General features: G+C 53.3%; 51 protein-coding genes (1 of these 51 only partly in view). 21 read left to right on the plus strand and 30 right to left on the minus strand.

The genetic code is table 11. From position 1 onward, the window contains the following. The 5 genes from amtB to LF929_RS15090 all read right to left on the minus strand — a co-directional run. On the minus strand, positions 1-819 hold the 5' portion of the coding sequence (amtB, locus tag LF929_RS15070) for an ammonium transporter AmtB (protein ID WP_038903684.1). 474 nt of this gene lie to the left of the window's left edge; 819 of the gene's 1,293 nt are visible here — the first part of the coding sequence; the start codon lies at positions 817-819; its stop codon lies beyond the left edge, outside the window. 43 nt (positions 820-862) lie between these two features. Further along, positions 863-1,201: a P-II family nitrogen regulator gene (gene glnK / locus LF929_RS15075; protein WP_002208627.1), complete on the minus strand. Its 339-nt coding sequence runs from the start codon at positions 1,199-1,201 to the stop codon at positions 863-865. 293 nt (positions 1,202-1,494) lie between these two features. Further along, positions 1,495-3,288: a SmdB family multidrug efflux ABC transporter permease/ATP-binding protein gene (locus LF929_RS15080; RefSeq protein ID WP_038907293.1), complete on the minus strand. Its 1,794-nt coding sequence runs from the start codon at positions 3,286-3,288 to the stop codon at positions 1,495-1,497. Beyond that, positions 3,281-5,047, minus strand: coding sequence for a SmdA family multidrug ABC transporter permease/ATP-binding protein (locus LF929_RS15085; protein ID WP_210174747.1), 1,767 nt, complete (start codon positions 5,045-5,047; stop codon positions 3,281-3,283). The genes LF929_RS15080 and LF929_RS15085 overlap by 8 nt, the downstream gene beginning before the upstream one ends. Before the next feature lie 81 nt (positions 5,048-5,128). Further along, positions 5,129-5,590 (minus strand): Lrp/AsnC family transcriptional regulator, encoded by a 462-nt coding sequence (locus LF929_RS15090; protein ID WP_012883767.1) that lies wholly within the window; start codon positions 5,588-5,590, stop codon positions 5,129-5,131. A 176-nt stretch (positions 5,591-5,766) separates the two neighbouring features. On the opposite strand from LF929_RS15090, the gene LF929_RS15095 reads away from it, so the two are divergent. Both LF929_RS15095 and queC read left to right on the plus strand, forming a co-directional pair. After that, positions 5,767-6,819: a PLP-dependent cysteine synthase family protein gene (locus LF929_RS15095; protein WP_210174748.1), complete on the plus strand. Its 1,053-nt coding sequence runs from the start codon at positions 5,767-5,769 to the stop codon at positions 6,817-6,819. Positions 6,820-6,966: 147 nt separating this feature from the next. Then, positions 6,967-7,662, plus strand: coding sequence for a 7-cyano-7-deazaguanine synthase QueC (gene queC / locus LF929_RS15100; protein ID WP_210174749.1), 696 nt, complete (start codon positions 6,967-6,969; stop codon positions 7,660-7,662). A 112-nt stretch (positions 7,663-7,774) separates the two neighbouring features. On the opposite strand, the gene LF929_RS15105 is transcribed toward queC, so the two are convergent. The 8 genes from LF929_RS15105 to bolA all read right to left on the minus strand — a co-directional run bounded on the left by LF929_RS15105 (position 7,775) and on the right by bolA (position 17,852). Next, positions 7,775-8,155, minus strand: coding sequence for a helix-hairpin-helix domain-containing protein (locus LF929_RS15105; protein WP_019844644.1), 381 nt, complete (start codon positions 8,153-8,155; stop codon positions 7,775-7,777). 150 nt (positions 8,156-8,305) lie between these two features. Next, positions 8,306-10,186, minus strand: coding sequence for a peptidylprolyl isomerase (ppiD, locus tag LF929_RS15110; RefSeq protein ID WP_210174750.1), 1,881 nt, complete (start codon positions 10,184-10,186; stop codon positions 8,306-8,308). 254 nt (positions 10,187-10,440) lie between these two features. Further along, on the minus strand, positions 10,441-10,713 hold the full coding sequence (hupB, locus tag LF929_RS15115; RefSeq protein ID WP_012770737.1) for a nucleoid-associated protein HU-beta: 273 nt from the start codon (positions 10,711-10,713) through the stop codon (positions 10,441-10,443). Between the two features lie 194 nt (positions 10,714-10,907). Continuing rightward, positions 10,908-13,271: an endopeptidase La gene (gene lon / locus LF929_RS15120; protein WP_012883762.1), complete on the minus strand. Its 2,364-nt coding sequence runs from the start codon at positions 13,269-13,271 to the stop codon at positions 10,908-10,910. Positions 13,272-13,459: 188 nt separating this feature from the next. Continuing rightward, entirely contained in the window at positions 13,460-14,734 is a 1,275-nt protein-coding gene (clpX, locus tag LF929_RS15125; RefSeq protein WP_038907285.1) for an ATP-dependent protease ATP-binding subunit ClpX, read from the minus strand. Between the two features lie 128 nt (positions 14,735-14,862). Further along, the gene (gene clpP / locus LF929_RS15130) at positions 14,863-15,486 is read right to left on the minus strand and encodes an ATP-dependent Clp endopeptidase proteolytic subunit ClpP (protein WP_012883760.1); all 624 of its coding nucleotides are present in this window, start codon (positions 15,484-15,486) and stop codon (positions 14,863-14,865) included. Positions 15,487-15,871: 385 nt separating this feature from the next. Next, positions 15,872-17,176, minus strand: a complete 1,305-nt coding sequence (gene tig, locus LF929_RS15135; RefSeq protein WP_038907284.1) for a trigger factor — start codon at positions 17,174-17,176, stop codon at positions 15,872-15,874. Between the two features lie 361 nt (positions 17,177-17,537). Next, a complete protein-coding gene (gene bolA, locus LF929_RS15140) occupies positions 17,538-17,852 on the minus strand; it encodes a transcriptional regulator BolA (RefSeq protein ID WP_016942077.1) in 315 nt (104 codons plus the stop codon). 352 nt (positions 17,853-18,204) lie between these two features. Between bolA and LF929_RS15145 the strand changes: the two genes are divergently transcribed. From LF929_RS15145 to LF929_RS15180, 8 genes are all read left to right on the plus strand, one after another. Beyond that, positions 18,205-18,783: a lipoprotein gene (locus LF929_RS15145; protein WP_012883757.1), complete on the plus strand. Its 579-nt coding sequence runs from the start codon at positions 18,205-18,207 to the stop codon at positions 18,781-18,783. Positions 18,784-18,840: 57 nt separating this feature from the next. Beyond that, positions 18,841-20,310, plus strand: coding sequence for a muropeptide MFS transporter AmpG (gene ampG / locus LF929_RS15150; protein WP_226092616.1), 1,470 nt, complete (start codon positions 18,841-18,843; stop codon positions 20,308-20,310). Between the two features lie 513 nt (positions 20,311-20,823). Next, positions 20,824-21,774 carry a cytochrome o ubiquinol oxidase subunit II gene (cyoA, locus tag LF929_RS15155; protein ID WP_016942079.1) on the plus strand — a complete coding sequence of 317 codons (951 nt, stop codon included), beginning with the start codon at positions 20,824-20,826 and terminating at the stop codon, positions 21,772-21,774. A 19-nt stretch (positions 21,775-21,793) separates the two neighbouring features. Beyond that, a complete protein-coding gene (cyoB, locus tag LF929_RS15160; protein ID WP_019844651.1) occupies positions 21,794-23,785 on the plus strand; it encodes a cytochrome o ubiquinol oxidase subunit I in 1,992 nt (663 codons plus the stop codon). Continuing rightward, positions 23,775-24,389, plus strand: a complete 615-nt coding sequence (locus tag LF929_RS15165; protein ID WP_038903671.1) for a cytochrome o ubiquinol oxidase subunit III — start codon at positions 23,775-23,777, stop codon at positions 24,387-24,389. Before cyoB ends, LF929_RS15165 begins: the two co-directional genes overlap by 11 nt. Then, entirely contained in the window at positions 24,389-24,721 is a 333-nt protein-coding gene (locus LF929_RS15170; protein ID WP_016942081.1) for a cytochrome o ubiquinol oxidase subunit IV, read from the plus strand. Before LF929_RS15165 ends, LF929_RS15170 begins: the two co-directional genes overlap by 1 nt. Positions 24,722-24,737: 16 nt before the next feature. Then, positions 24,738-25,628, plus strand: a complete 891-nt coding sequence (gene cyoE, locus LF929_RS15175) for a heme o synthase (RefSeq protein WP_023639160.1) — start codon at positions 24,738-24,740, stop codon at positions 25,626-25,628. A gap of 150 nt (positions 25,629-25,778) precedes the next feature. Next, positions 25,779-27,158 (plus strand): MFS transporter, encoded by a 1,380-nt coding sequence (locus LF929_RS15180; RefSeq protein ID WP_038907282.1) that lies wholly within the window; start codon positions 25,779-25,781, stop codon positions 27,156-27,158. A 138-nt stretch (positions 27,159-27,296) separates the two neighbouring features. Here LF929_RS15180 and LF929_RS15185 read toward each other — a convergent pair whose 3' ends face one another. Then, the gene (locus LF929_RS15185) at positions 27,297-27,788 is read right to left on the minus strand and encodes a YajQ family cyclic di-GMP-binding protein (protein WP_226092617.1); all 492 of its coding nucleotides are present in this window, start codon (positions 27,786-27,788) and stop codon (positions 27,297-27,299) included. 198 nt (positions 27,789-27,986) lie between these two features. On the opposite strand from LF929_RS15185, the gene panE reads away from it, so the two are divergent. Together panE and yajL are read left to right on the plus strand one after the other, a co-directional pair. After that, positions 27,987-28,907, plus strand: coding sequence for a 2-dehydropantoate 2-reductase (gene panE, locus LF929_RS15190; protein ID WP_226092618.1), 921 nt, complete (start codon positions 27,987-27,989; stop codon positions 28,905-28,907). Then, entirely contained in the window at positions 28,870-29,466 is a 597-nt protein-coding gene (gene yajL, locus LF929_RS15195) for a protein deglycase YajL (RefSeq protein ID WP_210174751.1), read from the plus strand. The genes panE and yajL overlap by 38 nt, the downstream gene beginning before the upstream one ends. Before the next feature lie 69 nt (positions 29,467-29,535). On the opposite strand, the gene thiI is transcribed toward yajL, so the two are convergent. Beyond that, a complete protein-coding gene (gene thiI, locus LF929_RS15200; RefSeq protein ID WP_226092619.1) occupies positions 29,536-30,984 on the minus strand; it encodes a tRNA uracil 4-sulfurtransferase ThiI in 1,449 nt (482 codons plus the stop codon). A 266-nt stretch (positions 30,985-31,250) separates the two neighbouring features. On the opposite strand from thiI, the gene xseB reads away from it, so the two are divergent. The 3 genes from xseB to dxs are packed head-to-tail and all read left to right on the plus strand — an operon-like array spanning position 31,251 to position 34,302. Then, complete coding sequence (xseB, locus tag LF929_RS15205) at positions 31,251-31,499, plus strand: exodeoxyribonuclease VII small subunit (protein WP_012883745.1); 249 nt, start codon at positions 31,251-31,253, stop codon at positions 31,497-31,499. After that, on the plus strand, positions 31,496-32,407 hold the full coding sequence (gene ispA, locus LF929_RS15210; RefSeq protein ID WP_226092620.1) for a (2E,6E)-farnesyl diphosphate synthase: 912 nt from the start codon (positions 31,496-31,498) through the stop codon (positions 32,405-32,407). Before xseB ends, ispA begins: the two co-directional genes overlap by 4 nt. Before the next feature lie 32 nt (positions 32,408-32,439). Next, positions 32,440-34,302, plus strand: coding sequence for a 1-deoxy-D-xylulose-5-phosphate synthase (dxs, locus tag LF929_RS15215; protein ID WP_038903664.1), 1,863 nt, complete (start codon positions 32,440-32,442; stop codon positions 34,300-34,302). 73 nt (positions 34,303-34,375) lie between these two features. Here the strand turns inward: dxs and pgpA are convergent, their stop codons facing one another. The 6 genes from pgpA to nrdR all read right to left on the minus strand — a co-directional run bounded on the left by pgpA (position 34,376) and on the right by nrdR (position 38,567). Further along, on the minus strand, positions 34,376-34,888 hold the full coding sequence (gene pgpA / locus LF929_RS15220; RefSeq protein WP_016941770.1) for a phosphatidylglycerophosphatase A: 513 nt from the start codon (positions 34,886-34,888) through the stop codon (positions 34,376-34,378). Next, positions 34,869-35,843 carry a thiamine-phosphate kinase gene (thiL, locus tag LF929_RS15225; RefSeq protein ID WP_038903662.1) on the minus strand — a complete coding sequence of 325 codons (975 nt, stop codon included), beginning with the start codon at positions 35,841-35,843 and terminating at the stop codon, positions 34,869-34,871. Before thiL ends, pgpA begins: the two co-directional genes overlap by 20 nt. A gap of 61 nt (positions 35,844-35,904) precedes the next feature. Further along, positions 35,905-36,324: a transcription antitermination factor NusB gene (gene nusB / locus LF929_RS15230; protein WP_016941768.1), complete on the minus strand. Its 420-nt coding sequence runs from the start codon at positions 36,322-36,324 to the stop codon at positions 35,905-35,907. Positions 36,325-36,346: 22 nt separating this feature from the next. After that, the gene (gene ribE, locus LF929_RS15235; RefSeq protein WP_022632536.1) at positions 36,347-36,820 is read right to left on the minus strand and encodes a 6,7-dimethyl-8-ribityllumazine synthase; all 474 of its coding nucleotides are present in this window, start codon (positions 36,818-36,820) and stop codon (positions 36,347-36,349) included. 121 nt (positions 36,821-36,941) lie between these two features. Next, positions 36,942-38,054, minus strand: a complete 1,113-nt coding sequence (gene ribD, locus LF929_RS15240) for a bifunctional diaminohydroxyphosphoribosylaminopyrimidine deaminase/5-amino-6-(5-phosphoribosylamino)uracil reductase RibD (protein ID WP_210176598.1) — start codon at positions 38,052-38,054, stop codon at positions 36,942-36,944. A gap of 63 nt (positions 38,055-38,117) precedes the next feature. Beyond that, the gene (nrdR, locus tag LF929_RS15245; RefSeq protein WP_012883737.1) at positions 38,118-38,567 is read right to left on the minus strand and encodes a transcriptional regulator NrdR; all 450 of its coding nucleotides are present in this window, start codon (positions 38,565-38,567) and stop codon (positions 38,118-38,120) included. Between the two features lie 466 nt (positions 38,568-39,033). Here nrdR and mgtA point away from each other — a divergent pair, with 466 nt between their 5' ends. Together mgtA and LF929_RS15255 are read left to right on the plus strand one after the other, a co-directional pair. Next, entirely contained in the window at positions 39,034-41,742 is a 2,709-nt protein-coding gene (mgtA, locus tag LF929_RS15250; RefSeq protein ID WP_226092661.1) for a magnesium-translocating P-type ATPase, read from the plus strand. A gap of 179 nt (positions 41,743-41,921) precedes the next feature. Further along, a complete protein-coding gene (locus LF929_RS15255; protein WP_210174755.1) occupies positions 41,922-42,491 on the plus strand; it encodes a DUF3251 domain-containing protein in 570 nt (189 codons plus the stop codon). A gap of 94 nt (positions 42,492-42,585) precedes the next feature. On the opposite strand, the gene secF is transcribed toward LF929_RS15255, so the two are convergent. The 5 genes from secF to queA all read right to left on the minus strand — a co-directional run bounded on the left by secF (position 42,586) and on the right by queA (position 48,169). Beyond that, positions 42,586-43,557 carry a protein translocase subunit SecF gene (secF, locus tag LF929_RS15260; RefSeq protein WP_038903656.1) on the minus strand — a complete coding sequence of 324 codons (972 nt, stop codon included), beginning with the start codon at positions 43,555-43,557 and terminating at the stop codon, positions 42,586-42,588. Between the two features lie 10 nt (positions 43,558-43,567). Next, positions 43,568-45,415: a protein translocase subunit SecD gene (secD, locus tag LF929_RS15265; protein ID WP_210174756.1), complete on the minus strand. Its 1,848-nt coding sequence runs from the start codon at positions 45,413-45,415 to the stop codon at positions 43,568-43,570. 28 nt (positions 45,416-45,443) lie between these two features. After that, positions 45,444-45,779 carry a preprotein translocase subunit YajC gene (gene yajC / locus LF929_RS15270; protein ID WP_012770768.1) on the minus strand — a complete coding sequence of 112 codons (336 nt, stop codon included), beginning with the start codon at positions 45,777-45,779 and terminating at the stop codon, positions 45,444-45,446. A gap of 66 nt (positions 45,780-45,845) precedes the next feature. Next, positions 45,846-47,009 (minus strand): tRNA guanosine(34) transglycosylase Tgt, encoded by a 1,164-nt coding sequence (tgt, locus tag LF929_RS15275; protein ID WP_012883732.1) that lies wholly within the window; start codon positions 47,007-47,009, stop codon positions 45,846-45,848. A 92-nt stretch (positions 47,010-47,101) separates the two neighbouring features. Then, complete coding sequence (queA, locus tag LF929_RS15280) at positions 47,102-48,169, minus strand: tRNA preQ1(34) S-adenosylmethionine ribosyltransferase-isomerase QueA (RefSeq protein WP_210176600.1); 1,068 nt, start codon at positions 48,167-48,169, stop codon at positions 47,102-47,104. Between the two features lie 162 nt (positions 48,170-48,331). Here queA and LF929_RS15285 point away from each other — a divergent pair, with 162 nt between their 5' ends. Together LF929_RS15285 and LF929_RS15290 are read left to right on the plus strand one after the other, a co-directional pair. Beyond that, positions 48,332-48,937, plus strand: a complete 606-nt coding sequence (locus LF929_RS15285; RefSeq protein ID WP_210174758.1) for an ACP phosphodiesterase — start codon at positions 48,332-48,334, stop codon at positions 48,935-48,937. Between the two features lie 188 nt (positions 48,938-49,125). Then, positions 49,126-49,728 carry a peroxiredoxin C gene (locus LF929_RS15290; protein WP_016941758.1) on the plus strand — a complete coding sequence of 201 codons (603 nt, stop codon included), beginning with the start codon at positions 49,126-49,128 and terminating at the stop codon, positions 49,726-49,728. A 220-nt stretch (positions 49,729-49,948) separates the two neighbouring features. On the opposite strand, the gene LF929_RS15295 is transcribed toward LF929_RS15290, so the two are convergent. Then, positions 49,949-50,860: a LysR family transcriptional regulator gene (locus LF929_RS15295; protein ID WP_226092621.1), complete on the minus strand. Its 912-nt coding sequence runs from the start codon at positions 50,858-50,860 to the stop codon at positions 49,949-49,951. A gap of 138 nt (positions 50,861-50,998) precedes the next feature. On the opposite strand from LF929_RS15295, the gene LF929_RS15300 reads away from it, so the two are divergent. Together LF929_RS15300 and LF929_RS15305 are read left to right on the plus strand one after the other, a co-directional pair. Beyond that, positions 50,999-52,189, plus strand: coding sequence for a serine hydrolase (locus LF929_RS15300; RefSeq protein ID WP_226092622.1), 1,191 nt, complete (start codon positions 50,999-51,001; stop codon positions 52,187-52,189). Next, on the plus strand, positions 52,189-53,265 hold the full coding sequence (locus tag LF929_RS15305) for a zinc-binding alcohol dehydrogenase family protein (RefSeq protein ID WP_226092623.1): 1,077 nt from the start codon (positions 52,189-52,191) through the stop codon (positions 53,263-53,265). Before LF929_RS15300 ends, LF929_RS15305 begins: the two co-directional genes overlap by 1 nt. A gap of 96 nt (positions 53,266-53,361) precedes the next feature. Here LF929_RS15305 and proY read toward each other — a convergent pair whose 3' ends face one another. The 3 genes from proY to LF929_RS15320 all read right to left on the minus strand — a co-directional run bounded on the left by proY (position 53,362) and on the right by LF929_RS15320 (position 57,644). Next, entirely contained in the window at positions 53,362-54,711 is a 1,350-nt protein-coding gene (gene proY, locus LF929_RS15310; protein ID WP_038906260.1) for a proline-specific permease ProY, read from the minus strand. 98 nt (positions 54,712-54,809) lie between these two features. Beyond that, positions 54,810-56,129, minus strand: a complete 1,320-nt coding sequence (gene brnQ / locus LF929_RS15315; protein WP_016941753.1) for a branched-chain amino acid transport system II carrier protein — start codon at positions 56,127-56,129, stop codon at positions 54,810-54,812. A gap of 399 nt (positions 56,130-56,528) precedes the next feature. Further along, positions 56,529-57,644 (minus strand): cobalamin-independent methionine synthase II family protein, encoded by a 1,116-nt coding sequence (locus LF929_RS15320; RefSeq protein ID WP_029456384.1) that lies wholly within the window; start codon positions 57,642-57,644, stop codon positions 56,529-56,531. Between the last annotated feature and the right edge of the window lie 27 nt (positions 57,645-57,671).

Here is a 57,671-nt window from a genome sequence, read left to right on the forward strand (position 1 = left end):
TTCACCTACAACCCAGGCCAGAATCGCTGCGGCAGTCGCCACTACCGTAGTCAGGAACGCCAGGCCTGCAATATTGTTAGCCGCTGCGGCAGAACCGGCGTTAAAGCCGAACCAGCCGATATACAGAATCGCAGTACCCAGGAAAACCATCGGCAGATTGTGTGGTTTGAACGCTTCTTTACCGAAACCAACGCGTTTACCCAACAGCAATGCACCCACCAGACCAGCAACCGCAGCGTTAATATGCACCACCGTACCGCCAGCGAAATCCAGTGCACCATCGGCAGCCAGATAGCCACCACCCCAGACCATGTGGGTCATCGGCAGATAAGACAAGGTGAACCACAGTGTAGAGAAGATAAGTACCGCAGAGAAACGAATACGTTCACCCAGCGCGCCAAGCACCAGCCCCACAGTAATGCAGGCAAAGGACGCCTGATAAGCCACATGGATAAACTGGTAAAACGTACCGCTGACTGAATTGATATCAATGCCATTGAGCATGAAATTAGTCAGGCCGCCGAAAAACGGGCTGCCGGTGCTAAATGCCACACTGTAACCATAAATCACCCACAGAATGCACACCAGTGCAAAAGCCACTGTTATCTGGGTCAGCATGGACAGTACGTTTTTGCTACGGATCAAACCACCGTAGAACAGCGCCAGACCAGGAATGGTCATGAACAGTACCAACGCGGTACAAATCATCATGAACGCATTGTCGGCTTTGTCTACTACAGGTGCAGGCGTATCCGCCATAACCCATGTCGGAAGCATGGCTGCCGCACCTAAACCTAACGACAAGGAAAGTTTCTTCATTTTTTCATTCATCCCTATTTAATAAGGCTAAATCAGGTAATAGTTATAATGCGGCTTCGTCAGTTTCGCCGGTACGGATACGGATGACGCGTTGCAGTTCTGCAACAAAGATTTTGCCGTCGCCGATCTTACCGGTGTAAGCAGCTTTGCTGATGACATCGATAACTTCATCCAGTTGGTCGTCAGCGATCGCGATGTCGATCTTCACTTTTGGCAAAAAGTTCACGCTGTATTCCGCGCCGCGATATAACTCGGCATGCCCTTTCTGACGCCCAAACCCTTTCACCTCAGTGACGGTGAGCCCCTGGATGCCTACAGAAGACAGTGCTTCACGAACGTCTTCCAGCTTGAACGGTTTAATGACTACAGTAACCAGTTTCATCCTCATCCCCCTAACTGTGTAAGTTCAGGCTTGTGCCCGTCACTCTCAATATGTCCACGCATCACTTAAAGCAAATCGTGTGCCATAACGACAACACCCGCATAAAAGTGACGAAACGCGACGCTTTAAAGACAGAAAAGAAGAGGAGTGGATAAAGTATGGACAATGAACGGGAAAAACAGGAGCGCGTGATGCACAAAAATAGTGCGTCACGCTTAATTTCAGTGCACCACACTGCACAGTAAGGAAAGCGCTGCCAAATTATGGTGCGAAACGCTGCCCGATACAGGCAGTCATGGTGCCTGGGAGATCAGTTCCGCAGAGTCATGTGGCTGTGAAAAGGTCAGCTCTCTGCTCGCCTGCTGCAATTGATACATTTGGTAGTACCGACCGTTTTTCGCCAACAACTGTTCATGTGTTCCCTGCTCCACCGTTTTACCGTGGTGCAGTACCAGAATGTTATCGGCCTCAACGATGGTTGACAGGCGATGTGCTATCACCACCAAGGTGGTGTGGGAACGCACCAGTCGCAGTGCTCGCTGGATAGCCTGCTCCGTACCGGAATCAATATTGGCGGTCGCTTCGTCCAGAATCAGTATCCTGGGGGTCGCCACCAGCACCCTGGCCAACGCCAGCAGCTGCTTTTGCCCCACAGACAAATTATTGCCCTGCTCGCCAATGCGACTATGAATGCCTTCCGGCATGTCTCGCACCAGCGGGGCCAGTTGCACCGCCTCCAGCGTCTGCCAGACCTTTTCCTCACTAACATCCCGCCCCAGCGTAACATTAGCGAACATGGAATCAGCCAGCACAACCGGGTCTTGTTGCACCATCGCCACATGTTGACGCAGCACCTGATGCGATAACCCCGATAATGGGCGTCCATCCAGGCGGATTTCACCGCTATCTGGAACGTAATACCCCATCAACAAATTTGCCAGCGTACTTTTACCACTACCGGTATGCCCAACCAGCGCGACAAATCCCCGATCCGGTACATGCAACTCGATGTGGTGTAATACCGGTTTATCTTTATGGTAAGAAAACGTCACCTGCTCGATATCGATACGACCACTTTCCAGTGCGCGGGTATCGTCACCGTACTGTTGTCGGGCACCATCCATCAGTTCAAAAATACGCTCCCCGGCAACAACGGCCTGTTGCAGCATCGATTGCTGGGTGGTGAGTTCGATCAGAGGCTCATTCAGTCGCCCCAGATAATTAATAAACGCATACAACACCCCGACCCCAACAGAACCGACAGCGCTGAATCCGAATTGCAGCAACAGCCCACACATCACCAACGCCGAAAACAGGCTTAATAGCGGGCGTAACAGAAACCCATCCAACCTCAGCGTCTGCATCCGGGTGTGATAATGCGCCCAGCTTGCATCACTCAGTTTTTTGCCGAATCGCATCTGTTGGCGAAACTGTTGAATGACATGCATGCCGCTAATCGACTCGTTAAAGCCGTCGTTGATATCCGCCAGATAACTACGCATCCGGCGAACAATCGGTGTGCTGTAACGCTGATAAATCGCCATCACAATCGCAACCGCGGGAAAGATAGCCGTGGCTATCAGCGCCATACGCCAGTCCAGGCTAAACATGGCTATCAGCATTGCCCCAATCAATGCGGCGCTACGCAACACGCTGCCCACTACCATGACATACAAGTCACGCACGACTTCGGTATCGTTGGTCACTCGGGAGATAAGTTGCCCAACCGGCTGGGTATCGAACACCGCTAGCGGCTGACGCAGCGCCGCGTCCATGACATCCGTGCGCAACTGCTGCACGACGCCGACGGCCACCCGATTGAACATCAGCGCCTGGACGTAATGCAACAACGCGGCCATCCCTTGCAGCAACACATATCCCACCGCCAGGCCGGCCGCTATCATCAGCGGAAACTCACCGTTGCTGACCAGATGATCGATGAAGTAACTGACCAAAACCGGCCCGGCTACCTCAGCCCCCGCTGCTATCCATAATAGCAATACGCCGGTTCCGACCGTTTTCTTCCACGGTAATCCGTAAGACAGCAACCGTTTTAACGTTGGCCATAACGCACGAGAATTACTCACTTGATTGCTCCTCACGGGGGGAATCATCCAATGCGGCTTCCAGTTGCTGATAACGATACATGTCGCGATACCACCCCGTTTGCTGTGATAGATGTGCGTGATCACCACGCTGCGCCACATGCCCTTGCTGCAATACCAGAATCTCATCAGCATCGACCAGCGCCGATAAGCGATGCGCACTGATAATCAGGGTTCGCTTCTGTCCCCACTGACGCAAGTTACTTAAAATCTGATGTTCTGTACGACCATCTACCGCCGATAAGGCATCATCCAGCACCAACACTTCGGCTTCCAGCAATAAGGCTCGGGCAATAGCGATACGTTGTTTTTGACCGCCAGACAGCATCACGCCCCGCTCGCCCACCTCAGTCTGGTAACCCTGCGGCAGGCGAAGAATGTCGTCATGAACATTTGCCAGTCGTGCTGCCTCTTCTATTTGTTGTTGAGACGCATCAGGACGCCCCAGCGCAATGTTACTGGCGACGGAATCCGAAAACAGGAAAGGTGTCTGCCCAACCACCGCAAAACGCGCTCGCAACGCGTCCAAATGGAGGTGATGCAATGCCTGCCCATGGTAAGTAATCTGACCCTGCTCAACATCGAAATAGCGCAATAGCAGTGCCAGCAACGTACTCTTGCCAGAACCCGTTGGGCCACAAAGCCCCAGTGTTTTGCAGGGTGTCAATGTAAAACGGACATCGTTAAGCACCATTGCCGAGTGTTCCGGGTAATGGAAGGCCGTAATCTCAGCCACCAGCGTTCCGGGTTCAGCAGGTAAGGGTTGAGTCCCATCTTCAACCACTGGCGCTTCGGACAAGAGCTGGCGAATGCGGCTATAAGCGGCACTACCGCGCTCCACAATATTAAACATCCAGGCCAACGCCAGCATCGGCCAAATCATCAACCCGAGATACATCACAAAGCTGGTCAATGACCCCAGAGTCAAAGAACCTTGTATCACCATCCAACTACCGCCCCCTACCGCCAGCAGATTAGACAGGGCGACGGCGATATAAATCGTTGGGTCAAAACGCGCGTCTACCCGCGCAACTCGCATATTTTTCTGACCCGCGTCAGCCGCCACCCTGGCAAAGCTGCCAGACTGGTGATCCTCCAGGCCAAACGATTTGATCATGCGGATACTGGTGAGACTTTCCTGTGCATGGTCATTGAGTGAAGAAAATGCGGCCTGCGCGTCTTTGAAACGCAGGTGCAACTGGGTGCCATAACGTTTGATGATAATCGCCATCAATGGCATCGGTGCCAGCGCTATCAGCGTTAACTGCCAACTAAGTTGGGTACTCATGACCACCAACACCGCACAGCCCATGACCAGTGAATCCACCAGCGTCAATACGCCTTCACCCGCAGCGAATACCACACGATCCACGTCATTGGTCGCGCGTGCGATCAAGTCTCCGGTACGATGGCGAAGATAAAACGCGGGATGTTGACGACTCAGTTGCCGGTAGAACGCTTCTCGCAGTTCAACAGCCAGTTGATAGGCCGCACCAAACAACCAGATACGCCAGAAATAGCGCAGCAGATACGTTAATAAGGCAATCAGCAGAATTCCACCAATCCACCACAGCACGGAAGCCGTGGTCATTTGGTGTTGCGTTACGCCATCTACGATAATGCCAACCAGTCTGGGCGGCAGCAATTGCAGGATAGCAATCACAATCAACAGGATGACTGCCCCCAGATAGCGCTTCCATTCACGGCGGAAATACCATCCCAGTTGAACAAAAAGTCTCACGCGGTTTCAATCCATTAGCTACATAGCAAAGTAGAATGCGGTAAACAGGTCATTATACATAAAGTGTATGGTGAATAAATTTTATACCTGGAGGGGCAAGGCGGTAGTCTGTTTTATACATTCCATCGCGAAACTGGATGTCACATCAACCAGCCCCGGTATGCCATTGACCAGACGTTTATAAAACGCATCATAGCTTTTCATGTCAGCAACCTGAACCTGCATCAGATAATCGTATTCGCCTGCCATGCGGTAAAATGCCAGCACCTCCGGCATCTCGGAGACAAACCGGGAAAACGTCTGATACCAGGCACTGTTATGCTGCTGGGTTTTCAACAACACAAATGCCGTCAGCCCCAGCCCCAACTTTTCGTTATCCAGCAATGCAACCCGAGATTTGATATATCCGTCATCCTCCAGCCGCTTTAACCGCTTCCAGCACGGTGTCGAGGTCAGATTCACCGCTTCAGCCAGCGCCTGCAGTGAAAGGGTGCAATCCTGCTGTAATAGCGACAGCAGCATACGATCGGTTTTATCCATCATGGCGACATAGAAGAGAAAAATTTTCTCTCATTAGCGCTTTTCGAAAACAAAAAGGCAATCTTTTTTTCTGCAAAACCCGATACGCTACATCGTATGCCACCCAAGGCTGATACGCGCCGGTGCAGGTGGTGGAACATTCCATGAAACATCATTTTCTTTCAGCAGGATAACATCACATGACCACCACCTGGGTACGCGACGCCGTTAGCGCGATTGAGGCAGACTTTCAACGTTCGGCAGATACTCACCTGATTCGACTTACTCTGCCGGATTACCCCGGTATTTATTTTTATCTTAAAGACGAAAGCACCCACCCAAGCGGCAGCCTCAAGCATCGCCTTGCCCGTTCTCTATTTCTGTATGGCCTGTGTAATGGCTGGATCAAAGAGGGCACGCCGATCATTGAAGCCTCATCTGGCAGTACCGCTGTATCAGAAACGTATTTCGCCCGCCTGCTGGGATTACCGTTTATTGCTGTGATGCCATCCTGCACCGCCAAACGAAAAATCGAACAAATCGCGTTCTACGGCGGCAACTGCCATTTTGTCGAACAATCCTGTCAGATCTATGCCGCCTCGGAAGAGCTGGCCAAAGAGCTGCACGGCCACTATATGGATCAATTCACTTACGCCGAACGGGCCACAGACTGGCGCGGTAATAACAACATTGCGGACAGCATCTATCGACAAATGGCCCGCGAACCGTTTCCTGTCCCTGACTATCTGGTCATGAGTGCCGGTACTGGCGGGACGTCTGCTACGCTTGGGCGCTATATCCATTACAAAGGGTTGGATACGCAGTTGGTGGTGGTAGACCCGGAAAACTCGGTATTCTATGACTGCTATCACCAGCAGGACCGGACTCTCATCGGCACATGCAGCAGCCGTATTGAAGGGATTGGTCGCCCTCGTGCCGAACCCTCGTTTATCCCCGGCGTAATCGACGATATGGTGAAAGTACCTGACGCCGCCAGCATTGCCACCTTGTACTGGCTCGAGAAAATACTGGGACGTAAAGTCGGCCCGTCTACCGGAACCAATGTATGGGGCATGTTGCAACTGGCGGGGAGAATGGTAGCTGAAGGACGCCGTGGCGCGATCGTTACCTTGCTGTGTGACAGTGGTGAGCGTTACCTCGATACCTATTACAATCCAGACTGGGTAAAAAATCATATCGGTGATGTCACCCCCTACTTGCAGCAACTGACCGAAGGACACCCCTTTTCCTGATGGTATTCTGGTCGGCCGCACTCCCCTCGAACTGAACTGCATCGGGATTTCAAGTACTATAACCACCAGTACAAGTACAGTATCCGCCAGAATAAGTTTGGCGGATTGCGGCCGACTGGCAGCACCCATGCGTGAGGGAAGAGAAGAATGACAAGTGCAGTTGTAGTTTTTAGTGGTGGTCAGGACTCTACCACCTGCCTGATACAGGCATTGCAGCAGTACGATGAAGTCCACTGCGTTACATTTGACTACGGACAGCGCCACCGTGCTGAAATCGACGTGGCTGCCGAACTGGCCCGCACACTGGGAGCCAGGGCGCATAAAGTGCTGAACGTCAGTCTGCTTAACGAGCTGGCTGTTAGTAGCCTCACTCGTGACAATATTCCTGTACCCGAGTTTGATGCCACGGTCGATGGCCTGCCAAGTACCTTTGTTCCTGGCCGGAATATCCTCTTTTTGACATTGGCCTCGATCTACGCCTATCAAGTGGGGGCCGAGACTGTTATTACCGGTGTCTGTGAAACCGATTTCTCTGGTTATCCCGACTGCCGGGACGAATTCGTTAAGGCCTTGAACCAGGCGGTAACCCTGGGGTTGGCCAAAGATATTCGTTTTGTTACACCGCTGATGTGGCTCAACAAAGCAGAAACCTGGGCACTGGCAGACTACTATCAACAGCTTGATACCGTGCAAAACCATACGCTCACCTGCTACAACGGCATTAAAGGAACAGGATGTGGGCAGTGTGCTGCGTGTCACCTGAGAGCGAAAGGGCTGGCAGAGTACCGCCAGAATCCATCCGCGGTCATGGCCACCATGAAGAAAAAAACCGGGCTGAAGTGACCCTGCCAGGTACCAGACAAGAGAATACTTGTCTGGTACTGGCTTTTCACATTGACGTTTACCCTCGTACTGAAACCATTCCCTCAACAACACGTTCTGACGATAAACGCACTTACAGACGCAAACGTGACTGATTACGTTCGATTAGCGCACTGCCAATCCCCGGTACTTCCTGCAGTTGCTCAATTTGGGTGAACGGCCCGTTTTGCTCACGATAAGAGACTATCGCCTGTGCTTTTTTCAGCCCTACACCATTGAGCGCCGCAGCCAGTTGTTCCGCTGTCGCCTTGTTAATACTTACTTCTTCTTCATCGGTTGCTACCGATGGTTTAGCCGCTTTTTCAGGCTTATGTTCCGGCGAGGTAGGTTTTACTGCACTGACGCCTGTTTTTTCCAGCGAAGCGGTAGTGGGAGAAGCATGAAGCCACGTTGACATCCCCGCCAGGCTCATCCCCACCATAAAACATAACGCTTTGATTCCTGAGTTTTTCATGCTGTTTCCTCCTTGTGTTTGACAGCACGGCAACAATGCCCGAGTGTGCGACACGCGGCAAACAGCAAACTGAAAATGTGGAAAAGGCCGCGAAAGCGGCCTTTGAATGTTGCAGTGAGTTGCAAAACGCTGCGGGGGTTATTGCACTTCTTATTGCACTTCTTGTGCGGCGTTACCATACTTGATTTTCGCCTGACTGCGCAGACTCGTCAGCAGGGTATCGAACAGTGCGCCCACCGAGCTCTGTTCTATCTGGTTACCGAACTGTTTCTTCTGATCGTCCGATAAGGCGTGCGGTTTCACCGCATCCAACGCGACCAGTACGATATTGCCGACCTGATCCTGCGCTACAGCGTAAGAAGGTTTATCTTTCTTCGGCTGAGGCATCGCAAATACCGTCTCTGACAGCGCATCCGCCTGACCGACTGAAGATATCACTTTCGCTGCACTAAAACTCAGACCAGCAGCAGTCATGCTGTCGGTTTTCCCCTGATTGAGATCAGCAAGAATCTTCTCTGCTTCAACCCGTGCTTGCTGTTCTGCTTTCTGGCGTTTGAGCGACTGTACGACCTGATCGCGCACCTTATCCAGCGGCTGGGTTGCTTCCGGTTTGTGGTCAGTCACGCGCAATACGAACGCACGATCGCCTTCGACACTGATCACATCGGAATTGTTACCCGGCGTGCCATTCTCACCCACCAGAGAACCACCAAAAATCGCCTGAGTAACCGGCTGGAAATTCAATGCGGCAGGGACGTTGTCACGCGTAAACCAATCTGTCTGAACGGCTTTGACGTTAGCGACTTTCTCAGCAGAAACCAGCGACTCGTTATCGTTGCTGGCCGCTTCGCTCACCTTCTGCTGCAAAGCGTAAAACGCATCCAGTGATTTCTCACGTTTTACCTTTTCAGCCAAATCAGCGCGTACCTCATCCAGCGCTTTGACGCGCTGAGCCTGAATATCATCCAAACGGATAATCAGGTAACCCACGGAAGATTTGATAACGTCAGAAAGCTGGCCTTTCTGCTTCAGACCCGCCTGTTTGATTTCATCCACCGTGGAGCCATCGTCCATCCAGCCCAAATCCCCACCATTACGACGGGAAACAATATCGGTGGATTTTTCTTTAGCCAACGCTGCAAAATCAGCGCCTTTCTTCAACTGGTCGAGCACAGCCTTAGCATCTGCCTCGGTTTTCAGCTGAATAACGCTGTACTTTTTGCGTTCCGGCTGCGTGAACTCGCTTTTATGTTGCTCGTAATACGCCGCGATATCATTGTTATCTACCTTGGTTTTATCCATGATAGACGCTGCATCCAGCATGATATAGCTGACTTTGAACTGCTCAGGTGCCAGATAACGGCTCTTGTTCTGATCGTAGAAGTTTTTTACTTCGTCATCAGAGACAGTCTGACTCTTGGCACGAACGCCAAGATCAAGGGTTGCCGTACGGATGGTGCGATCCTGCGCGGCCATCGCCACCAGGTTATCAAGCTCCTGCTGCAATACGAAATCCGTACTGCCTAACCCGCGAATCAGCTGCTGAGTCAGCAATTGCTTACGCAGGAATTGCGCATACGCGTCTGGTGTCAGTCCCATCTGACGCACCTGCGCCAGGTATTTGTCGTTATCAAACCGGTTATTGGTCTGAAACTCAGGTACGGAGAAAATCGCCTGTTTGATCTGCTCGTCGCTGATATTCAGCCCCAGGGTATGGGCGTACTGCACCACCAGCGTTTCATCGATTAGCTGTGACAGCACCTGTTTGCGCAACTGCTGCATATACCCTTCGTTAGCGGCCAGGGCGGAGAAATTATCCCCCAGCATCTCTTGCTGACGATTGCGCTCATTCTGTACACCTTGCTCAAGCTGAGAGCGGGTAATCTCTTGTCCATTCACCTTGGCCGCGTAATCACCTGAACCACGGATCAGGTAATCGCCCACACCGGTCAACACGAATGAACCAATAATCAAGGCAAGAATAACTTTTAGCACGACGTTGTTAGCGGCCGCGCGTAAATTGTCCATCATAATGTGACAACACTCCGCTGTAGAATGGATAACACTTCCCCTGCGCAGGCCGTAGCCATGCCTCCCTGCTATTGCTATAGCCACACTCGGCCAGGGCGCATTCAAGTATTTGCCGGATAACAGTAATCTTAATTACCTGTAAAAAAAGGCACATCATACCATGATGCGCCTTATATCTTACCTTACCCATCACGCTGAGTCAGGTAGTGTTTGGACAGGAAGACCGTCCCAACTCAGAATTTGCTACTTAATAATCAATTCACTGAGTCTTTCAGTGCTTTACCGGCACGGAAACCGGGTACTTTAGCAGCCGGAATACTGATTTCTTTGCCGGTCTGCGGGTTACGCCCGGTGCGCGCTGCACGTTCACGCACGGAAAACGTACCAAAACCAACCAAAGCGACGTCATCCCCGGCTTTCAGAGATTCGGTAACAGACCCAATAATTGCATCCAACACACGCCCTGCTGCCGCTTTGGAAATATCAGCATCTGCGGCAATTTTGTCGATCAATTGTGACTTGTTCACACTCTCATCCCCTCTGAAATACTGTCATTACGCCAGAGCCCCCAGCGCAACACGTAGCTTTATCTATTCAGTCAAACCGCAGGCTACCAGCCAACAGGATCAACAGTGCTCTAACTTAGCGGCACGAAAAAAGGCTGGCAAGCACCATTTCACTTACCAGCCCTTATTTTCTCAGTGGTTTTTGCTATAGGTCACTATTTCTTCTTAGCCGTCTTTACCACATCCATACCGTAAGGCGAGTTCTGCAAAGCAATAGTCAGCACTTCCTCAATGCGTTTTACCGGGTGGATCTCCAGATCGGCAATCACATTTTGTGGAATCTCTTCCAGATCGCGCTTGTTCTCTTCCGGAATCAGCACGGTCTTGATACCACCACGATGCGCAGCCAGCAGCTTCTCTTTTAACCCACCAATTGGCAGCACCAGCCCACGCAGGGTAATTTCACCGGTCATCGCCACATCTGCGCGTACCGGGTTACCCGTCAGGCAAGATACCAGTGCGGTACACATCGCAATACCGGCACTCGGGCCATCTTTCGGTGTTGCCCCTTCCGGTACATGCACATGGATATCGCGTTTTTCATAAAAGTCGGAATTGATACCCAGTTTTTCCGCTCTGGCGCGCACCACGGTCAGTGCAGCCTGAATGGACTCCTGCATTACCTCACCCAGCGAGCCGGTATACGTCAGTTTGCCTTTGCCCGGTACGCTGGCGGTCTCGATCGTCAGCAGATCACCACCCACCTCCGTCCAGGCAAGACCGGTTACCTGACCAACACGGTTCTCTTCATCTGCCCGGCCGTAATCGTAGCGCTGTACGCCAAGATACTCTTTCAGGTTATCGCCGGTGATGAGGATGTGCTTGATGGCTTTATCCATCATGAGCGATTTCACCGCCTTACGGCACAGTTTGGAGATTTCACGCTCCAGACTACGCACCCCGGCTTCACGGGTGTAATAGCGGATTATGCCGATGATGGCACTATCTTCAACCGTCAACTCGCCTTTTTTCAGGGCGTTACGTTCAATTTGCTTGGGCAGCAAGTGCTGACGCGCAATATTGAGTTTTTCATCCTCGGTATAGCCAGACAGTCGGATCACTTCCATACGATCCAGCAACGGTGCCGGAATGTTCATGGAGTTAGACGTCGCCACAAACATCACGTCGGACAGGTCATAATCCACTTCCAGATAGTGATCGTTAAATGCCACGTTCTGTTCTGGATCCAACACCTCCAGCAAAGCAGAAGCCGGGTCGCCGCGCATGTCGGAAGACATCTTGTCGATTTCATCCAACAGGAATAATGGGTTTTTTACCCCCACCTTCGCCATCTTCTGGATCAGTTTACCCGGCATCGAGCCGATATAAGTACGGCGGTGGCCACGGATTTCCGCTTCATCACGTACGCCGCCAAGCGCCATACGGACATATTTGCGCCCGGTGGCTTTGGCAATAGACTGCCCCAGAGAGGTTTTACCTACCCCCGGTGGCCCCACCAGACACAGGATAGGCCCTCTTATCTTGCTAACACGGCTCTGTACTGCGAGATATTCGAGGATGCGCTCTTTGACACGCTCCAGACCATAATGGTCGCTGTCGAGCATTTCCTGGGCTTTCACCAGATCTTTCTTCACCTTGCTGCGTGCCTGCCACGGCACCTGCACCATCCAGTCGATGTAGCTGCGAACCACGGTCGCTTCCGCTGACATCGGTGACATCATGCGCAGTTTCTGCAATTCCGCTTCCGCTTTCTCGCGGGCCTCTTTCGGCATGTTGGCGGATTCAATCTTACGTTTCAGCGCCTCCTGCTCGTCAGGCGCATCATCCATTTCGCCCAGCTCTTTCTGGATGGCCTTCATCTGCTCATTCAGGTAGTACTCGCGCTGGCTTTTTTCCATCTGTTTTTTAACGCGACTACGGATCCGTTTTTCCACTTGTAGCAGATCAATTTCGGACTCCATCATTGCCATCAGGTATTCCAGACGCTCGGTCACGTCAGACATTTCCAACACGGATTGCTTGTCCGCCAGCTTCAGCGGCATATGTGCAGCAATGGTGTCGGCAAGACGCGCCGCATCATCAATACTATTAAGCGATGTTAATACTTCAGGAGGAATTTTCTTATTCAGCTTGATGTAGCCTTCAAACTGATTGATGGCCGTACGCATGAGCACTTCCTGCTCACGCTCTTCAATTGCCGGCGACTCCAGGTATTCCGCCTGGGCCGCAAAATGCTCCCCGCTATCAGAGAGTGTGGTGATGCGCGCGCGCTGCAACCCTTCCACCAGCACTTTAACGGTGCCGTCGGGTAATTTCAGCATTTGAAGAATAGAGGCGACCGTCCCTACCGAGAAAAGATCGTTAACACCAGGCTCATCCGTTGAGGCTTCTTTCTGTGCCACCAGCATGATCTTTTTGTCGTGATCCATAGCCGCTTCAAGGCACCGAATTGATTTCTCCCGACCAACAAACAACGGAATGACCATGTGCGGATAAACCACCACATCGCGCAACGGCAATACGGGGATTTCTATGCGTTCGGAACGCTCAGGGTTCATAGAGCTCTCTCTTAGTTTCGTTTCCGCCAGGTTAAGGGAATCCGTGGAACACGTGCATCACGGGTTTCACCTATAGGTAATCGAGTATATGGGGATAAATGTCTTACATTCAACGACTGAACGTGTGTAAAAAAAAATGGGGGACTAAACTCCCCCATTTTATCGTTCAGCATTGTTTTTTAGGCTAATTATTCACCAGATGCCTGCTGAGCTTCTGGCTTACCGTAAATCAGCAACGGTTCGGTCTGCTCTGAAATGACAGACTCATCAACCACCACTTTATCCACGTTTTCCAGTGAAGGCAGATCGTACATCGTTTCCAGCAGTGCCGCTTCAACGATAGAACGCAAGCCACGTGCACCGGTTTTACGAGCCATCGCTTTTTTCGCAATGGCGGTCAACGCCTCGTCACGGAACTCCAGCTCAGCACCTTCCAGTTTGAAAAGCGCCTGATACTGCTTGGTCAACGCATTTTTCGGTTCGCGAAGAATCTGTATCAATGCGTCTTCATCCAGCTCTTTCAGCGTAGCGACCACCGGCAAACGGCCAATAAACTCAGGAATAAGACCAAACTTGATCAAATCACCCGGTTCAACCTGACTCAGCAGTTCGCCCTCGCTCGCTTTCTGGGACACGCCTTTCACTGTCGCGTTAAAGCCAATACCGCGGCCGGTATCGGTACGCTGCTCAATGACCTTGTCCAGCCCGGCAAATGCACCGCCACAGATAAACAGGATCTTGGAGGTATCAACCTGCAGGAACTCCTGTTGCGGATGCTTACGGCCACCTTGCGGCGGAACCGCGGCGATCGTCCCTTCAATTAACTTCAGCAATGCCTGCTGAACACCTTCACCGGACACATCACGCGTGATGGATGGATTGTCGGACTTGCGGGAAATCTTGTCGATTTCATCGATATAGACGATACCACGCTGCGCTTTCTGTACGTCGTAATCGCACTTTTGCAGCAACTTCTGAATGATATTCTCGACGTCTTCACCCACATAACCGGCTTCAGTCAGCGTAGTCGCGTCAGCCATGGTGAAAGGGACATCCAGGAAACGAGCCAGCGTTTCCGCCAACAACGTTTTCCCGCTACCTGTCGGACCAATCAGCAGAATGTTGCTTTTGCCAAGCTCAACACCATTGTTGCTATCGCCATTGCGCAGACGTTTATAGTGGTTGTAGACAGCAACCGCCAATACCTTTTTCGCCTGCTCCTGACCAATAACATAGTCATCAAGATGACGGCGGATTTCGTGTGGCGTCGGTAACGCGCTGCGCTCACGGTGTGGCGCTACTTCTTTAATTTCTTCGCGAATAATGTCGTTACACAAGTCAACACATTCATCGCAGATATACACTGACGGCCCGGCAATGAGCTTACGAACCTCGTGTTGGCTTTTGCCGCAGAAAGAACAGTACAGCAGCTTCCCTGAACCGTCTTTGCGCTTATCTGTCATGAGTCAAACCTCTTCTTTAGTCTCTTGCCCGCAGGCCAACCACATAGCAATCGCGCCACAACACACACCAGCCGGCTTATCACAACGGCCGACAACCCGCGTCATCGGGCTATTTCGCATCAATGGCGTTATTCACGATGGGTCAATACAGAATCCACTAACCCGTACTCTACTGCCTCTGCGGCAGAGAGGAAACGGTCACGCTCCGTATCCCTTTCTATCACGTCAAGAGACTGACCGGTATGCTTGGCCATCAACTCATTCATCCTGGCTTTCACCTTGAGGATCTCTTTGGCATGAATCTCGATATCCGTCGCCTGCCCCTGGAATCCCCCCAGCGGCTGATGGATCATCACCCGGGAGTTCGGCAGACAGAAGCGCTTGCCTTTTGTACCAGCAGTCAGCAGGAAAGCCCCCATTGACGCGGCCTGCCCCATACAGATGGTGCTGACGTCCGGTTTAATAAACTGCATGGTGTCGTAAATCGACATACCAGCAGTAATCACGCCACCCGGAGAGTTAATGTACAAATAGATATCTTTCTCAGGGTTCTCCGCTTCCAGAAATAGCATCTGCGCCACAATCAGGTTAGCCATATAATCTTCAACCTGACCGGTCAGAAAGATCACACGCTCCTTCAGGAGCCGGGAATAGATATCGTAAGAACGCTCCCCACGCGAAGTCTGCTCAACCACCATCGGCACCAAAGCCATGTGCGGGGCCAGTTTTTCTTGTTCGCCACTGTATGACATTAACGTCTCCTAGATAAAATGCACTTGGCGCATATACCCTGATTCTACTTGAGATAGAAAGTGATGACCATGCTAAGACACGCAGTTAGCCATCTCTGTGTTGCCGGAATCAGGCGAATTTCCCTGACGATGCGATCTACGCAGTTATTTAACCAGTTGGGGACCGATGCATCCTTTTTCAAGATTACACCAGTGATTCATTTCGGTTAAAGCGATATCCTGCGCCGAAAGCAGATCGAATGACGCCTTGATTAATCGTTATTAATCATAGTGCAGATTTAGCAGGAACTGACAGCACGCCCAACGGTTTACTGTACCCAGAAGAGAAAAAGCCCACAGCACAGGCTGCGGGCTTTGCAGAAACGATGTCAGGTAAAAATCGTAATCAGGCAGCGGTCGTCTGATTCATCAGCTCATTGAAGCTGACTGATTTTTCTACCACTTTCGCTTTGGACAACAGCGCTTCGATCGCCTGCTCTTCCAGAGCGACGTTACGCATGTTGTTCATCATTTCTTTGTTTTTCTTGTAGTACTCAACCACTTCACGCGGATCTTCATACGCGGAGGCGATTTCGTCGATCAGTGCGTTAACGCGTTCTTCGTCAGCTTTCAGCTCGTGGGACTCAATCACTTCGCCCAGCAGCAAACCAACAACGACACGGCGTTTAGCTTGTTCTTCGAACAGTTCACGCGGCAGTTCCAGAGCCTGTTTCTCGTTACCGCCGAAACGCTGAGCCGCCTGACGACGCAGTACGTCGACTTCGCCGTCGATCAATGCAGCCGGCACGTCAATTTCATTGGCTTTAACCAGACCGTCGATAACCTGAGACTTCACGCGATTACGGATAGCGCCTTTCAGTTCGCGCTCCATGTTTTTGCGTACTTCCGCGCGCAGGCCATCAACAGAACCGTCTTCAACGCCAAAACGTTTGATGAAATCAGCAGTCAGTTCCGGCAGTTCACGCTCTTCCACTTTCTTCAGAACGATAACGAACTTAGCGTCCTGACCTTTCAGGTTTTCAGCGTGGTAATCTTCCGGGAATTTCACATCGATAGTGAACTCATCACCGGCTTTGTGACCGACGATGCCGTCTTCAAAACCAGGGATCATACGACCCTGACCCATGGCCAGTACGAAATCAGATGCTTTACCACCTTCGAACTCTTCACCGCCAACAGAACCGGTGAAATCGATGGTTACGCGGTCTTCAGCCGCTGCAGCGCGATCGGTGTCTTTCCAGGTCGCCTGCTGTTTACGCAGGGTGTCCAGCATACCGTCAACGTCAGCGTCAGACACGTCTACCAGCGGTTTTTCAACTTCGATAGAATCCAGGCCTTTCAGCTCAACTTCCGGATAAACTTCGAACTCTACCGAGTAGGTGAAATCGCCACCGACCTGGTATTCGCCCGGAACATAGTTCGGTGCGCCAGCCGGATTGATTTTTTCTTTGATGATGGCATCAACAAAGTGACGCTGCATCAGATCGCCCAGTACATCCTGACGGACGGAAGCGCCATAGCGCTGTTCAACAATCTTCGCCGGCACTTTGCCTTTGCGGAAACCGTCGATACGAACTTTTTTAGCCACACTGACCAATTCGCTCTTAACGGCATTCTCAATGCTGTCAGCAGCAACAGTAATCGTTACGCGGCGCCCAAGGCCTTGAGTGGTTTCAACTGAAACTTGCATCTTGTTACCTCAAAAAATCACAGTTCTCGGTCAACCTCAGAGGCCGTTTTCATAAAGCGCCCTGGGGCAACCTTGCTGATCACAGTCTCACAGAACCAGAACGGCCACTTTAGCGGACCCGTTCCCTATAGTCAGAAGCGTCCCGAATACATTCCGGAAAATAAGACGCGGCATTATAGCGGCATCAATAGACCGAGTCGAGGAGAGTAACCAGACTATTGACAGAGGACTTTCACACTTTTCACCTGTCCTTGCCCAGTATTACCACCTTTATTACTACAAGGCCCTCAATCGGTGATGCGCCAACGGGCATACACACACCGTCATGCGCATCTTCACAGAAGTAGAGAGACGCCTGATTTCAGCGGTCCAACCCCGCACCGCCGCAAGGCGGGGAAGACGGCACCGCCATTTGTAAATCAAGCCACTCCTGGGGCGTATAGGTATGCAACGCCAACGCATGAACCGAACCTGCCAGTTCATCAGCCAATACGCGATAAATCGCACGATGGCGGCCGATGACCCGCTCCCCCGAGAAATGCTCACTGACAAGCACCACTTTGAAATGGCTTTCTGAACCAGCAGGTACATTATGGCGATAACTTTCATTAATCACTTCAATATGTTGCGGTTCAAATTCAGTACGCAACTTAGCTTCTATCGTTTCGCGAATCATAGGGTGACCTTTTTCAGGTATCAGCGAAATTGCTCTCGACAACGCGGCCTTTATTACTGATTGCACGCTTATTCACTTCAATTTCAGTCATTTTTTGATTATTAATGGGCATCATCGCTAGTCTGGATGCGTGGCAACAGGCTGCACTCTATCTCGCCATCTCGCCGAAATGCATCTCGCCGAAATGCCAGTCGTCGGTGCCAGACAGCCTTCACGTCAAACACAATGGAAAAAAATGATGCAAGCTCAGCAGGATACTGGCCACTTTCTGCTCTTTCCCTTGTCCAAGACGATGATATGATACCGAACTATATTTATCCGCCAACCACCGTTTTATGACGAGAAGACACACATGTTAAAAAAATTCATTTTCCCGTTGTTCGCCGCACTTGTGCTGGCAGGATGTGCCAGTAAAAGCAACACGCTGGATGTCACCCCGAAAATTGCCCTGCCGTCGCAGGATCCAACCCTGATGGGGGTGACTATCAGCATTAATGGCGCAGACCAACGTGCCGACCAGTCACTGGCCAGAGTCAATCGTGACGGCCAACTGATCACGCTGATGCCATCGCGCGACCTGCGGTTCCTGTTGCAGGAAGTGTTGGAGAAACAGATGTCTGCCCGTGGTTACATGATAGGCACTGGCGGCCCGGTGGCACTGCAAGTGGTAGTTAACAAGCTGTATGCGGATGTTTCCGAAGGGAACCTGCGCTACAACATTACCACCCGCGCTGATATTTCTATCATTGCACAAGCCGCCAACGGTAATAAGCAAATCAAGAACTACCGTGCCAGCTATAATGTACAAGGCGCGCTTACCGCCACTAACAGCAAGATTACCGAGTCGGTCAATCAGGTGCTGAGTGATGTCATCAGTGATATGGCTCAAGACACCAGCATCAGTACCTTCATCAAAACCAACTCCCGGTAACGGTTTATTCCGCCTCACCTCCCTTGCCCCTCCCAGGGCAAGGGAAAAGGACCTCGCATGCTCAGCCGCTTTTTTTCGCTTTTCCGTGAACGCAACAGTGTCATTCTTCTGATTTTAGGGTTCGCCTCTGGTTTACCACTGGCCTTGACCTCCGGTACGTTGCAGGCGTGGATGACGGTGGAAAACGTGGACCTGAAAACTATCGGGTTCTTTTCTCTGGTGGGGCAGGCGTATGTCTTCAAGTTTTTGTGGTCGCCACTGATGGATCGCTACACGCCACCGTTTATGGGGCGTCGGCGTGGCTGGCTACTGGTCACACAGTTGTTGCTGGTAGCCACCATCATCGCTATCGGCACGGTAGACCCATCGCATCATTTATGGTGGCTGGCGTTACTGGCGGTCATCATCGCATTCTGTTCCGCCTCACAGGACATTGTGTTTGATGCGTATAAAACCGATTTGTTGCCGCCAGAAGAACGTGGCAGCGGCGCAGCGATTTCTGTTTTGGGTTATCGCCTGGCGATGCTGGTTTCCGGCGGGCTGGCATTATGGATAGCCGACCGTTTTCTCGGCTGGCATGCCACCTACTGGCTGATGGCCGGTCTTTTATTACTGTGCACACTGGCAACCTGGCTGTCGCCGGAACCCGCCGTGAGCGAACCGGCCCCTCGCTCGCTGGAGCAGGCGGTCTTAGCGCCGCTGAAAGATTTTTTCGGCCGTGATAATGCCTGGCTAATTTTACTGTTGATTGTGTTGTACAAACTGGGGGATGCGTTTGCCGTCAGCCTCAGCACCCCTTTTTTAATTCGCGGGGTCGGCTTCAATCCGGGTGATGTCGGGTTGGTCAATAAGACGTTGGGCTTGTTCGCCACCATTATCGGCGCGCTGTACGGCGGTGTGTTGATGCAGCGCTGGACGCTATTTCGGTCATTGATGCTATTCGGCCTGCTACAGGCGGTCTCGAATGCCGGTTACTGGTTGCTAGCCATCACCGATAAACACCTGTTCACCATGGCCTGTGCGGTGTTTCTGGAAAACCTGTGTGGTGGCATGGGGACAGCCGCGTTTGTGGCGCTATTAATGACGCTTTGTAACAAATCATTTTCCGCCACCCAGTTCGCCTTGTTGTCTGCACTGTCGGCGGTGGGGCGGGTTTATGTCGGTCCGATTGCTGGCTGGTTTGTAGAACTGTATGGGTGGGCCTGGTTTTATCTGTTTTCCATCATCATCGCTATCCCGGGACTTCTCCTGCTGAATATCTGTCGTTCATCATTAGAACACGTGCAATCAGGTGGCGAATTTCTGCGTCGTAACGCCTACCCACACCTTTATCTATTGGCTTCTCGCCTGTTTTTCATCGGTTGTATTGTGTTTGTCGGTGGTCTGCTTGTCTGGGGCATGCTGGGATTGGGCTGGCTGCAAAGTGAGCTTGCCAAAAACATACTGATGGCGGCTGGCGCAACAGGAGCAGCAGTGGCGATTTTGCTGGGTGCTCTGCTTGATTACCTGTCATTACAACGCCGGTAAACCCGGCAGCACAAAGCAATGATGTGTAAACACGGTTATGTACTGCCTCATGCGCGCATCTGTCAGGATAAGGCAGGAGCAATCGCTTACTTCATCGCCTGAGGCAGGGAAGTGATATCGCTAAAAACACCCCCTCATTATCTATTATCACTTTATTAAATTATTTTTCTCTCCAGGCATACGGCAAAAAACATTTATTTCGTTGTCTTTAATAAATCCCGTCACCCACATTAATTTACGCAACGTTACAGAAACGAAATATTAACACCAGGATAAAATAATATTCAGGAAGAGTTGTAATTCCTGAAAAGCGATACATACTTTTTATGTAGGCGGTTTACCCACTGTTTTTAAAAGTAATTTTGTAAAATGTAGCTCACGTGTGACAGGTCAGGCAAAATTTGTAAACAGCGGACTGACATCTCTTTAATGATGTTTACAGTGCGGTAACCTTCCCGTAAAATGCCCGCTCGCGTGAAATGACAATAGAGCCCTTGTAATTGAGGTCGCTAGATGAGACTCAGGAAATACAATAAAATTTTTGGGATGTTGTCTTTAATCGCCACCACACTGCTTCTTAGTGGTTGCGATATGGCATTGATGAACCCCAAAGGACAAGTCGGGTTAGAGCAACGTTCGTTGATACTGACAGCACTCGGTTTGATGCTGATCGTTGTTATCCCGGTGATCATTATGACGATTGCCTTCGCCTGGAAGTTCAGAGCCTCCAACGAAAAAGCGAAGTACACGCCAAACTGGTCGCACTCAAACAAAATCGAAGCCGTTGTCTGGACGGTCCCTATCATCATTATCCTCATCCTTGGGACGATCACCTGGAAAACTACCCATTCGCTTGATCCGTATAAGCCTTTGGATTCCACGGTCAAACCCATTAATGTTGAAGTGGTGTCTCTTGATTGGAAATGGTTGTTCATTTACCCGGATCTTGGCATCGCCACGGTCAATGAACTGGCGTTCCCGACCAATGTTCCGGTCAATTTCAAGATTACATCCGACACGGTGATGAACTCCTTCTTTATCCCGCGTCTTGGTGGTCAGATCTACGCCATGGCCGGCATGCAGACCCAGTTGCACTTGATAGCCAACGAGCCGGGCAAATACGACGGTATCTCTGGTGGTTACAGTGGCCAAGGGTTCTCTGGCATGAAGTTCACCGCCATTGCGACCCCGGATCAGCAAGCCTTTGACCAATGGGTTGAGAATGTACGCAAGTCATCCAAAACGCTGAGCACGATGAATGACTTTAACAAACTGGCACAGCCTACCGAGTACCATCCGGTAGAGTACTACTCTCAGGTACAACCTGATTTGTTCCGCCAGATCATTACCAAATTCATTGGCAACAACATGAACATGCAGCATGGTGCTGAAGGCGAGCCTAAAAAAGAAGAAGGCATGCAGAATCACCAGGGCATGAACATGAGCGAGCACTCCTCTCATTAAAGGAGTCGAGGGATAAACGATGTTCGGAAAATTAACTCTTGATGCGATCCCCTACCATGAGCCGATTATCATGGTCACGGTGGCGGCAATCATTGTAGGTGGATTGGCGCTGCTGGCTGCCGTTACCTATTTCGGTAAATGGAAATGGCTGTGGTCCGAGTGGTTCACCTCTGTAGACCATAAGAAAATCGGTATCATGTACATCATCGTCGGCTTGGTGATGATGCTGCGTGGCTTTGCTGATGCCGTGATGATGCGTGGTCAGCAAGTGCTGGCTTCCGCTGGTGAAGCGGGTTTCCTAACCCCTCACCACTATGACCAGATCTTCACCGCGCATGGCGTTATCATGATTTTCTTCGTGGCGACGCCGTTTGTTGTCGGTCTGATGAACCTGGCTGTGCCATTGCAGATAGGCGCACGTGATGTGGCCTTCCCCTTCCTGAACTCACTGAGCTTCTGGCTGTTTGTTGCCGGCGTTATCCTGATCAACCTGTCGTTGGGGATCGGGGAATTCGCCCAGACCGGTTGGGTTGCCTATCCGCCGTTGTCGGGTAAGGAGTACAGTCCCGGTGTGGGGGTAGACTACTGGATATGGAGTCTCCAGATTTCCGGTGTCGGTACGACGCTGACTGGTGTTAACTTCTTCGCCACCATCATGAAAATGCGCGCGCCTGGCATGAGCCTGATGAAAATGCCGGTGTTTACCTGGACGGCGCTGTGCACCAACATACTGATTATTGCTGCGTTCCCGATTCTGACGGTGACCATTGCGTTACTGACGCTGGACCGTTACCTCGGCACCCATTTCTTTACCAATGATATGGGTGGCAACATGATGATGTACATCAACCTGATTTGGGCCTGGGGCCATCCGGAAGTGTACATTCTGGTGCTACCGGTTTTCGGTATTTACTCCGAAGTGGTGGCAACCTTCTGTAAAAAACGCTTGTTTGGCTATACCTCACTGGTATGGGCAACCATCGCGATTACCGTCCTGTCGTTCATCGTTTGGCTGCACCACTTCTTTACCATGGGTTCTGGAGCCAACGTCAACGCCTTCTTCGGTATAGCGACGATGATTATTTCAATCCCGACCGGGGTTAAAATCTTCAACTGGCTGTTCACCATGTATCAAGGGCGTATTCAACCGCATTCTGCCATGCTGTGGACCACCGGTTTCATCATCACCTTCTCCATCGGTGGTATGACCGGGGTACTGCTGGCCGTTCCGGGCGCTAACTTTGTACTGCATAACAGTCTGTTCCTGATCGCTCACTTCCATAACGTGATCATCGGTGGCGTGGTATTTGGCTGCTTTGCCGGTATCACTTACTGGTTCCCGAAAGCATTTGGCTTCAAGCTGAATGAAACCTGGGGTAAACGCGCGTTTTGGTGCTGGATCATCGGCTTCTTCGTTGCCTTTATGCCGCTGTACGCACTGGGCTTCATGGGGATGACGCGTCGTCTGAGCCAGCAGATCAACCCGGAATTTCATCCGCTGCTGGTGGTCGCTTCCGTCGGTGCTGGTCTGATTGCACTCGGCGTGCTGTGCCAGATTATCCAGTTTGCCGTCAGTATCCGCGACCGCGATCAAAACCGCGATCTGACTGGCGACCCGTGGGATGCTCGCACGCTGGAATGGGCAACGTCTTCACCACCGCCGTTCTATAACTTCGCCATCGTGCCGCATATTCAGGAGCGCGACGCGTTCTGGGAAATGAAGGAAAAAGGTGAAGCCTATCGCAAACCGGCACAGTATGAAGAAATTCATATGCCGAGAAATACCGGTGCGGGCGTAATCATCTCCGCATTCAGCCTGGTATTTGGTTTTGCGATGATCTGGTACATCTGGTGGCTGGCGATCATCGGTTTTGTGGGCATGATTGTAACCTGGATAGCTCACAGCTTTAATCAGGACGTGGACTACTACGTGCCGGTTAACGAGGTCGAACACATCGAAAATCAAAACTTCGATAAACTCAGCAAGGCAGGCGTGAAAAATGTCCACTGATACGTTAACTCATCACAACACAGCCCATGCCGAGCATGGGCACCACGACACCGGTTCCAATAAGGTTTTCGGTTTCTGGATCTACCTGATGAGCGACTGCATCCTGTTTGGGATGTTGTTCGCCACCTACTCCGTTCTGGTGAACGGTACCGCTGGCGGCCCAACGGGCAAAGAACTGTTCGATCTGAAGTTCGTGCTGGTGGAAACCTTCGCACTGCTGTTTAGTAGTATTACTTACGGCATGGCGATGATTGCCATGAACAAAGGTAACAAGAGCCAGGTTAACGCCTGGCTGGGTCTGACCTTCCTGTTCGGACTGGTGTTTATCGGGATGGAAGTCTATGAATTCCACCACCTGATCGTAGAAGGTGCAGGCCCTGACCGCAGTGCATTCCTGTCTTCCTTCTTCGCGCTGGTTGGTACTCATGGTATCCACGTGACTTCAGGCCTTATCTGGATCGCCATCATGATGACTCAGGTAACGAAATACGGCCTGACCAGCACGAACAAAACCCGTCTGATGTGCCTGAGCTTGTTCTGGCACTTCCTTGATGTGGTATGGATTTGTGTCTTCACTGTTGTTTATCTGATGGGGGCGATGTAATGAGTCATTCCACACACGATCATGCAGGCGCCAGCCACGGTAGCGTGAAGTCCTATCTGATTGGTTTCGTCCTGTCCATCATCCTGACCGTCATTCCATTCGGTCTGGTGATGAATGGTTCGGCGTCCCATAGCGCCATTCTGTTAACCGTGCTGGGTTGCGCTGTTATCCAGATCCTGGTTCATCTGGTGTACTTCCTGCATCTCAACACCTCATCAGAAGAGCGCTGGAATCTGGTAGCCATCGTGTTTACCGCCCTGATTATCGCAATTGTGGTGGTGGGATCCATTTGGATCATGATGAACGCGCACCACAATATGATGATTCAGTAACCGAGCCTTTTACATGATGATTAAGCAATACCTGCAGGTCACCAAACCCGGCATTATTTTTGGCAACCTGATTTCCGTTATCGGTGGATTTTTACTGGCAGCCAAAGGCACCATTAACTATCCACTGTTTGTCGCGACCCTGATCGGGGTATCGCTGGTTGTTGCATCTGGTTGCGTCTTTAACAACGTTATCGATCGTGACATCGACAAAAAAATGGAGAGGACCAAGAATCGGGCCCTGGTTAAAGGGCTGATTCCGCTTAAAAATACGCTGGTTTATGCTTCGTTGTTAGGTATTGCTGGCTTCGCGTTACTGTATCTTGCGGCAAATCCGCTGGCCATGTGGCTGGCGGTGATGGGGTTTGTGGTATACGTCGGTGTTTACAGCCTGTACATGAAGCGCCATTCGGTTTATGGCACGTTGATTGGCAGTCTGTCCGGTGCAGCACCGCCGGTTATTGGCTACTGCGCTGTGAGTAATCAGTTTGATGCTGGTGCACTGATCCTGCTGCTGATTTTCAGTTTGTGGCAGATGCCGCACTCTTACGCCATTGCGATTTTCCGCTTTAAAGATTATCAGGCGGCGAATATTCCGGTGTTACCGGTCGTCAAAGGCATTTCCGTCGCGAAGCACCATATCACGCTGTATATCCTGGCGTTTATGATTGCCACGTTGATGCTATCGCTGGGTGGTTATGCTGGTTACAAATACCTGGTGGTGGCCGCGGCGGTCAGCGTTTGGTGGCTTGGCATGGCGTTATCCGGCTACAAACGCCCGAACGACGATCGTGCCTGGGCCAAAAAGCTGTTCTTGTTCTCTATTGTCGCGATTACGTCATTGAGCGTCATGATGTCAGTCGATTCCATGACACCGATGCAGGACACGCTGCTGACCTACCTGCACTGATTTCATCAGTCTATACGACCAGACAGACGGGCTTGCCCGTCTGTTTTTTTATCTCCCCTCCCCTGCTTTGCCAAATACGGAAACAAACCCGTCGTTTACGCCTTCTGGCACGGACACTAAAATAGCGCTGATAAAATATCAGAGGTAGCAATGAACGATAATCGCATGACCCCGATTGAACAGCGGGCAACATGGGGACTGGGTCTGGTTTTTTCACTTCGCATGCTCGGCATGTTTATGGTGCTCCCGGTACTCACCACCTACGGTATGGCTCTGCAAGGCGCCAGCGAGTCACTGATTGGCATTGCCATCGGCATTTATGGCTTGATGCAGGCGGTTTTTCAAATCCCATTCGGGCTCATGTCTGACCGTATTGGTCGCAAACCGCTCATTGTTGGCGGCTTACTGATATTTGTGCTGGGTAGTGTCATCGCCGCACTCAGCCATTCCATTTGGGGGATAATTCTGGGTCGTGCTTTGCAGGGCTCCGGGGCGATTTCTGCTGCGGTCATGGCGCTGCTGTCAGACTTAACACGTGAACAAAACCGCACCAAAGCTATGGCGTTTATTGGTGTCAGCTTCGGCATTACGTTTGCTATCGCCATGGTTGTCGGCCCGATTGTTACCCATGCGTTAGGGCTGAATGCGCTGTTTTGGGGAATTGCGCTGCTGGCGCTGCTGGCTATCGCTATTACGCTGGCAGTCATTCCCTCAGCCCCTTCCCATGTGCTCAACCGTGAGTCTGCCATCGTGCGTGGCGGTGTCGCCAAAGTACTGGCCAATCCTCGCTTGCTAAAACTCAACTTCAGCATCATGTGCCTGCACATTCTGCTGATGTCGAGCTTTGTCGCTTTACCGAGAGTCATGGAGCAAGCAGGTCTGGCACCGCAGGACCACTGGAAAGTCTATCTGACCACGATGCTGATATCGTTCGCGGCCGTGGTGCCATTCGTCATCTACGCAGAAGTAAAACGCCGCATGAAGCAGGTGTTCATTGTTTGCGTGATGATAATCATTGCCGCAGAGCTGGTTTTGCTGCAAGCAGGCAACCATGCGCTGTGGCAACTCTTTATCGGCATTCAGTTGTTCTTTCTGGGCTTCAATGTCATGGAAGCATTGCTGCCATCCCTTATCAGCAAAGAGTCGCCAGCAGGCTACAAAGGTACTGCCATGGGGGTTTACTCCACCACCCAATTTATGGGGGTGGCGATTGGCGGTAGTCTTGGCGGCGCGTTGTATGACCTGCATGGCGCGTCACTGGTATTCAGTGCGGGCGCATTGCTGGGGGTTGTCTGGTTATTGGTCAGCGTCACCATGCAGGAACCACCGTATCTGAGTAGCTTGCGAATTACCCTACCGGATGAAGCGCTACGCGATAGTAAGCTGTCCGATAAACTGCAACAGCATCCTGGCGTGGCAGATGTGGTGATCGTACCGGACGAACTCAGCGCCTATGTGAAAATTGATCGCAGCAAAACCAATCGGCAGCAGTTGGAACAGCTAGTCGGTCAGACGGCTAAGCTAGCCTGAGAGGCTAACTGCCCGTAGAAGCACAACCGTCACGAGGTCAACGAGGTCACCCCAAACCACCTCGTCGATTGAAAAACCAAAGGCACCATTTCGGTGCCTTTGCATATTTAGCGTATCACTGCCTGAACAGCAGCCGGTTTAATCACGGAAGTTGTTAAACTGAAAGGGTTGTCCTAAATCAGCACCACGCACCAGCGCAATCACACCTTGCAGATCATCGCGGGATTTCCCGGTAACGCGGACTTGTTCGCCCTGGATCTGGGCTTGCACTTTGAGCTTGCTGTCTTTAATCATTTTAACGATTTTCTTCGCCAGCGTAGTTTCAATACCTTGCTTGAGCTTCGCTTCCACACTGTAGGTTTTGCCACTGTGTTCCATGTCTTCAGGGATATCCAGCGAACCGCCCTCAATTCCGCGTTTTGCCAGCTTTTCCCTTATGATTTCAATCAATTGCTTAACCTGAAAATCTGATTCGCTGGTCGCCTTGATGGTTTGTGCTTTTTCATTCAGCTCAAAGCTGGCAGGCACATTACGAAAATCCCAGCGAGTACCCAGTTCACGAGTCGCGTTTTCCACCGCATTGCGGACTTCCTGCATATCGATTTCCGAAACAATATCGAAAGATGGCATAATTTTTTCTCCTGACAATAGCTGCCGAGCATGATAACCGCTCACGCCCAATAAGCAAACTTCACCGACCTTGCCGTCTTCATCGCGACAAGCAGCGGCAGACGGCAGCAGAATACTTTATGATAGACAGGAAAGATGATAGGTCGGAAAAATGATAGTCCGGACAGACGCAAGCTGGCCCGATAAAGGAAAGTGTGGATGAAAATTACCGTTCTTGGCTGTGGCGCGATCGGTCAACTCTGGCTTAATGCGTTACATCGGCAAGGGCATGATGTACAAGGCTGGTTGCGCATTCCGCAAGTTTCCTGCCAGATTAACGTTATGATGCTCAGCGGTGAGCGTTGTAACCTTAATCTGACAGCCAACAACGCAGAACATCTGGCGCAAAGTGAATTACTGCTGGTCACACTAAAGGCATGGCAAGTCTCCGATGCACTTGTCACGCTGCTCCCTCGGCTACGCCCCGACTGTACTATTTTATTGTTGCATAACGGCATGGGTACCTGGGAAGAACTGCCGCCAATCAGCCAACCGTTATTGTTAGGCGTCACCACGCATGCTGCACGGCGTGACGTCTCAACAGTGGTACACGTCGCGGCTGGCGTAACCCACATCGGTTCGCTTGGACGTACCACACACCGTGAAGAAGAGCAAAGCCAGTTGGCTGAAACGCTGCATCAGGCGCTGCCTGACGTTGCGTGGCACACTCATATTGCGGCAACCTGCTGGCTGAAACTGGCCGCCAATTGCGTCATTAATCCGCTGACCGTGCAGTACCAGTGCACCAACGGCGAATTACAGGCTTATCCCGAAAGAATAGCCACACTCTGCCAGGAAGTGGCGCTGGTCATGGACCGCGAAGGTTTCCACACCTCGTCGGAGAGCCTGCTGCTTTATGTGAATCAAATCATTCAGAACACGGCGGCTAACACATCGTCAATGCGTCAGGACGTGCTGGCGCAGCGTCATACGGAAATCGACTACATCACCGGTTACCTGCTGCGTCGCGCTCGCGCCCACGGACTCGCCCTGCCGGAAAACAACCGCCTGTTCGACTATATCAAACGAAAGGAGAATGAATATGACCGCCTCGGTTCTGGTCTGTCTGGCGCCTGGTAGCGAAGAAATCGAAGCCGTGACCACCATCGACCTGCTGGTCAGGGCGGGGATCCGCGTCACCACGGCCAGCGTCGCGAGCGATGGCAACACAGAGATCACCTGTTCTCGTGGTGTGAAACTGCTTGCTGACGCGCCGCTGGTCGCCGTCGCCGATCATGACTTTGATGCCGTCGTGTTGCCCGGTGGTCTGCAAGGCGCTGAGTGCTTTCGTGACAGCCCGTTGCTGGTTGAACGCCTGCGCCAGACCCATCAGGAAGGAAAAATCGTCGCGGCGATCTGCGCTTCACCCGCTGTGGTGCTAGAGCATCACCAGTTGTTTCCCGTCGGCAACATGACCGGTTACCCCACACTGAAAGAGCAGATTTCACCAGAAAAATGGCTGGAAAAACGGGTGGTATTCGATCCACGTGTCAATCTGCTGACCAGTCAGGGTCCGGGGACCAGTATCGACTTCGCACTGAAGCTTATCGATCTGCTACTGGGTAAGAGCAAAGCCGCAGAAATCGCTGCACAACTGGTTCTGCCGCCGGGGATCTACAATTATCAGGACCCGGCCTGATCTGCCGTACAAAAACAAAAAGCGCCGGATGATGGCGCTTTTTGCTGGTAGCGAACGCAGGACATAGCCTCAGGGACGATAGACCTTAACGTTATTGAATCCCTGCTCACGCAGGTATAACGCCTGCAAACGGCTCATCACCCCACGCTCACAGTACAACAGATAGGTTTTGCTCTGATCCAAATCGCCGAACTGTGTCCCCAGTTTATAGAACGGCAGGGATTTTACCTCAACGTGCGCCACTGCCAACGGGTGTTCATCCTGCTCATCGGGCGAACGAATATCCAGCAGAATATCGCTTGCGACAAAGGCATCGACCGTTTCTACTTCGGTTACCGTCTGCTGGGTTTGTTCAGCAATCTCGCGGATGTCGATGTTGCGCGCCTGCGACACGACGCGGTCGAGAATCGCGAAATCAAACAGACTTTCTTCGTGCTCGATTTTGGCTTTCACCGCCTTCACCGTCGGGCTTTTGGAGATCACGCCGCAATACTCAGGCATGGTCTTGGCAAAGTCTTCCGTACCCAATTCCCGTGCCAGACGAATAATGTGTTCTTTGTCGTGAGAAATTAGCGGCCGCAGGATAAGAGTGTCCGAGGCGTTATCAATCAGACGCAGGTTGGTCAGCGTCTGGCTGGATACTTGTCCCAGTGCTTCGCCGGTGACCAGCGCTTGCACGCCATACCGTTCGGCGATCTGCGACGCAGCACGCACCATCATGCGCTTGAGCACCACGCCCATTTGGCCGTCGTCCACCTTTTCCAGGATTTCACCGACCACTGGCTCGAAGTCAATCGCGACAAAACGTACCCGGTGTGAACTGCCAAATCGGTTCCACAGATAATGCGCGACCTGACGTACGCCGATTTCGTGCGCTGCCCCACCGAGATTGAAGAAGCAGTAGTGAACCCGGCAACCACGACGCATCAGCATATAGCTGGAAACACCGGAGTCGAATCCGCCGGAAATCAGCGACAACACATCTTCCTGGGTACCGATTGGGAAACCACCAATACCTTCATAGCGGCCTTTGATCAGCAACAGGCGATCCTGGTCAATTTCCAAATGCACCGTGACCTGAGGCGCAGTCAGGTTAACCCGTGCGCTCTCAATATGCTGATTCAACCCGCCGCCGACATAACGCTCCACATCCTGAGAGCTGAAATCGTGTTTACCACGACGTTTCACCCGCACGCAGAATGTCTTCCCTTCCAGTTGATCACGGTAAGTGGCCAACGTTTGTTCAAAAATATGGTGGATATCGGTATAGGCGCAGTCTTCCACCTCAAGGATATGATGAATGCCGGGGATACGCGTCAACGCATCACGTATTACCACGCGCTGACTTTCTTCTTTGGCACGAACCTCGATATGATCCCAGTGACGGACAACCGCCAGCGATTCATCATACTGTTTTAAAACGTTACGAATGTTACCGGTAAGGATTTTTATAAAGCGCAACCGCACAGATTGGCTTTTGATGGTGATTTCCGGGAACAATTTAATGATAAACTTCATGGCGGCTATCGTTAGTTAATTCTGAAGGCGTGAAACACGGGTACGCGGACAACACGCAGGCACCCTGAGCGCTAAAGTTACGTTATTGGTAACACTATCCCGAGTCGGGTGGCGTTACCAATAGCATCCAGGGCGCGGAGTATACCACCATATTGCGGTAAGCTGCGCAGATTAAGCGCATAATTGCGCACCATAAGGGCGCTTACCGTGACAATCCGGTGGCGTCGGCGCCGACAGGCGCGTATAAACAGGATCCGGAAACGAATATGCCGAAAAAAACTGAACAACCCGTCAGCTTTGAAAGCTCACTCGCCGAACTGGAACAGATTGTGTCGCGTCTGGAGTCGGGCGAGCTTCCATTGGAAGAGGCGTTGAATGCCTTTGAACAGGGTGTCCAGCTTGCACGACAGGGACAAGTAAAACTGCAGCAAGCTGAACAACGCGTTCAGATTCTGCTCAATGACGATCCCGATACCGCCCTGACACCTTTTACGCCGGATAATGAGCCGTTATGACAGATTTTCTCAAGCAGCTTGCAGCGCATCATCAGCGTATCGACGCCGCACTCAACCATTTCATTTCCAGCCTGCCTTTTCAGAGTAGTCCACTGGTGGAAGCGATGGCGCATGGCGCACTGTTGGGGGGCAAGCGGCTACGACCGTTTCTGGTTTATACCACCGGCCAGTTATTCGCGGTCTCGCCAGACAGCCTTGATGCACCGGCAGCGGCCGTTGAATGTATTCACGCCTATTCTCTGATCCACGATGACTTACCCGCCATGGACGATGACGATCTACGGCGCGGGCAGCCAACCTGCCATGTCAGGTTTGGCGAAGATAAGGCGATTTTGGCAGGTGATGCCCTGCAAACGCTGGCGTTTTCTATTCTGGCTGACGCCCCGATGCCACAGGTCAGCGACCGCGACCGACTGGCGATGATCTCCGAACTGGCCAGCGCCAGTGGTGTGGCAGGCATGTGCGGCGGTCAGGCGCTGGACCTGGAAGCGGAAGGCCATCAGGTCGATTTGCAAACACTGGAACGAATCCATCGCCATAAAACCGGAGCGCTGATTCGTGCTTCGGTTCGGCTGGGTGCCCTGGCTGGCGGTGAGCGTGGGCGTCTTGCCCTGCCTTACCTTGATCGTTATGCCAACGCGATCGGCCTGGCCTTTCAGGTGCAAGACGATATTCTCGATGTGATTGGCGACAGCGCCACCACCGGCAAACGCCAGGGCGCTGACCAACAACTCGGTAAAAGCACCTACCCAGCGTTACTGGGTCTGGAGCAAGCCAAACAAAAAGCCCGGGAATTGTGCAAAGAATCACTCTCGGCACTGAATGAACTGGAAGACACGCTGGACAAGCCCGCAGCCATTGCCCCGTTGCGAGCACTGGCGAACTATGTCGTTGAACGCGATAAATAATTTTAATACTAATACCGCTTGATGAGTATCCAATGACCTTTGATATAGCGAAATACCCTACGCTGGCGCTGGCGGAAAACCCTGAGGAACTGCGCCTGCTGCCACGGGAAAGCCTGCCTAAATTGTGCGATGAACTGCGACAGTATCTGTTGGACAGCGTCAGCCGCTCAAGCGGGCATTTTGCCTCAGGTCTGGGTACAGTCGAGCTGACTGTGGCGTTGCATTACGTCTATAACACGCCTTTCGACCATCTGGTATGGGATGTCGGTCATCAGGCTTATCCCCACAAGATCCTGACCGGGCGGCGTGACCGTATCGCCACTATTCGCCAAAAAGGCGGGCTGCACCCGTTCCCGTGGCGTGGCGAAAGTGAATATGACGTCCTGAGCGTCGGCCACTCGTCTACCTCCATCAGCGCCGGTATCGGTATGGCGGTGGCGGCGGAGCGCGAAGGACTGGGACGGCGCACCGTCTGCGTAATTGGTGATGGCGCGATCACCGCTGGTATGGCGTTTGAAGCCATGAACCATGCCGGTGATATCAAACCGGACATGCTGGTGGTCCTGAACGACAACGAAATGTCAATTTCCGAGAATGTTGGTGCGCTGAACAACCATTTGGCGCAATTGCTCTCCGGCAAGCTCTACTCCACCTTGCGTGAGGGTGGCAAGAAAGTGTTGTCCGGCCTGCCGCCAATCAAAGAACTGGTTAAACGTACCGAGGAGCACCTGAAAGGAATGGTGGTGCCGGGTACGCTGTTCGAAGAGTTGGGCTTTAACTATATCGGCCCGGTTGATGGGCATGATGTGCAATCACTGGTGCATACTCTGAAGAATATGCGCAGCCTGAAAGGCCCGCAGTTGCTGCATATCATGACCAAGAAAGGCAAAGGCTATGCCCCCGCTGAGCAGGACCCGATCAGCTGGCATGCCGTACCGAAATTCGATCCGGCCAGTGGCACCTTGCCGAAGAATAAAGAAGCGCTGCCGACCTATTCCGCCGTTTTCGGCGAATGGCTGAAAGAAACCGCAGCGGCAGACTCCAGGCTGATGGCCATCACCCCAGCCATGCGTGAAGGCTCCGGCATGGTATCGTTTTCGCGCACCTACCCGCAGCAGTACTTTGATGTCGCTATTGCCGAGCAACATGCGGTGACCTTTGCTGCTGGCCTGGCAATTGGCGGTTATCGCCCGGTCGTGGCGATTTATTCCACGTTTCTGCAACGTGCCTACGATCAGGTCATCCATGATGTCGCCATTCAGAACCTGCCGGTGCTGTTTGCTATCGATCGTGGCGGCATCGTTGGCGCGGATGGTCAAACGCATCAGGGCGCGTTTGACCTGTCGTTCCTGCGCTGTATTCCACAGATGGTGATCATGACACCCAGCGACGAGAACGAATGCCGGTTAATGCTGCATACCGGTTATCACTATCAGCAGGGACCGTGTGCAGTTCGTTACCCACGCGGCAATGTGTTGGGTGTGGAACTCACTCCGCTGGAAACCCTGCCTATCGGCAAAGGCGTCGTTAAACGTCAGGGCGAGAAGATTGCGATTCTGAATTTCGGTACGCTGTTACCAGAAGCACAACAGGCAGCCGACGCGCTCAACGCCACACTGGTGGACATGCGATTCGTCAAACCGTTGGATGAAGCGCTGGTCGCCTCGCTGGCTGCCAGCCACGATGTGCTGGTGACGCTGGAAGAAAACGCCGTGATGGGCGGTGCCGGTAGCGGTGTGAATGAATACCTGATGGCGAATCGTCTGCCCGTCCCCGTACTCAATCTGGGCCTGCCCGATATCTTTATTCCGCAGGGCTCACAAGCGGAAATCCGCACCGAGCTGTCGCTGGATGCCGCTGGCATCGAACGTCGCATTCGAAACTGGCTGGCCTGATACTGGTCACCAACAGGCAGAAAAAAACCGGGAATTCCCGGTTTTTTTCTCGCTGGCAACCACCCGCAGACTATTACCCAACCACATACCCAGCCACATACAATATGGCCGCGGCGATAACACCGGCGATAATATCGTCAACCATGATGCCCATACCGCCGTGCACGTGACGATCAAACCAACGGATCGGCCAGGGTTTAAGAATATCCAGGATCCGGAAAATCACAAACCCGGCGGCGACCCAGCCCCAGTGGGTTGAAGGCACCGCTATCAGGGTGATCCACATGCCGACAAACTCATCCCAGACGATGCTGCCATGGTCATGCACGCCCATATCTTTGGCGGTACGGTGGCAAAGGTAAACCCCTACGCAGATGCTGAGCATCACCAGCAGTGAATACAGCTGTAACGGCAGCAGCATCAACAGATACCACACAGGAATGGCCGCCAGCGAACCGGCGGTGCCTGGCATCCACGGCGATAAACCACTGCCAAAACCGGTTGCCAGAAAATGCCACGGATTACTCATCCGTAGGCGGCGTTTGGCAACTAACGATCCTTTGCTCTCACTGGTCAAAATGGTCATACCCTTTCAGATTGACGTCCACCGGCTGACCGGAATGAAAGAAACTCATTCCTTCCGACGCAGGCCCAATCTGGCCGATGCAAGTGTAACTAGCCCCCAGATGACCAATCGCTACCTCTAACGCGCCCCGATTCAGTTCGGGTACCGTAAAGCACAACTCATAGTCTTCACCGCCACCCAGCGCCCAGCGCATAGCCTGTTCCGGGTCGGTATGCCGCAGCAGTGCATCAGAATAAGGCAACGCCTCCAGATTGATACGTGCGCCGCAATCACTGGCTTTAAGGATGTGTCCTAAATCTGACGCCAATCCATCAGACAGATCGATAGCCGCACTGGCCAGATCGCGCAACGCCTGCCCCTGCAAAATGCGAGGCTGAGGACGCAGGTGGCGCTGCAACAGCCATTGGCGATCATCAGCATCCGACACCTGTAGACTGTGCTGCAAAATGGCCAACCCTGCCGCACTGTCGCCCAGCGTTCCGGTGACATAAATCCAGTCGCCGATACGTGCTCCACTACGCTTGAGCGCGCGTCCTGCTGGTACCAACCCTTGAATAGTCAGCGTCATGCTAAGCGGCCCACGCGTGGTATCACCGCCTATCAGTTGCATATCATAGTAAGAAAGCTGTTCAAACAGGCTGTCGCTATAGGCGGCCAGCCAGTCCGCATCAATGCCCGGTAACGTGAGCGCCAGCGACACAAAGGCAGGATCTGCGCCCATCGCCGCCAAATCACTCAGGTTGACCGCCAGTGATTTATACGCCAGATCGGCAGGGTCAATATCGGGCAGAAAATGAATGCCGGAGACCAGCGTATCCGTGCTGACTGCCAGCAGTTGTTTGTCCGGAATGTTCAGCAGGGCGCAATCATCACCGATCCCCAGTTCAACACCCCGTCGTGAATAGCCAGCCCGATTGAAATAGCGGGCAATCACGTCAAACTCACCTTGAGCCATACTTTTTCCAGATAGTGGTAACCTAAAAAAAACCAAGGCCGGAAAACCGGCCCTGACTGACTTATTTTTTACCCGGCCGCAAGTGTGGCCCGGCTTTGTCCAGCACGCCGTTGACAAACTTGTGGCTGTCTTCGGCACCGAACACTTTAGCCAACTCAATCGCTTCGTTGATGGCAACCTTGTACGGTACATCTTCGCGCTTGCTAAGCTCATACACCGCCAGACGCAAAATAGCCCGCTCAACTTGCCCGAGTTCATCTAACTGACGGGAAAGATACGGCGCCATCTGAGCATCCAGTTTTTCCGCCTGAGTGGCGACGCCCGCCAGCAGCTCGCGGAAATAGGCGATGTCCACGCCTTTGACATCCTGCTCACTCAGAAACTGGAGTTCAACATCGGCAATATCATTTTTGGACAACTGCCAGGAATAAAGCGCTTGAACCGCACATTCACGAGCGCGGCGACGAGCAGCAGGTTTCACGGAATACCCCTTACAAAATAAATCAGGCTGACTTGATTGAGTGTAATACATTGATCATTTCAAGCGCGGTCAGAGCGGCTTCCGCCCCTTTGTTCCCCGCTTTAGTGCCGGCGCGCTCGATAGCCTGCTCGATACTTTCCGTAGTCAGCACACCGAAGGCGACCGGAATGTCGCTGTTCATCGCGACATGAGACAGGCCGGAACTGCATTCACCGGCAACGAATTCAAAATGCGCTGTACCACCGCGAATCACCGTACCCAGAGCCACCACGGCGTCATACTTCTGGCTGTTAGCCAGCGCACGCGCGGTCAGCGGCAATTCATAGGCACCCGGTACCCACACCACGGTGACGTTTTCTTCTTTCACCTGACCAATACGTTTGAGCGCGTCCAACGCGCCTTCCAGCAGGCTGTCATTGATAAAGTGATTGAAACGGGCAATAGCAATCGCCACGCGGGCATTCGGAGCGGCAACAACACCTTCAATAATGTTCATAGCTTTCCTTTGATTGTTTTACGACCCCGCAGGGGGGCGGATTCTATCATATTCTTCCGGGCGCGTATCCGCTTTTGACCCTGTAACGGATATCCGCCACCTCAACGCGCGCAGAAACAGACTAACGAGGCTTCAGTGTCAGGCGAACATCCGGCCCTATCTGGCGAACATCGGTCATATCGAACAGCGGGGCCTGCGACAACTGTTCCAACCCCGGCAATACGCACAACGACCGGGCCGCATCACCTAATAATGTCGGAGCCAGATAGACTATCAGTTCATCCACCACACCAGCCTGCAATAGTGCTCCGGCCAGGTGAGCACCCGCTTCCACCCAGACCGTATTAATCTGACGTTTACCCAGCGTCATCATCAGCGCCACCAGATCAATACCACCGCCATGCAACGGCATGGTCAGTTGCTCCACGCCATCCGGCCAGGACTGTGCATCCTGACTCGCTCGCGCCAGCCAGGTCTGGCCCGGCTGACTCACCAGACGATGGTGCGGCGTCACTCGTGACTGACTGTCGACGATGACGCGTACCGGCTGGCGCACCGCACTTTGCGGATAAAGGCGCTGGGTATCGACATCCAGTTCTGACCAGCGCACGGTCAGCGACGGGTCATCTGCCAGCACGGTAGCACTGCTACTGAGGATAGCGGCACTCTGTGCACGAAAACGCTGTACATCCTGACGAGACTGCGGCGAGGTTATCCACTGACTTTCGCCGGAAGCCATCGCCGTTCGACCATCCAGCGACGCACCGAGTTTGAGTTGTACATACGGGAAACCGGTGCGCATGCGTTTTAGAAAGCCACGGTTAATTTTTTCTGCCTGATCCATCAGGACGCCGTGATGCACAGCGATACCGGCTTGTTGTAAGCGATGCAACCCGCGCCCGGCGACCTGCGGGTTAGGGTCTTGCATCGCGGCCACAACCCGCGCCACACCCGCCGCGACCAGGGCATCGGCACAAGGTGGAGTACGTCCGTGATGGCTACAGGGTTCCAGCGTCACATAGGCCGTAGCGCCACGTGCCTTGTCGCCTGCCATACGCAACGCATGCACTTCTGCATGGGGTTCACCGGCTTTCTGGTGGTACCCCTCACCGACTATCTCGCCATCTCTGACGATCACACACCCGACATTCGGATTCGGTGCCGTAGTAAAGCGGCCGCGGCGAGCTAACTCCAGCGCGCGGGCCATATAGAATTCATCAGAGTATGTAGCCATCCGGTGCTTATCCTGGATTAAGAATCATGTTGGAAGCGCGCGATAGGCAAAAACAACGCACGATTAATCCTGCAGACGGGCGATTTCCTCGCCAAATTCACGGATATCCTCAAAGCTGCGATATACCGATGCAAAACGGATATAAGCGACTTTGTCGAGCTTTCTGAGCGCATCCATAACCAGATTGCCCACCATCTTGGCCGTTACTTCACGCTCGCCGGTCGCTCGCAATTGAGATTTGATGTGAGTGATGGCCATTTCCACGTCATCAGAGCTGACCGGGCGTTTCTCCAGTGCTTTCAACATCCCACTGCGCAGTTTGTCCTCATTGAACGGCTCACGCACATCATTACTCTTAATGACGCGCGGCATCACCAGCTCCGCCACCTCAAAGGTAGTAAAACGCTCATTGCATACCAGGCACTGACGACGCCGACGAACCTGCGACCCTTCGCCGACCAGACGAGAATCAATGACCTTGGTATCTACTGCGGCACAAAAAGGACAATGCATAACGTTTCCAGACCCTAGCCGTATAAACCTGACCTAGTTTACCCCGAATTCCGCTTATAACCCAAATGCCGGTACGACGCCTTTTTTCTGTATCGACTGCACGGTGGTTTAGCTTCGATTGAAGTGAGTTAGGCTACAGTAATGTCGCTTCTTGATTATGTGGTTTGTCGATAGCAATCAACGGCTCATCGCCATCCGGCATCTCAGGATTATCAAGCGGAAACTCCCCAAGTTTCATACCGTTTCACTACCGGAGACCCCTCAATGGGACCTGACCCGAATCCTCATCCAGGACAGCGCGTCATTCACCGGTAAGTCAGCTTTTGCTGCCTTGCCGGCTAACACAGGCAAGGCAGCGGCGTTCAATTCGTCCCTGCTTTTAATTTAGTCGCCGCATGCAGGCCTACGACCCCTGCGTGTTATCAGGCTGTGGCGTTTTTGGCTACGGCAGGGAGTATTGTTTATGCTGTTTATTCGACTCACACGACAGCTGTTTTCACAACTTGGTCTTCATCTGCCGCACCGCCTGTTCCAGCGCGACCTGATGCCAGATGGAAAAGTGAACGCCAGTCAGGCCATGACGGATACCATGGCGACTCGTTGCCTGCGTCTGGCCCGTCTTGATGAAACAGCCTTGTATCAGGAGTTCGCCAGCCATCCCGACGGATTAATGGCGGATGAAGTGATACGGGTGCGGGCACAGCATGGCGATAACCGTATTCCTGGCGAGCAGCCCTTGCCCTGGTGGCGGCACCTATGGCGTTGCTATCGTAACCCGTTCAACCTGTTACTGACGCTGCTGGGCATGATTTCTTATGCCACGGAAGATCTGACTGCCGCACTGGTTATCGCGCTGATGGTGCTGATCTCGACCCTGCTCAATTTCATTCAGGAAGCACGCTCCGGTAAAGCAGCCGATGCCCTGAAAGCGATGGTTAGCAATAAGGTCACGGTGCTGCGCAGCGATGCCCACACCGGTTATAGCGACTTTCAGGATATCCCACTGGATCAACTGGTGCCCGGCGACCTGGTGAAGCTGGCCGCAGGCGATATGATCCCAGCCGATCTGCGTATATTACAGGCACGCGACCTGTTCATCAGTCAGGCGTCGCTCACCGGCGAATCTCTCCCTGTGGAGAAGGTAGCCAACAGCCGCCAGAGCGATGCCGCCACCGCGCTGGAATGTGACACCCTCTGCTTTATGGGCACCAACGTGGTCAGCGGTACCGCACTGGCTATGGTCATTGCTACCGGCAGCCACACCTGGTTTGGTCAACTGGCAGGCCGTGTGGTGCAACATTCCGATGAAATAAACGCGTTCCAGCTAGGTATCAGTCGTGTCAGTTGGCTGTTGATTCGCTTTATGCTGGTGATGACGCCAATCGTGTTGCTTATCAATGGCTACACCAAAGGTGACTGGTGGGAAGCCGCCTTGTTTGCTCTGTCGGTCGCGGTCGGTCTGACGCCGGAAATGTTGCCGATGATCGTCACCTCAACGCTGGCAAAAGGCGCGGTCAAACTGTCTCGCCAGAAGGTGATCGTCAAACGCCTCGATGCTATCCAGAACTTTGGTGCGATGGACATCCTGTGTACCGATAAAACCGGGACACTGACGCAGGATAAAATCGTGCTGGAATGCCACACCGATGCATTCGGGAATAGCTGCCAGCGCGTGTTGCGTCGTGCCTGGCTGAACAGCGCCTACCAGACCGGGCTGCGCAATCTGCTTGATCAAGCGGTGCTGGCGGGTATTCCATGCGAGGAACAGCAAGCCGAACTGTCTCGCTGGCGCAAAGTAGACGAAATTCCGTTTGATTTTGAGCGCCGCCGTATGTCGGTTGTCGTCGCGGGAAACAGTCATGAACACCTGTTAATCTGCAAAGGCGCGCTGGAGGAAACCCTGAGCGCCTGTACTCAGGTGCGCCATGCTGAACAACTGCTGCCGCTGGACGCCAGCTTGTTATCTCGCATTCGCCATCTGACGGATGACCTGAACCGCCAGGGCCTGCGGGTGGTGGCCGTCGCCAGCAAAGTGATGCCTGCCGACCGTCAGGATTATGGCCGGGCCGACGAATCCGACCTGATTTTGGAAGGTTACATCGCCTTTCTCGATCCGCCGAAAGAAAGTACCGCCCCAGCGCTGAAAGCGCTGAAGGACAACGGCGTGACGGTAAAAATCCTCACCGGCGACAGCGAGCTGGTGGCCGCCAAAGTGTGTCGAGAAGTGGATATTGAGCTGACCGGTATTCTGACTGGCCGTGACATTGATGCGCTGAGTGATGAACAACTGGCGCAAGCCGCCCGCGATACCACGCTGTTTGCCCGTCTGACGCCATTACACAAAGAGCGTATTGTCCGTTTGCTGCGTTCCGAAGGCCATGTGGTCGGCTTTATGGGGGATGGCATCAATGACGCGCCAGCACTGCGGGCGGCGGATATCGGTATTTCGGTGGACTCGGCGGTGGATATCGCCCGCGAGGCGGCGGATATCATCCTGCTGGAAAAAAGCCTGATGGTACTGGAAGAAGGCGTCATCGAAGGGCGTCGTACCTTCGTCAACATGCTGAAATACATCAAAATGACGGCCAGCTCCAACTTCGGTAATGTCTTTAGTGTCCTGATTGCCAGCGCCTTCCTGCCGTTTTTGCCGATGTTGCCGTTGCATCTGTTGATCCAAAACCTGATGTACGATATTTCGCAGATAGCGATCCCGTTCGATAACGTGGACGACGATCAGGTCAAAAAACCTCAACGCTGGAATGCAGGCGATATTGGTCGATTCATGGTGTTCTTCGGCCCGATTAGCTCTATTTTCGACGTGCTGACATTCTCACTGATGTGGTGGTTCTTCCACGCGAATACACCGGAGACTCAAACCCTGTTCCAGTCCGGCTGGTTCATTGAAGGGCTGCTCTCACAAACACTGATTGTGCACATGATCCGTACCCGGCGGATTCCGTTTATCCAAAGCCGTCCCTCCTGGCCAGTGATGATGATGACGCTCCTGGTCATGATAACCGGCATTGGGTTGGTATTCTCACCGCTGGCGGGTTTCCTGCAACTGCAAGCGCTACCGATGAGCTACTTCCCGTGGCTGCTGGCGATTCTGAGTGGTTACCTGCTACTCACCCAAGCCATGAAGGACTTTTTCACCCGTCGCTACGGCTGGCAGTAACCGCAACCGGCGTGGTGGTCAATGACCACTACGCCTTGATTTTTCTCTCTTGATTCAGCCTGTTCTGCTTATCTTTTTCCCCGCATCTCATTCACTATAAGAGACCGTAAATCACGTCTACACTGACACTACATTATTGAAGCATGACTAACTGCTATGGTCCCGGGGAGAAACAGGCTATGCGTTTGTACCACCGCGTTATCCCAATGTTATCTGCCATTGTGCTGCTCGCCGGATGTGCACAACCGCAGACTACCCACGTAACAAACGAATTAGGTCAGATAGACCAAAAATTACACGACATCACTAACCGTGCCATGGCGCTGGAACAGCAAAATACGTTAAACGCCAACTCTACCTCGGGTGTCTATCTGCTACCCGCAGCGCAGAACCGGGCCTTACTCGACAGTAGCATCGGCAGGTTAAGCCTGGAATTGACCAAAATTGAGCCGGAATCCAATGGCACACGGGCGTTACTGGTTATCCAGACCATGAACACACTGACGTTACCGGCCTTCCAGGCGCAACTTGACTGGGGTTCGCTGGACCCGGTGAGCGGCAAACCGTTGACTGGCGACATGCAGACGCAGTTGATCACTTTCTCACCTGCGCTCACCCCGGTTTCAGAGGCGAGAATAGAAGTGCGGCTTTCTGGCCTGACGCCGGATCAACTCGGTTTTGTACGCATCCATGATGTCATCGCCGATTCCGGGCAAAGCCACCGTGAACCAGCTCAGTCTCACCCTTGATTTCCTCGCCTGAAAACAGCCATAAAAAAACCCGCCGGACGGCGGGTTTGTAGTTACCAAAGCTTTAGTTACCAAAGCACAAGTGTAAATAGGGTTACGGTAACAGCGACGGCTGATCCGCACCTTCTTTTTCCACTTTCTGTACCAACATGTGCTCACGCTTCATACCCAGCTTAAGTGCCAGCGCGGAAGCCACATAGATAGAAGACGCCGTACCGATGGTCACACCGATCAACATCGTCAGTGAGAACCCTTTCAGCATCGCGCCACCGAACAGATATAGCATCAGGATCACCACCAGGGTGGTTCCTGATGTGATCAAGGTACGGTGCAGCGTTTGGGTCAACGACACGTTGAAGATTTCGTAAGGCGTTCCACGGCGAATTTTGCGGAAGTTTTCACGAATACGGTCAGACACCACGATACTGTCGTTCAACGAGTAACCGATGACCGACATTAACGACGCCACAATGGTCAGGTCGATTTCAATATTGAATAACGACAGCACCCCCATCGTGATGATCACGTCATGCGCCAACGCGATAACCACCCCTGCCGCCAGACGCCATTCGAAACGGAAGCCGACGTAGATAAGGATACTGATTAACGCCGCCATCAACGCCATCGCGCCCGTCTGCGCCAGATCCGCCCCCACACTGGGCCCGACGAACTCAATGCGTTTAACGACCGCATTCTGGCTGGTTGACGCGTTGATGACGTTAACCACCTTGCTACCCAGAGCCTGGCCGCCAGATTCATCGTGAGCAGGAGGCATACGCACCATGATGTCACGACTGCTACCAAAGTTCTGTACCAGTGGATCGGCAAAGCCCGCCTTTTGCAGCGCTTCGCGCATCTGCTCCAGATCGACCGATTTCTCAAGCGAAATCTCAATAACCGTACCACCGGTGAAATCCAGCCCCCAGTTGAAACCGCGCACGCCCATCACGACGATAGACAGGATCAATAGCAGACCGGACAACGCGAAGGCCCAGTAGTCCCAGCGCATAAAGTCATACACTTTACGGCCGTAGTTCAATTGTTCAACAGTATATTCCTGTGCCACAACGCACTCCTCAGATAGACAGCTTTTTGATGCGCTTGCCGCCGTACAGCAGGTTTACGATGGCACGGGTTCCAACGATAGCGGTAAACATGGATGTCGCTACACCAATACCGGTCGTGATAGCAAAGCCTTTAATCGAGCCGGTACCCACCGCATACAGGATAATGACTTTAATCAGCGTCGTGACGTTGGCATCAAAGATGGAGCTAAATGCCCCCCGGTACCCTTCATCGATCGCCTGCTGCACAGAGCGTCCGTTGCTGAGTTCTTCTTTGATACGCTCGTTAATCAGTACGTTGGCATCCACCGCCACCGCAAGGGTTAACACGATACCCGCAATACCTGGCATGGTCAGCGTGGCCCCTGGCAACAGCGACATCACCCCGACCACCAGCACCAGATTCAACAACAGCGCAGAAGTCGCAATCAAACCGAACTTCTTATAGAAGAAGATCATGAACAGGATAGACACCGCCAGACCCGCCAGACAGGCTTCCAGCCCCTGAGTGATGTTTTGCATCCCCAGCGTCGGGCCGATGGTACGTTCTTCTACAATCTGAATCGGCGCAATCAGCGCACCGGCACGCAGCAACAGTGACAGCTGGCGCGCTTCGTTTGGGTTGTCGATACCAGTAATACGGAAGCTATTGCCCAGACGTGACTGGATGGTGGCGACGTTAATCACCTCTTCCTGTTTTTCCAGAATCGCACGACCGTTGGCGTCTTTCTTACCACTATCCTTGTATTCCACAAACAAGGTCGCCATCGGTTTACCGATGTTATCCTTGGTGAAATTGGACATCAGGTTGCCGCCCGCGCTATCCAGAGAAATATTCACCTGCGGACGGTTGTACTCATCATTACCGGAGGTGGAGTCGGTAATATGGTCGCCGGTAAGAATCACGCGTTTGTACAAGGCGATCGGGCCACCGTCACGCATGTTCATGACTTCGGTATCGCCCGGCACACGACCGCTGGCTAACGCCGCCGGGTCAACATTGCTGTTTACCAGACGGAATTCCAGTGTGGCGGTCGCCCCAAGAATTTCTTTCGCGCGTGCCGTGTCCTGAATCCCCGGCAGCTCAACCACGATACGGTCAGCACCCTGACGCTGTACCAAGGGTTCAGCCACACCGAGCTGGTTGACACGGTTTCGCAGGATGTTGATGTTCTGCTGTACCGCATATTCGCGGGCTTCACTCAGACGCGCATCGCTCATCACAGCACGCATCGCGTCACTGCCGCTATTGCTGAACACCAGATCGCGATGGCGCGGAGTCAGGTAGTTCACGGCGTTGTCACGCAGTTGACCGTCGCGGAACAGAATTTCCACGCCATAATTATCTGCTTTACGAACAGACGCATATTGGATGCCTTTCTCGCGCAAATCGCTGCGCAGGGAATCCATGGTCTGCTCCTGCAACTTGCCTAACGCAGTATCCATATCCACTTCCATCAGGAAGTGCACACCACCACGCAGGTCAAGACCCAGTTTCATCGGTTCCGCTCCCAGCATTCTCAGCCAGGTAGGCGTTGCAGGCGCCAGGTTTAGGGCAACCACGTATTTCTCGCCCAGCGCACTCACCAGCACTTCACGAGCACGAAGCTGGATGTCCGGCGTAGAGAAGCGCGCGAGAATGGCACCGTTTTCCAGCGCAATAGATTTGCTGGCGATATGTTGTTCTTGCAAAACATTCTGGATCTGGACCAGCGTAGATTCACTGGCGGCGGTTCCTCGCGCGCCAGTGACCTGAATTGCCGGATCCTCACCATACAGGTTAGGAAGTGCGTAGAGCAGACCGACGACGATCGTCACGATCAGCATCAGGTACTTCCACAGAGGATAGCGGTTTAACACGGTAGTTCCCTTCGGGAAAGTCGAAAAATTACAGGGCCTTCATGGTACCCTTCGGCAGTACGGACGTCACGTAATCGCGCTTTATAACGACTTCGTTGGTATCGTTCAGGGCAATGGTGATAAATCCGTTATCCGCCACTTTGGTCACACGCCCAACCAGGCCGCCGTTAGTCAGCACTTCATCGCCTTTACTGATCGAATCCATCAACTTTTTGTGTTCCTTGGCACGTTTTTGCTGAGGGCGCAGGATCATGAAGTAAAAAATCAGACCGAACACGGCCAGCATAATCACCAGAGAGTACGGGCTTCCTTGAGCCGGAGCACCTGCAGTTGCTGCCACAGCGTCGGAAATGAAAAAACTCATTTAAATGTCCTCTTTAGTTATCAAAACAACAGTTATCTATAAAACGTTCATGCCACGCAAACGTGCTTATTGTGGTACATGACCTTCATGGTCATTTCCCGCCGCGCTATCGGCCAACGGCGGAACCGGTTTACCGATGCGCTGGTAAAACTCGGCCACAAAGCTCTCTAATCTACCTTCCCCGATAGCCTGGCGTAAACCCGCCATCAGGCGCTGATAATAGCGCAGGTTGTGGATAGTATTGAGGCGCGCGCCGAGTATTTCGTTACAACGGTCCAGGTGGTGCAAGTAGGCACGGCTATAATTGCGACACGTGTAGCAATCACAGTGCTCATCCAACGGTCCGGTATCGTCTTTATGTTTGGCATTACGAATTTTGACCACGCCGTCCGTCACAAACAGATGGCCGTTACGAGCGTTACGCGTCGGCATTACGCAGTCAAACATGTCGATACCGCGGCGAACCCCTTCCACCAAATCTTCCGGTTTGCCTACCCCCATCAGGTAACGGGGTTTATCCGTCGGCAACTGCGGACAGACATGCTCCAGAATACGGTGCATATCGGCCTTCGGCTCGCCGACCGCGAGGCCGCCCACAGCGTAACCATCAAAACCGATGTCCACCAGCCCTTTTACCGACACATCACGTAAATCTTCGTAAACACTGCCCTGAACGATGCCGAACAGCGCGTTTTTGTTGCTTAATTCGTCAAAACGCTGACGACTGCGCTTCGCCCAACGCAACGACATCTCCATCGACCGCTTGGCATAGTCCCAGTCTGCGGGGTAAGGCGTACACTCGTCGAAAATCATCACGATATCGGAACCGAGATCGTACTGAATTTCCATGGATTTTTCCGGGCTCAGGAAAATGGCGTCACCATTGATCGGGTTGCGAAAATGCACCCCTTCTTCGGTTATCTTGCGGATATCGCCGAGACTAAATACCTGAAAACCACCGGAATCGGTCAGGATCGGGCCATGCCACTGCATAAAATCATGCAGATCGCCGTGCCGCTTCATGATTTCCTGCCCCGGGCGTAACCACAGGTGGAAGGTGTTACCTAAGATTATCTGGGCACCGGTCTCTTTGACTTCTTCCGGCGTCATCCCTTTGACGGTGCCATAGGTACCGACGGGCATAAATGCCGGGGTTTCCACCACACCACGTTCAAAAACCAGACGACCACGGCGCGCGCGGCCGTCCGTTTGCAACAGTTCGTACTTCACTTAACCTCCAGCATCAGAAAACAGTCTGATGGCATCATTGATATACCCACAGAACCTGGCCTGCGGTATGAAAAGATCGGCGGCAGATGAGATTATCCCACCTGCTCCTGTTCCGCCGACGGGTCACGGGTGATGAACATGGCATCACCGTAACTGAAAAAGCGGTATTGCTCAGCCACGGCCTGATGGTAAGCATCCATCGTATGGCGGTAACCCGCAAACGCCGACACCAGCATAATCAACGTCGATTCCGGCAAGTGGAAATTGGTCACCAGCGCATCCACCACCTGATAGTGATAGCCGGGGTAGATAAAGATGCGGGTATCGCCGAAAAACGGCGCGATCACGGCTTCCGCACTCGCTTGAGCCGCACTTTCCAACGAACGCACCGAGGTCGTACCGACGGCGATAACACGGTTGCCACGCGCTTTACAGGCCAACACCGCATCCACCACCGTCTGCGGCACTTCGGCATACTCAGCGTGCATCACATGGTCTTCGATAGACTCAACCCGCACCGGCTGGAAGGTACCGGCACCGACATGCAGAGTCACGAAGGCCATTTCCACGCCTTTTTCTTTCAGAGCAGCCAGCAACGGCTCATCAAAATGCAGACCCGCGGTGGGTGCCGCCACAGCCCCAGGGCGCTGACTGTACACAGTCTGGTAAAGCTCACGGTCTGCGGCTTCATCCGGACGGTCGATATAGGGTGGCAGCGGCATGTGCCCGATGTCATTGAGAATGGTCAACACATCGCGCGTATCATCGAACTGAATCTCGAACAAGGCGTCATGGCGCGCCAGCATGGTCGCTTTCACGCTCTCGTCTTCGCCGAGCAACAACGCGGTACCGGGCTTAGGTGCCTTGGAAGCACGTACATGCGCCAACACGCGCTTATCATCCAGCATGCGTTCTACCAGCACTTCCAGCTTACCGCCGCTGGCCTTACGACCAAACAGGCGCGCTGGAATCACCCGGGTGTTGTTAAACACCAGCAGGTCACCAGGCTGGAGTTTATCGAGCAGATCGGTAAAAACGCCGTGCGCGACCGCGCCTGTAGGGCCATCCAGCGATAACAGTCGGCAACCGCTACGTTGTGCCTGCGGATAGCGGGCAATCAGGGATTCAGGCAATTCAAACGAAAAATCGGCAACACGCATGACTATTCACTTACATTTCGGCACAGTGGAACAAACGAAGCGGCTTAGTCTAGAGCCCGTCGGGACTGGCTGCAAGAAATAAGCGGGACATCCCCCCACCTTCCTCTATACTTGGCGCATCAACCTTATTCGTTATGCCTCCTGGGAGTGCGCGTCGACGCTATGAATTTTCTTGCACATCTGCATCTCGCCACGCTGGCGCAAAGCTCGCTGACCGGAAACCTGATGGCAGACTTTGTGCGTGGTAACCCCGACGCGCTTTACCCACCCGACATGGTCGCGGGTATTCGCCTGCACCGGCGTGTTGATGTACTGACCGACAGTTTGCCGGAGGTGCGTACGGCCTGCCGCCATTTCAGCGCGGACTATCGCCGGGTCGCGCCCATCGCGCTGGATGTGCTGTGGGATCATTTTCTGGCGCGTCACTGGTCGATGATAGAACCGGCAACACCTCTGACGCACTTCGTCAGCGAGGCAGAACAGCAAATCGCTCCCCACCTGCCCGACACCCCGGAGCGCTTTCGTAATCTGAGTCATTACTTGTGGCCGGAACGCTGGCTGGAACGCTATGCCGAGCTGCCGTTTATTGCCGAGGTGCTGCACCGTATGTCAGTGCGAAGACCGAAGCTGGCAGCGCTTTCGGGCTCATTTATCGATATTGAGCGTGGCTACCATCAATTTGAAACATTATTCTGGCAGTTCTATCCTCGTATGATGCATCTGGCAAAAACAGGTCAGTTGGATGGCCCGGCTAACGTCGCACAGTAACACAGGGTAAAAGGAGGGACAGCGCGCCATGCTGTTCCCACGTCAGTGAAAAGGATTATCAATTGATCCGATAGGCAAAAGCTATCTTATTGATTGGTCGCTTTCGCTTTATTCACTGACAGGCTGTACCTATACTTACGGCGTTTACTACATTCACCTATCATTAACAGCTATTTACAGGAGTAATTATGGTCCTGGTAACTCGTCCTGCCCCTGACTTCACTGCCGCCGCCGTACTGGGAAGCGGGGAAATCGTTGAGAATTTCAATCTGAAGAAACACATCAACGGTAAAGCGGCTGTGATCTTCTTTTGGCCGATGGACTTCACTTTCGTATGTCCGTCTGAGCTGATCGCCTTCGATCACCGCTACGAAGAGTTTAAGAAACGTGGCGTTGAAGTGGTTGGTGTGTCTTTTGACTCTGAATTCGTACACAACGCCTGGCGTAAAACCCCGGTCGACAACGGCGGTATCGGCGAAGTGAAATACGCGATGGTCGCGGACGTTAAACGCGAAATCCAGAAAGCCTACGGTATCGAACATCCGGAAGCGGGTGTGGCGCTGCGCGGTTCTTTCCTGATCGACAAAAACGGCATCGTGCGTCATCAGGTCGTGAACGATCTGCCGCTGGGTCGTAACATCGATGAAATGCTGCGTATGGTCGACGCGCTGCAGTTCCATGAAGAGCACGGCGAAGTGTGCCCGGCTCAGTGGGAAAAAGGTAAGGCCGGTATGGGCGCTTCCCCGGACGGCGTAGCGAAATACCTGAAAGAAAACGCCAACAACCTGTAATCAGCTCTCTGCTATTCAGGCATCAGCCAGCGGTCTTGCCGCTGGCTTTTTTATTTCACCATGACTCCAACCCGGCGCGTCGCTGAACGATACCAAGACCAGACACAGCCTTTTTATCAATAAATTAGGCAGGTTCATCCTACGCAGACGCTCTCTGAAACGTGATCCAGCATTATCATGAAGCGGCATGGGACACGCCTCGTTATCGACTGCGCTTATCTCAGGGGCAGGGTGTCTTACTCTTCACGGCAGGGAATACCCGACAGCACAGGAAATCGACCAACGCCCGAACCTTTGGCGAGGGGTGCTTGCTCGCGGGCCACAGCACATGGAAAACCCCACTGTGCTGCACATACTCGGCCAGGATCGGCTTGAGCCGTCCATCAGCCAATGGTTCTCGAATGGCGAAATCCGGCAGATAGGCGATCCCCAGTCCCTGTAATGCAAAACACACGCGTGTCTCGATGTTGTTACAGATCATCGAAGTGGGCAGTTGCCATTCTGGCTCACCGGGCGTTTGCCGCAGCGCCCAATTCTCCAGCTTGCCACTGTTGGGCCATCGATAGTGCAGGCAGGAGTGCTGACGCAGATCGGCGGGCTGCATGGGGGTACCACGGCGAGCCAGATAGTCCGGCGAGGCCACCAACTGCATTTCAAAGGTGCCCAGACGGCGTGCCGACAGACGCGAATCCGCCGGTTCACCGGTGCGCACCACAGCATCGAAACCTTCCTCAACCACATCGACCATCCGGTCGGTAAAATCCAGATCGAGTTCTATCTCGGGGTACTCACGCATGAACTCGCCAAGTACCGGTAACACCAGCGAACTGACCAGCGGCAGGCTCACCCGCAGGCGTCCGCGCGGTGCGGCAGTCGCTTGCGACAACTCCAGTTCTGCCGCCTCAATCTCGGCCAGAATGCGTCGGCTGCGCTCAAGAAATAGCGAGCCCTCGGCGGTCAACGTGATGCTGCGTGTACTGCGGTGAAACAGACGCACTCCCAACTTCTCTTCCAGCCGCACTACACTCTTGCCAACAGCCGAGGCTGAGATCCCCAGCAGCCGACCGGCGGCGACGAAGCTGCGCGTCTCGGCAACCTGCACAAACACCACGAAGCCATTTAGGCTGTCCACTATACTATTCCTCTCACAGTTACTCCTCTCACAATTACGGACATAAAGTTCCGCACATCACGGAACTGTAGTCTACTTTTTCTTTAATCAAAAATTTTCTATCGTCGGTGCGTTGCCCATTGAATCGAGGTATTTGTCATGACAAATCAGTCATTCCCGCTGCGCCAGGGTGTTCCACACGCACACCTGTCAGCACGTATCGAGACCGCCGTGCAGCAGGCGCTGGACGACAGCCGCCTGGTCGGTGCCGTTATTCTGGTAGCTCGCGACGGCGAACTGATCCACCAGCAAGCCGCTGGTTTAGCCGACGATGAAAGCGCACGGGCAATGACGCTGGAGACGGTCTTTCGACTGGCTTCGGTCAGCAAGCCCATCGTCTCTACCGCAGCCCTGGCGCTGGTGGCACAAGGCCAGCTCGATTTGGATACGGGTATTGAACGTTGGTTGCCGACGTTTCGTCCCGCATTGGTCGATGGCCAACCGGCGCGTATCACCGCGCGACAACTGCTTAGCCATACAGCGGGGCTGGGTTACCGTTTTTTTGAAGCCGACGCAGACGGCCCCTATGCGCGGGCTGGCGTCTCGGATGGCATGGATGCTTCCGGTATTAGCCTGGAGGAGAACCTGCGACGCCTCAGCAGCGTACCGCTGCTGTACGAGCCGGGGACAGGTTGGGGTTATTCACTGGCGACCGATGTGTTGGGCGCACTGATCGAGCGCATATACGGTACACCACTGGACAAGGCGGTGAGGGAACTGGTCACTGGCCCACTGGGTATGACCGACACGGGCTTTGTCGCCTGTGATGCGCTGCGCGTGGCAACCCCCTATGTCAACGATGCGCCGAAGCCGCACCGGCTCGCCGAGGGCGAAATCGTCTCCGCCTTCGAAGGAGCCGTTGGTATTACCTATAGCCCGGCCCGCATCTTCGACGCTCAGGCCTTCCCATCAGGGGGTGCCGGTATGGCCGGTACGGCGGGTGACTTCCTACGTCTGCTGGAAATCCTGCGACAAGGCGGCGGCACACTGCTACCCGTTGAACTGGTCGAGGAAATGGGACGTGACCAGACCGGCGGGCTAGAATTGCTCGATGCCCCTGGTTTCGGTTTCGGTCTGGGTTTCTCGGTACTGCGTGATCGCGGTCTGGCAGCGTCACCAGAATCCGAAGGCACCTGGCGCTGGGGCGGTGCCTACGGACACTCGTGGTTCATGGACCGGGCGCAGGGTCTGAGCGTCGTGGCCTTCACCAACACGTTGTACGAAGGCATGTCCGGCCGCTTCATCACCGAGCTACGCGATGCCGTGTATGGCGCGCTGGAGGTGCGCTGATGAAAACGATACCTGCACACATGACCGCCGTTGCGTTTCGCCGCGGTACCCCCCTAACCGATCCAGACTGCCTGACCGACATCGACACTGAGCGCCCGAAGCCGGGACCACACGACCTGCTTGTGGCGGTCCGTGCCGTTTCGGTCAATCCGGTGGATACCAAGATCCGGGCTGGTTTGGTTGCCACGCCCGACAGCGTCCGCTCGCTGGGCTGGGATGCTGCTGGGATCGTTGAGGCCGTCGGTGAAGCAGTCACGTTGTTTCGGCCGGGTGAGGCCGTCTACTACGCTGGTTCCTTCGATCGCAGTGGTAGCAATGCCCAGTTTCAACTGGTAGACGAGCGTATCGTCGGCCACATGCCCGGAACCCTGGGTTTCGCCGAAGCAGCGGCTCTGCCGCTAACCTCGCTAACCGCCTGGCAACTGCTGTTCGACCGCCTTGGCGTGCCACCGGGCAAACCGGCCAATGCCGGTAGCCTTCTGGTGCTGGGCGGCGCTGGCGGGGTCGGCTCCATGCTGATCCAGCTCGCCAGACGGCTGACTGGCCTGACGGTGATCGCCACAGCCTCGCGCGAAGAAAGCCGCGACTGGTGCCTTGCTTTGGGCGCCCACCACGTCATTGACCATCGGCAGCCGTTACCAGCACAGATCCGCGCACTGCCGGTACCGCCTGTCACACATGTGGCGGCTCTGTCGAACACAGCCGGGCACTGGACCGAACTGGCCGATTTAATCGCGCCACAAGGGCAACTGGGCATTATTACTGATCACGAGATACTTGACGCAGTGCCATTCAAGAGCAAGAGCGTGTCGCTACATTGGGAAATGGTGTTCACACGCCCGTTGTTCGGTACGCCGGACATGATCGCGCAGCACCGCATCCTCGACGACATCGCCGCGCTGGTGGATGCGGGCGTACTGCGCTCAACCGCCTGCCGCGTGCTGCATCCGCTAGACGCAGCCCGGCTGCGCGAGGCACATCGACTGGTGGAGCATGGAGGCATCACCGGCAAAGTGGTAGTGGCCCGTTCCGCACAGGATGTGCAACGGCAAAGTGCCAAAGAGAACCTGGCATGAGTGCCGTTGCACAACACCGCCCGCCGTGAATCATGCTGCGGCTTGCGGCTCCGTCGTATCAGGTCAGCAAGTAAACGACGATAATACGATTATCACTCAGCGCCGACGGCGAAGGGCGTAGCTTGCCAGTAGCAGTAGGATCCACCCCATCCCCGCGTACAGCGCAATGCGGGTATCCGGAAAGTAACCAATCAGGCCGATGATAAAGACCAGGAACACCACGCCAACTACTGCGGTCGCCGCACCGCCCGGCAGAGGAAACGCCAGCGCGTTCACCTGCTCGCGGTTCAGTTTGCGGCGAAACGCAATCTGTGAGCACAGAATCATGATCCATACCCATACGGTGGCAAAGGTGGCCAGCGACGCAATCACCAAAAACACTTTCTCCGGCATGATGTAGTTGAGGTACACCGCCACCAGCAACGCCAGCACCATCACCACGACCGTTACCCAGGGGGTTCCACGACGGGACAACCGGGCGAACACCTGTGGTGCATGGCCTTGCTCCGCCATGCCGTGCAACATACGCCCCACGCCAAACACATCACTGTTGATGGCAGACAGCGAGGCGGTAATCACCACGAAATTCAGGATACCGGCTGCCGCCGTGATGCCCATGTGCTGGAAGGTCAGCACAAATGGACTACCGTTGGTACCCACCTGATTCCACGGGTAAATCGACATAATCACGAACAACGTGCCGACGTAGAACACCAGAATACGCCAGGGTACAGAGTTGATGGCGCGCGGAATGGACTTGTGCGGTTCTTTGGCCTCACCCGCGGTGATCCCGATGATCTCAACACCACCATAGGCAAACATCACCATCTGCAATGACAGGATCATCCCCATCACACCGTTACTGAAGAAACCGCCATTGCTCCACAAATTATGGATACCGGTAGGCTCGCCGCCGTTGCCAATCCCCCAAACGATGATGCCAACCCCGGCCACGATCATGACCACAATGGTCGCGACCTTGAAAAACGAAAACCAGAACTCCAGTTCGCCAAACACTTTCACATTCATCAGGTTGATGGCACCGATAATCAGCACCACGCTTAATACCCAAATCCAGTGCGGCACCTCCGGAAACCAAACCCCCATGTAAATGCCGAAAGCGGTCACATCGGCAATCGCGACGATCAACATCTCAAAGCAGTAGGTCCACCCGGTGATATAGCCAGCCAACGGGCCGAGGTAGTCGCGGGCATAACGGGAAAAGGAACTGGCTTGCGGATTGTTGACGGACATCTCCCCCAGTGCCCGCATAATGATATAAGCGAACACGCCGCCAATCAGATACGCCAGCAGCACGCTGGGGCCAGCCATTTGAATAGCGCTGGCAGAGCCGTAAAACAGCCCGGTACCAATGGCGGAGCCCAGCGCGATAAAACGAATATGCCGCGTACTTAAGCCGCGCTTGAGTCTGGATTGTTGTTCCATAGGTTTGGATTGTTGTTCCATAAATGAGCAACCCTGTCTTTACAAACGAAAAAACCACAGGCAAACGCCTGTGGTGAAAAGTATCCATCCCACTTCATTCAGGAATGTGCGGTGAGTTCCTGACGACCAGTGATACGGTCATAAATCCCGACCACCAGCAGAACGAGCAAGGATGGCGGCAACCAGGCCAGCCCCTGCTCGCTCATCGGCAGGCTCTGTGTCCAGCCGGGCAGTAATGACTGAAAAGCTGATGACTTGATACCGTCCAGCAGGCCAAAGACCAGACTGACCAGCATCACAGGAGCAATAACATGCGTGCTGTTATTCCACCAACGACGGGTAAAACTCAGCAGCACCAGCACGATGCACGGCGGATAAATAGCGGTCAACACCGGCACAGACAGTTGAATCAGGTGGCTCAACCCGAGATTGGACACCACCATCGAAAACAGTCCCAGCACAAACACCAGTGCACGGTAAGACAATGGCAGGTACTGCGCGAAGAATTCAGCACAGGCGCAAGTCAACCCCACCGCCGTGACCATACAAGCAATGAAGATCAGCAACGCCAGGAAACTGCTGCCCATGTTACCGAAGGTGTACTGTACATACGCATGCAGGATTTCAGCACCGTTTTGCGCGTTCGGCACCAGCGAGCCACTGAAGGAGCCGAGATGGAACAGGCTCAGATAAACCAGCGTTAATCCCAGCCCCGCAATCAGCCCGGCCAAAATGGTGTAACGGGTTAACAACCCTGCGTCACTCACACCACGGGAACGGGCCGCATTGACGATGACGATACCGAACACCAGCGCACCCAGCGTATCCATGGTCAAATAACCATTAACGAAACCGGTGGAGAATGGCACCTGTTGGTAGGCTTCCGCAGTCGGCGCTGGCGTACCTGCCGGCCATACCAACGCCGCAATCCCCAGTACAGTCAACGCGATAATCTTCACCGGAGCCAGAATGTGACCAACGGTGTCTAACAGACGACCGGGATAGAGAGAAATCGCGATCACGATGGCAAAGTAGATCAGGCTATAAACCAGCAGAGGCGTCGCCCCCTCACCCACCAGCGGCGCAATACCGACCTCGAACGAGACCGTCGCGGTACGCGGCGTAGCAAACAGCGGCCCTACAGCCAGATAGCAAACCGTCGCTAACAGTACGCCCGCTTTCTTGCCGATCGGGCTACTGAGCGTATCAATACCACCGCCCACACGCGCCAGTGCTATCACCGTCAACACTGGCAAGCCGACAGCGGTAATCAGAAAGCCGAGTGCGGCTACCCACACGTGTTCGCCGGCCTGTTGACCCACCATCGGCGGGAAAATGATATTCCCGGCACCGACGAACAAGGCAAAGGTCATGAAGCCCAATGCCACGATATCTTTGGAAGTTAAACGATGACTCATAATGTATGTTGTTGTTGCCTGTAAAAATGGTGTTGCCGGTACAAACCGGGCGCGTAAAGCGGTGCACGCAAGCAGCGAGACAGCCGAGCGATGTGCAGGATTATGATGTGAGGTTTTATTGCACAGCGTTAATGGGGGCTAAGTAAAACGTTTATAGCAATAAAAGGCAATACGTGATCGGTAAACCAGAACATTAATCTGATCTTCAATATAAAGTCAGCATTAGAATTTATATTTTCACCCACAGACTATACATGATTTGTGCATGAAAACAGTTTGCAGCGCGAAAGATAAGCTCAAATTTCCATCAAAGAGCAACAAGTAACCATATTAAAAACTTATGGGAATAAAAAACGCCGATAGGGTATATCGGCGTTATAAAAAAGCACAGCGCACTGACTAGCAGCAATGACAAACGTGGTTAGCGATATTCACGACCAGTTTGAGTTTTTCCCATTGCTGCTCTTCCGACAACGTATTGCCCTCTTCGGTAGAAGCAAAGCCACACTGCGGACTCAGGCACAGTTGGTCCAGCGCTACATAACGTGTTGCTTCAGTAATGCGCTTTTGTACTTCATCGGCGTTTTCCAATTGCCCGTTTTTAGTGGTGATAAGCCCCAACACCACTTTCTGATGACCTGGCTTGATGAAGCGCAGCGGCTCAAATCCGCCCGCCCGCTCGGTATCGTATTCGAGGAAAAAGGCATCCACATTCACTGTCCCGAACAGTGTTTCCGCCACAGGTTCATAGCCCCCTTCGGAAATCCAGGTAGAGCGGAAATTACCACGGCAGACATGCAGGCCCACCACTAAATCGGCCGGTTTGCCTTCCAGCGCTTTATTAAGCACTTGCGCATAGGTACGGCACAGATAATCCGGGTCATCGCCACGCTCACGAATCTGGCGTCGCTGATCTTCAGAGCACAGATAAGCCCACACCGTATCGTCCAGTTGCAGATAACGGCAACCGGCATCATAGAAGGCACGGATGGCATCACGCCAGGTCAGCGCCAGGTCGTCGAAGTAGTCGGCCAGATCAGGATAAACAGTGCTATCAATCACTTTACGACCACCACGGAAGTGCAACACGCTCGGGCTGGGGATCGTCATTTTAGCGACAGCATCGCCAGACACACGTTGGAGGAAACGAAAATCCTCCAGCATCGGATGCTGGGGATTAAAGCTGACCTTGCCGGTGACTTTTACGCCACGGGCTTTCGTCTGTACACCAGTGAACTGGATGCCCTGCTCCGCTTCATAACGTTCCACGCCATTGAGGCTGTCGAAAAAGTCAAAGTGCCACCAGGCGCGACGGAATTCGCCATCGGTTACCAATTGCAGACCCGCGGCACGCTGCAATTCCACAGCACGCTGGATTTCCTGATCTTCGACATGGCGTAACGCGGCGGCATCGATCTCACCGGCCTGAAACTGTAAACGTGCCTGCTTGATAGCCGCCGGACGCAACAAACTGCCGACCACATCGGCACGAAACGGAGGAAGGGCTTGTGTCATGTTTTGCTCCTGCACGTCTGACCCCAA

It is taken from the genome of Dickeya oryzae, from assembly GCF_020406815.2.
Classification (GTDB): domain Bacteria; phylum Pseudomonadota; class Gammaproteobacteria; order Enterobacterales; family Enterobacteriaceae; genus Dickeya; species Dickeya oryzae.

What these genes read in the sequence shown, in the direction of transcription:
- glnK (WP_002208627.1), bottom strand. Translation starts at nt 1,201, where the DNA reads ATGAAACTGGTTACTGTAGTCATTAAACCGTTCAAGCTGGAAGACGTT.
- LF929_RS15090 (WP_012883767.1), bottom strand. Translation starts at nt 5,590, where the DNA reads ATGATGGATAAAACCGATCGTATGCTGCTGTCGCTATTACAGCAGGAT.
- LF929_RS15095 (WP_210174748.1), top strand. Translation starts at nt 5,767, where the DNA reads ATGACCACCACCTGGGTACGCGACGCCGTTAGCGCGATTGAGGCAGAC.
- queC (WP_210174749.1), top strand. Translation starts at nt 6,967, where the DNA reads ATGACAAGTGCAGTTGTAGTTTTTAGTGGTGGTCAGGACTCTACCACC.
- LF929_RS15105 (WP_019844644.1), bottom strand. Translation starts at nt 8,155, where the DNA reads ATGAAAAACTCAGGAATCAAAGCGTTATGTTTTATGGTGGGGATGAGC.
- ppiD (WP_210174750.1), bottom strand. Translation starts at nt 10,186, where the DNA reads ATGATGGACAATTTACGCGCGGCCGCTAACAACGTCGTGCTAAAAGTT.
- lon (WP_012883762.1), bottom strand. Translation starts at nt 13,271, where the DNA reads ATGAACCCTGAGCGTTCCGAACGCATAGAAATCCCCGTATTGCCGTTG.
- clpX (WP_038907285.1), bottom strand. Translation starts at nt 14,734, where the DNA reads ATGACAGATAAGCGCAAAGACGGTTCAGGGAAGCTGCTGTACTGTTCT.
- clpP (WP_012883760.1), bottom strand. Translation starts at nt 15,486, where the DNA reads ATGTCATACAGTGGCGAACAAGAAAAACTGGCCCCGCACATGGCTTTG.
- tig (WP_038907284.1), bottom strand. Translation starts at nt 17,176, where the DNA reads ATGCAAGTTTCAGTTGAAACCACTCAAGGCCTTGGGCGCCGCGTAACG.
- bolA (WP_016942077.1), bottom strand. Translation starts at nt 17,852, where the DNA reads ATGATTCGCGAAACGATAGAAGCTAAGTTGCGTACTGAATTTGAACCG.
- LF929_RS15145 (WP_012883757.1), top strand. Translation starts at nt 18,205, where the DNA reads ATGTTAAAAAAATTCATTTTCCCGTTGTTCGCCGCACTTGTGCTGGCA.
- ampG (WP_226092616.1), top strand. Translation starts at nt 18,841, where the DNA reads ATGCTCAGCCGCTTTTTTTCGCTTTTCCGTGAACGCAACAGTGTCATT.
- cyoA (WP_016942079.1), top strand. Translation starts at nt 20,824, where the DNA reads ATGAGACTCAGGAAATACAATAAAATTTTTGGGATGTTGTCTTTAATC.
- cyoB (WP_019844651.1), top strand. Translation starts at nt 21,794, where the DNA reads ATGTTCGGAAAATTAACTCTTGATGCGATCCCCTACCATGAGCCGATT.
- LF929_RS15165 (WP_038903671.1), top strand. Translation starts at nt 23,775, where the DNA reads ATGTCCACTGATACGTTAACTCATCACAACACAGCCCATGCCGAGCAT.
- LF929_RS15170 (WP_016942081.1), top strand. Translation starts at nt 24,389, where the DNA reads ATGAGTCATTCCACACACGATCATGCAGGCGCCAGCCACGGTAGCGTG.
- cyoE (WP_023639160.1), top strand. Translation starts at nt 24,738, where the DNA reads ATGATTAAGCAATACCTGCAGGTCACCAAACCCGGCATTATTTTTGGC.
- LF929_RS15180 (WP_038907282.1), top strand. Translation starts at nt 25,779, where the DNA reads ATGAACGATAATCGCATGACCCCGATTGAACAGCGGGCAACATGGGGA.
- LF929_RS15185 (WP_226092617.1), bottom strand. Translation starts at nt 27,788, where the DNA reads ATGCCATCTTTCGATATTGTTTCGGAAATCGATATGCAGGAAGTCCGC.
- panE (WP_226092618.1), top strand. Translation starts at nt 27,987, where the DNA reads ATGAAAATTACCGTTCTTGGCTGTGGCGCGATCGGTCAACTCTGGCTT.
- yajL (WP_210174751.1), top strand. Translation starts at nt 28,870, where the DNA reads ATGACCGCCTCGGTTCTGGTCTGTCTGGCGCCTGGTAGCGAAGAAATC.
- thiI (WP_226092619.1), bottom strand. Translation starts at nt 30,984, where the DNA reads ATGAAGTTTATCATTAAATTGTTCCCGGAAATCACCATCAAAAGCCAA.
- xseB (WP_012883745.1), top strand. Translation starts at nt 31,251, where the DNA reads ATGCCGAAAAAAACTGAACAACCCGTCAGCTTTGAAAGCTCACTCGCC.
- ispA (WP_226092620.1), top strand. Translation starts at nt 31,496, where the DNA reads ATGACAGATTTTCTCAAGCAGCTTGCAGCGCATCATCAGCGTATCGAC.
- dxs (WP_038903664.1), top strand. Translation starts at nt 32,440, where the DNA reads ATGACCTTTGATATAGCGAAATACCCTACGCTGGCGCTGGCGGAAAAC.
- pgpA (WP_016941770.1), bottom strand. Translation starts at nt 34,888, where the DNA reads ATGACCATTTTGACCAGTGAGAGCAAAGGATCGTTAGTTGCCAAACGC.
- thiL (WP_038903662.1), bottom strand. Translation starts at nt 35,843, where the DNA reads ATGGCTCAAGGTGAGTTTGACGTGATTGCCCGCTATTTCAATCGGGCT.
- ribE (WP_022632536.1), bottom strand. Translation starts at nt 36,820, where the DNA reads ATGAACATTATTGAAGGTGTTGTTGCCGCTCCGAATGCCCGCGTGGCG.
- ribD (WP_210176598.1), bottom strand. Translation starts at nt 38,054, where the DNA reads ATGGCTACATACTCTGATGAATTCTATATGGCCCGCGCGCTGGAGTTA.
- nrdR (WP_012883737.1), bottom strand. Translation starts at nt 38,567, where the DNA reads ATGCATTGTCCTTTTTGTGCCGCAGTAGATACCAAGGTCATTGATTCT.
- LF929_RS15255 (WP_210174755.1), top strand. Translation starts at nt 41,922, where the DNA reads ATGCGTTTGTACCACCGCGTTATCCCAATGTTATCTGCCATTGTGCTG.
- yajC (WP_012770768.1), bottom strand. Translation starts at nt 45,779, where the DNA reads ATGAGTTTTTTCATTTCCGACGCTGTGGCAGCAACTGCAGGTGCTCCG.
- queA (WP_210176600.1), bottom strand. Translation starts at nt 48,169, where the DNA reads ATGCGTGTTGCCGATTTTTCGTTTGAATTGCCTGAATCCCTGATTGCC.
- LF929_RS15285 (WP_210174758.1), top strand. Translation starts at nt 48,332, where the DNA reads ATGAATTTTCTTGCACATCTGCATCTCGCCACGCTGGCGCAAAGCTCG.
- LF929_RS15290 (WP_016941758.1), top strand. Translation starts at nt 49,126, where the DNA reads ATGGTCCTGGTAACTCGTCCTGCCCCTGACTTCACTGCCGCCGCCGTA.
- LF929_RS15300 (WP_226092622.1), top strand. Translation starts at nt 50,999, where the DNA reads ATGACAAATCAGTCATTCCCGCTGCGCCAGGGTGTTCCACACGCACAC.
- LF929_RS15305 (WP_226092623.1), top strand. Translation starts at nt 52,189, where the DNA reads ATGAAAACGATACCTGCACACATGACCGCCGTTGCGTTTCGCCGCGGT.
- proY (WP_038906260.1), bottom strand. Translation starts at nt 54,711, where the DNA reads ATGGAACAACAATCCAGACTCAAGCGCGGCTTAAGTACGCGGCATATT.
- brnQ (WP_016941753.1), bottom strand. Translation starts at nt 56,129, where the DNA reads ATGAGTCATCGTTTAACTTCCAAAGATATCGTGGCATTGGGCTTCATG.
- LF929_RS15320 (WP_029456384.1), bottom strand. Translation starts at nt 57,644, where the DNA reads ATGACACAAGCCCTTCCTCCGTTTCGTGCCGATGTGGTCGGCAGTTTG.